The following is a 57,671-nucleotide window of genomic DNA, read 5'->3' as shown; positions in this document are numbered from 1 at the left end:
TTGGAGCCCGAAGATCAACATAACATTAAAAAACGGATCGAAGTTCCCTATCATATCTTTGATAACCAAGGGACTGAATGTGGTTTGGAAGAATTGATTTCGATAAACGGGTATCAAGTGATGTTTGCTAGCGATGGTTCTATCAACCACTTAGAAAAGGATGGGATCCTTTACTTTGATCAGAACAACAAACTCGGGGTGCTGAGCTATACCATTGCCGGGCAAAATGACTATGATAACCTGCGTTACAACTATTTGCGTGAGCTGCAACATAATTGGTGGGCCATTGACTTTTTAAAGCCAGGAATGGAAATCCAAAAACGCATTCAATTGCATGAACATTTCACACCACATGTTATTAAATTAGTTAAGGAAAATGATTCGATCATTGCCACTTTAAAGTATAGCCAAAGAGCTGTGGAGGAGTATGGTGCTCCAAGAGTGGTAAAGGTTAAATATCAATTTGGAGATAAAGTTGAAATTGCACTTGTATTACAGGATAAAGATGCCATTCGTTATCCGGAAATTTATTCTTTTGACATGACACCACGCTTGAATTCGCCGTACTTAACGAAGATTCGTAAAATGGATACCGTGATTTCACCTTTTGCAGTGGTAGGTCACGGAAATAAGCTGCAGCACATGATAGAAGAGTTAATTTACGATGGCAGCGATAAAAAAATCAATATTAAACCGATTGATGCCCCTCTGTTGGGAATCGGAACCAATAACAATCTGAGTTATAACAACAAATACCATCCAGACAACCATAAATTTACGTTTACACTATTGAACACCACATGGGGAACGAATTTCACGATGTGGTATGAAGAAGATATTTTCGCCCGTTTTGAGTTAGTGCTGGGATAGTAAAAGGCAGTTCATTATAAAAGAAAAGAAGACAACAGGATCCTCCTGTGTGTCTTCTTTTTGGTTTAGATGCATAAATCAGGCACCGAGGAACATGTTCATGTCATCTTCCACATTGGTAATGCCGCCGATCCCGAAGTTGTCCACGAGGACTTTGGCCACGTTAGGCGACAGGAATGCAGGAAGCGTAGGGCCCAGATGGATATGTTTGACGCCAAGATACAGCAGGGCAAGCAGCACGATCACCGCTTTTTGCTCGTACCAGGCAATGTTGTAGGAAATCGGCAGTTCGTTGATATCCTCCAGGCCGAATACTTCCTTCAGCTTCAAGGCAATGACGACCAGGGAGTAGGAATCATTGCATTGCCCGGCATCCAGAACCCGCGGGATTCCGCCGATTTCACCTAAGTCCAGCTTATTGTATTTGTATTTGGCACAGCCTGCGGTCAAGATGACCGTGTCCTGTGGAAGTGCAGCCGCAAAATCGGTGTAATAATGGCGGGATTTCATCCGTCCATCGCATCCGGCCATGACGAAGAAGCGGCGGATCGCGCCGGATTTCACGGCATCGACGACTTGATCGGCCACGTTCATCACAGCCGCATGGGCGAAGCCGCCGATGATCTCGCCGGTTTCCAGCTCCGTTGGGGGCGGGCACCCTTTCGCTTGCTCAATCAGTGCCGAGAAGTCCTTGGCAGCGCAATCCGCTGCCTCCGGGATATGGCGGACGCCCGGAAAGCCGGTGTTGCCCGTCGTATAAATGCGGTCCTTGTAACTGTCCTTCGGCGGAATAATACAGTTGGTGGTCATCAGGATCGGTCCGTTAAAAGAGGCAAATTCGCTGTTCTGCTTCCACCAGGCATTTCCGTAATTGCCTACAAAGTGCTCATATTTCTTGAAAGCCGGATAATAGTGGGCAGGCAGCATTTCACTGTGCGTGTACACGTCCACGCCGGTTCCTTCCGTCTGCTTCAGCAGCTCTTCCAAATCCTTCAGGTCGTGGCCGCTGATGAGAATGCCGGGCCGGTTTCGAACCCCGATATTAACCTTCGTAATCTCCGGATTTCCGTACACGGATGTGTTTCCTTCGTCCAGCATCGCCATGGCGTTTACGCCGTATTTGCCGGTTTCCATCGCCAAAGCGACCAGATCCTGCACTTCAAGGCTGTCGTTCAGCGTAGCCGCAAGCGCGCGGCGCATAAACCGGTTTAATTCGATGTCATCTCGCTCGAGATGAAGCGCGTGGTACGTATAGGCAGCCATCCCCTTCAAGCCATACGTAATCAATTCACGCAGCGACCGGATGTCTTCGTTGCGGGTGGAGAGGACACCAACCGTACGAGCTTTTTCATCCATTGCAGCTTCATGATCCGCTTCCCAGACGGCAGCATCCGGGAGATGAGCCGTTCCTTCCGGATATTGTTCGTTATAATAGGCACGCACCTCGCTGCGGAGCGCGATCGCTTCCCGGATTCTCCCCACAAAAACCTCGCGGTCAAAGTTGGCGTTCGTAATGGTGGCAAACAAGGAGTCCATGATAAACAGCGATACACGCTGTTCCAGCACTTCCGGCAGCCGGACATCCAGACTGAGAAAAGAAATTCCTTTCAGCAGATAAATCAGCAAATCCTGCAGGTTCGCCACGTCATGCGGTTTGCCGCATACGCCGACAAGGGTGCAGCCTGTTCCTTTGGATGCTTCCTGGCATTGAAAGCAGAACATGGACGGCTGATGATTCAAGGACGGCTCTGTCGCGTTGTTATTCATGATTCTCCCCCGTTTCGTAAGTGATATGTCGCCTAAGGTCAACATACTTCCGCGTTGTCATTGGACTGTCAGAAACAGTATACTCCGCTGCGATCACCGAAAAAGTGATGAAAATCACTAGGACAGAGGAACATGGCGTACGATCCGGAGGCGAAGAACAAACGGGTACCGCTCGGCGACTGGCTGAAATATTCGGGAAATCAAGACACCTGCTCAAGGAGAAAAATAAAGAAATGCACGGCGAATTGGAAAAGAAGTGGAGCGGCTTTGGTTGATTTTGAAACGAGGGACCTTGATGATTTGTTCCGGTTCGTACGGAAAAAGTGTGACACCGAAACGAAGGAGAATGAAAGTGCAGACTTTGTGGGTTGTTTTTTAGCAGGGGGTTATTCATACTGAACAGAGGAGCAATGAAACGAGAGTTATTTTTAAATAGAAGAAAGCTTAGTTGAGATTATAGGAGGAACCATGTCCTGGAGTAAATTGAAGCAGCAGCTGGAGAGTTTTCTCTGTCCTGCGTTAGTTGGAAGGGTTGAATACCGTGCAACGGGTTATCGTTATATGCCTGATAAAGCAGGGCTTTGTTATATTTCGGTAGATAAAAAGGACGTCCTCCGAATGAATGATAAAACGAGTCCAATCCGGTGGTATCAGACGGAGCTGGAAATTAAGAATGATCCCGATATACAAATTCCGATCAGCGCTGAAGAATTGGAAGCGGTCCGAAAGGATACCAAGGGGAACGTTCCGGAGGATCGTCTAAAAGTCATTGCCAGAAACCGAAAAATAACAGGGTATGCCAAGGAGCTTATGACAGCACAGGCTTCATTAAGTAAATCCAATTTTGTCGCAGTAGCTAATCAATTTTTATCTACTTCTATAGAAGAAAACATCGAGAGCAAAGATATCCTATTGAATATTCTGGCTTTGGTGGACAGACGCGTTGGGAAAAAGCGGATTCTAAACATGTCCGAGAAAATGAAGGTAAAGCATCCTGTTGTGCAGTATTTTTATGAGCTACGGCGCAGCACGTGTTGAGAATCTATAACTTCTGTATTTGACGAGAACCCCGTCTATATCGACTGAACTAGAGTTGTGCATCAGAACTTCCTTGTTGTAGCGTCCGACCGCGGACTATAACATGGCTTTAGTTCATTCTGTATAGCGAAGGGTTTTTGTTTCGTTTATACTGATATAGCCAATTTTACTTTCTAGGAGTTGTCTGACGAACTATGAACAAGAAAGAAATCGCGCACATTCGCAAGCAGTTTAAGATGGATAATGAATTAATGAAGATTTTCGATATTCTGAACGTGTACATTATGAAAGAAACGAACGAGGTTTATCACTGGGAGCGGAATCCTTTTGAGTTAGTGGACCGGGAGAAGCAGGAGCTGTACATGGGCAATTTCAAAAAGCTGCTGACCGGCGAATTGGATCATAAGCTGTTCGAGCTCAAGTTTCAGGAGGAAGCGGAGGACCCTTCGAAGGTGCTGCTTCACCAAGCGATCCAGACGGGAGATCCCGAGGAGTGGCAGGATCTGATGATGCTGCTCGTGAACAAAATGTTGGCGGACACGACGTATGAACGGGATACGGTCATCACGTTCGTACGCGGACAATACTACCGGCCGACCAAGGCGAGGAATGATGCAGCGGAGGAGACCGGGAACGACGAGGTGTTCGGACATCCGTTCATTCTATGCAGCGTGAACTCTACGGAAAAGCAGCGGAAGGCGCTCTTGTTCGACTATGTGGAGAGAGAGTTTAAGTACAATGTTATTGTCGATCCGATTATCAAGCTCAGTACACCGGAGCAAGGGTTCTTCTATCCCAGCGTGACGGACAATTATTCCGACGTAAACCGGGTTCTCTATGCGACGGGAAAATCGAATGATCCGAACGAGCGTTTCATCTCGGATGTGTTGAATGCGGAACGGTCTGTGACGGCCATGGAAGAGCGAGAGATCTTTGAAGATATCGTGAAGGAAGTGGCGGGTGAACAGCTGGACTCAGCCACGATCGCGCACGTGTACGAAGAGATCCACCAAGTGATTGAATCCCACCAGGATGAGGAAGAACCGGCGAAGCTGGATTATACCGATGTGGAACGCGTGCTGACTGCAAGCGGCGTGGATAACGTGACCAAGGAAGCCGTGGAACGGGCGTTTGAAACCATCGTTGACGATAAGAACTATGAACTGAAGGCGAACAGCGTGATCCCGAAATTCACGTCCAAATCGATCAAGATCGATACCAAGGTAGCCACGATTACCATCAGCCCACAGGATTTAAGATATATCAAACAGGTGAGCTTTCAAGGCAAACGCTGCATTATGATTGAGGTTGACGAAGATGCTGTTATTGAGGGCTTTACGCTGACTACAGAGACGCTATTGGAAAAGGCGGATTGAAGGGATAGCAGCTTTTGAATTGGATTAAGCTTACGAGACGTCAGTAGATTAGGGAGATGCTCCCCTTACGTGGACAGGTTTTATGATTTCATCTGTCTAGCGGAAGGGGGGCATTTTTGTGTTTGGTTTATTTCGTGTGACTGTGACCATCGTGTTGGTGGCGAAGCAGATCAGCGACGCGCTGCGGGGATACGACGGAAGGAGTGACTCAAAGACGTAACTGATAAGCTGCTGAATCACCAGAAAAGCCGAAGTACGTCGTAATGCTGAACTGAACGGGATGAGTAACGTTACATTCGAGATCGGCGCGTCCGAAGATGTACTCCCTGCATAGAGTCATCGTTGTCAATTCGCCACGCAAGGGACGTGACCCGACGCCGGAGCGAGTGGTGTAGAGGAGGTTACGCCGGTGGATATGTTTCCGCATACGGTGCACGTGGAGTGCGTGGCTTTGTTGGTGAGGGAAGGTACAGAGAGATGAGATTGCAGTGGTGGAGCGGGTTTGAGGAGTAGTACAGTTAAGATGGAAATGCGAAACAATAGCGTAAAAATACTAGAGTTGACTGATTGTTGACGAAATTAATAGTTTAATATTAGATAACACCTGATGCGCCATCGGGTGTTTTTCACTTTATTACTGAAGTGATTACTTGCTGACTCTGATAAAATAATGAGTAATGGTCTTAATGACGGAATCTAATTATTGAACAGATAGAGCAGTACAATTTAGGGAAAAGACTAGGTTTAATGCTTGGGAATAATACGACTCTTCTCACCAGGCACTTGATAGGAGAATAAAGGAAATGGGTGGATTATGTCGAAACGTATAATATCTTATAGAAATATCAACGAGGTGAAAGAATGGAATTACTTGAAGTTGAAAGTTGATATTCCACGAACGGGAACATTTTTACTGATACACAGCTTTACACTGAAACAAAGAATGCTTGCTCTTTCTAGTAATAAATTTGAACATATAGTCCAGGAGGAAACGAGTATAAACTTTTTTGATCATTGAAATAACGATTTATCAGGCGCAGATTAGTACTGAGTAATAAGGAAGTATAGGTGAGACTAGATTTATTCTAAGGAGAGATCAAATGAGCCTTGGTATTTTATATTATCCTAACATTGGACTTCCTAACGATATATGGTTAAGAAAAACATTGTTATATACTGATGAGATTTCATCTATTGTCCCTTATGATTTAACGGGTCAATTCGATAATAATTCGGAATTATTGATGGGAGAAGGTATATTTAAACCATTATCGCCGGAAGAGTTTTTGGATAACGAGCTATATGCTAAAGTATTTGAAAATGAGTTTAGTAACACTATTAGTACAATCAATAAAACATCGAAATATAAACTATCTAATAAGAACAATTCAAGAAAAAGATCATTTATTTATAGAACAAAGTTTTCCTATCAAATATTTAATATGCTTCAAAGGAATGGGCTTATTTCAAAGTCTGAATCGGACTGGCATCAAATTGATGAGGAATTTGCAAAAATCTATCTTGCTAAATTGGCAAAGCACATGGCAAACTATCACGGATATGTGCCTGCCACCAATACAAATAAGAATGAGAGACTAGCTTTTTTGGAATATGACAAATTGTTTTTTACTCCAGTTGGGGTACTCATACATTCTGAATGTTTACCGACTCCAAGTGCGGGTACGACAATTCAAGAGATACTGCAGTTCAAAAAAAAACGTGCTGAAGATCTACTCAGATTCCGTACGATTATTAGGGAACACGAGCAGAAACTGAATAAAGCAATATCAATAGATGAAGTAAATTTAATAGTAGAAAGTTATAAGGAGGAGATAGAGAGGGGGATTAAAGAGATAAGTAGACTAATGAGCGATCAAAAGATTAACTTTCGTTTAGAGAGTATGAAAAGTTTAATCGATATTAAGATACCAGAATTATTTTATGTCGGCGCGGGAATAAGTGCTATTTCAGCTCCTCAACACTTAAAGTGGATTGGTCTAGGTATTGGAATATCTGCAATGGTAGGGGTTGGATACATTAAGAATCAAATAAACATAAGAAACCAGATAAATGCACACGGAATATCATATGTTTATCATGCTACAAGCCGTTTTAGTAATAATATGGCTCGAGGATAGGAAGAACAGTTAAATTTACTTGTTCCCCTCAAAGGAATCAAATAAAAATCCTTGCGGCAAAATCTATATATACGATACGTCAATCATAGTGACTAATATATTGAGATCTTTTCATTATCAGTAGAGGATGATGTGTAAATTATGTGGGGACAACAATTTCTTGAGTTTATCTCGAAAGATGCGACTACTTATGTTGGTGGTATTAGTATAACTACACTATTTATGGGGGCTATATTTTTTACATCAAAATTAATTACTAATTCCTTTGTGAATTCAAAGTTCAATAAAAATCTGGAAAATCATAAGTCTGATCTTATGAAGATTAACGATCAATACAGAAAAGAACTAAATAAAGAATTGGAAGAAACGAAGTCAGATTTCATGAAGATAAATGATAAATACAAACAGGAATTAAATGCTGATATTGAGCGGTTAAAGCACCAGCAACAGAGGACTTATAAAGACTTTGAGCTTTACACATCAAAAAAACACGAGCGTTATCCTGAACTCTATAAAAATATTGAAATTGCTTATGGAGCAATACTATCCTTGCATGGCTACTACAGAGATATTTCATTCGAAAATACAAATAAAGAAGATGTTATGGAATACTTAAAAGAATTAAGAATTACAAAAATGGACATTAATGAAGTTGACAGTTTGTGGCCTGATGATCAATCATCACCAAACCAACATGTTATAAAAAAGGTTAACTCGATAAGAACTTTAATAAAAAGAAACGAAGCTCATGAAAAATGGTCGGAGGCAAATGATACCCTCATTTTTAATGAATTATATTTATCTGAGGAGGTAGCTTTGCAATGTAGAAAACTTCTAAATGCGATGTGGGATTATTTAGAGGCGATAGAGATAGGCTTTGAATTTCTTGTCGGTGAAAATGCTTCAACAATTAGAAAGGAACTTCAAGATGATAAAAATAAATTAAAGATATTAATGAAAGCAGAATTAGCTGAAGCCCTTAAACGTAAAGAATAAATAATCTTTTTAAATTAAGAGTCTAATTAAAAAAATTCTTCGCGGTGATCTGAGTATTAAAACTCAAGGCAATACTACTACCACATGGATCTTTCATTCGATACCTAAGTGATAATTTTGGCACGCAAAACTTAGCTAATATTTCTGGAAAACATATTGCTGGATATGTAGAAGAGCGTCAAGCAGAAGGAAAGTCGGCCTCAACAATTGCTCTGGACCTTTGTGTTATTCGGTACTCTCATGACCAGATGGGGGGATCTAATACACGACATAGGATTCCAAATAATACATAACTACAAAATAGATTTGGAGTTTCGCTGGAATCTCCGAGTCTATCTCGTGGAAGTCACGGATAAACTCATATAATTGGTATTCTTCGATAGTGTCGTCTTCTACCATCCAAAACAGGAAGGAGCTAATTGGGTAGTAGCTTTTTGTATAGTTATAGGCGTTTGAAATGACATTTTTCTCGTCCTTTCATATTCATTGGCAAAAATTATGCAATAAAAATTATATCATGTGGTTTTATTTAAAGACATCATAAATTAGTTAAAGCACATTGAAAATTTGTGTTTGCAAATTAATTATTTAATATTGTGCCTATGTACTTTATAATGAAAACGTAGGCGAGGTGAAAATCATGGCCGTTAGTTATAAAAAGCTCTGGAAACTGTTGATAGATAAAGATATGAAAAAGAAAGATTTACGTGAGGCTGCCTGTATTAGTACGGCTTCTATGGCTAAACTCGGAAAAAATGAAAATGTAAATATGGATATTTTGGTCAGAATATGCAAAGCGCTCAATTGTGACATTGCAGACATTATGGAAATTGCAAACGATGATGACCAGTTGAAAAGGAGTAATAAAGCGTGAGTAATCAAACAGCAGAGGTAATTAGACCTGATTTTATTAATGACGACGGCACCAAGCTGTTTAATCACTTATATCAGGCTTGCAATATCCTACGAGGACCGGTGGCCGCGGATGAGTATAAGACCTACATATTTCCGATGATGTTTTTTAAACGTTTATCGGACGTGTATGATGATGAAACCCGAGCAGCTCTAGAGGAATCTGGCGGAGATGAAGAATATGCCAATTTCCCCGAAAATCATCGCTTTGTGATTCCAGAGGGATGCCATTGGAATGATGTACGTGAAAAGACTTTCAATATCGGTGCGGCGATTCAGTATGCGATGCGTGGTATTCAAAAAGCAAACCCCGACACTCTCTTTGGCATTTTCGATGACTTCGACGAAGCAAAGTGGACAAATAAAGAAAAGTTGAGTGACGACCGATTAAAAGATCTCACTGAGCACTTTTCTTCTTTGAGCTTGGGTAACAATTCATTTTCCGCTGATGTAATGGGGCAAGCATATGAGTATCTAATTAAGAAATTTGCTGATATTACAAAAGATAGCGCTGGTGAATTTTACACCCCACGCGCAGTCGTTAAACTTTTGGTAAACCTTCTAGATCCCAAAGCCGGTGAAACCATCTATGATCCAGCCTGTGGTACTGGCGGTATGTTAATCGAAGCACGAAACCATATCAATGACCAGAGTCTTTCACTTGGCAAGCTGTATGGACAAGAGAAGAACCTGTCCACATCAGCTATCGCACGCATTAATTTATTTGTACATGGTGCAGATGACTTCAAAATCATGCGAGGAGATACCCTGCGTCAACCGGCATTCATTTCTAATGACCAAATTCAGACCTTTGATTGTGTGATCGCAAATCCACCTTTCTCGCTGCAAAAATGGGGTGATGACATGTGGATCAACGACCCGTATGGAAGAAATATTTTTGGTGTACCACCAGCAAACAACGGTGACTTTGCTTGGATTCAACACATGATTAAGTCAATGGCTCCCAAATCCGGTCGCATGGCTGTTGTTCTTCCGCAAGGTGTCTTATTCCGGGGAGGAAAAGAGGGGGAAATCCGCCAAAAACTGATTGAAACTGATATGATTGAATGCATTATTGGATTAGCAGATAATCTGTTTTATGGTGCTTCACTAGCAGCTTGTATTCTTGTTTTTAAAAAAAGAAAAGCAGCTTCAATGCGCAAACAAATTAGATTTGTAGATGCCTCGACGATATTCAAACAAGGAAGAGCACAAAATTTCCTAACAGATGATCATATAAATATCATATACGAGCATGCAACTAGTACATTAGAAACCAATTACGCCAGAACTGTGTCGTTAGAAGAAGTGCGACAATTGGAGTACTCTTTGCATATTCCTCAATACATCGAAAAAAAACTGGCATCTGACGAAATTCCATTTGAAAATGCTATTGCAAATCTAAGGGTTTGCCGTTCAACTGCTTACACAGCAGAAGAACGCTTTATTCAGCTTTTGCGTGAGGAAGGGTTATTCAATGAGTAGGATCACGATATCGGAACTTGAAAAGTATCTCTGGGATGCGGCTATTATTTTGCGCGGAAGCATGTCTGCAGGAAGTTATAAAAATTATATATTTCCTCTCTTATTTTATAAACGCACATGTGATGTGTACGACGAAGAATACCGCATCGCCTTAGAAGAATCAGATGGTGATACTAATTATGCTACTTTCGCAGAGAATCATCGTTTCCAGGTGCCTATTGAAGCTCACTGGAGCAAAATTCGTGATGTGTCCAGCAACATAGGTTTGGCCATTCAAAAAGCACTGCGAGATATTGAAAAGGCCAATAATGATTTGCTTTCTGGTGTGTTTGGTGATGCCGCATGGACGAATAAAGAGCGACTTCCAGATCACCTTCTAAAAGAACTAATAGAACATTTTAGTTCGCAGGTACTTTCTCTTGAAAACTGTCCAGAGGATGAACTTGGCTACGGCTATGAATACTTGATAAGAATGTTCGCAGATGACAGCGGCCATACTGCACAGGAGTTTTATACTAACAGGACAGTTGTGCATCTAATGACCGAACTTCTTCAGCCACAGCCCGACGAGAAAATATATGACCCAACCTGTGGCTCCTCGGGCATGCTTATTTCCTCAATTTCCTATTTGAAAAATCAGAACAAGGAATGGCGTACAGTACAACTTTATGGACAAGAGCTCAACTTACTGACATCGGCAATCGGACGGATGAACCTCTTTCTCCACGGTGTGGAAAATTTCAAAATTGTGCAGGGTGATACACTAGCTCATCCGTTCTTTTTGAATGAAGAAGGTAAGATTCAACAATTCGATTTAGTGCTTGCTAATCCACCGTACTCAATTAAGCAGTGGAACCGTGACTTGTTTTCCGCAGATCCATATGGTCGAAACTTTCTGGGTACCCCTCCTCAGGGACGTGCTGATTTTGCCTTTTTTCAACATATCCTGAGTAGCATGGACCCAGAGACTGGACGTTGCGCGATTCTGTTTCCCCACGGTATTCTCTTTCGTAATGAGGAGACAGAGATGCGTAAGAAGTTAGTAGAATCCGATTTAGTGGAGTGCGTCATTGGTATTGGCAAAGGTTTATTCTATAATTCACCAATGGAAGCCTGCATAGTGATTTGCCGAACCAAGAAATCTACTAAATTAAAAAATAAGGTATTATTCATTAATGCTAAGAATGAAGTCACTAAAGACCGAACTTATAGTTTCCTTGAAGATAAACATATAAAGAAAATCGCGGACGCTTATCATGCTTTTGAGGATATTGATGGATTCGCTGCTGTAGCCGAGAAGAAAACAATTCTAGCGAATAATGGGCTTCTCAGCATCCCACTTTATGTACGCAGCACTATTACTGATCCATCAACTGACACGGAAAGTGAATTTTCCGAAATCCTAAACGATTGGTTAATTTCTCGAGATGATTTTCATAGTAACATTGATGAGTTAATGTTAATGCTAGAAAAGCGGTGAATACTAATGTTTGGTATAGATAAATGGTTAAAAGTAACATTAAATGATGTAGCAGAAGAAATCTCAATTCGTGAAGAAAATCCATCTACTTCTGGATATGACCGCTTTGTCGGTCTTGAACATTTTGTCTCAGGAGAATTTGTTATCCGTAATTACGGGAGGCCAGAAAACTTAGTCTCTGCCATGAAAGTTTGTAATGCAGAAGATATTCTTTTAGCTCGTCGAAATGTTTATTTAAAACGTGCAGCTATGGTAAACTTTGATGCCCTTTGTTCAGGTGATGCAATTGTCTTGCGTAAAAAGGCGGAGATTTTATACCCTCAATACCTTCCACTAATATTGAATACAGACCATTTTTGGCAATACGCTAACGCAAATGCAAATGGTTCCATGTCAAAGCGTATCAATGTTAAAACGCTAATGAAATACGAATTTCTTTTACCATCGTATGAGGAGCAGCGGCGCATTGCTGAACTCCTCTGGGCAGCAGATAAAGTTATCGAAAGTAAGAGGAAATTGCTAGCTGCAATAATTACGGTTCAGAATATCGAAATCAACTCTTATTTCTCAGCTGAAAATGTGGAGAGAAATAGTTGGCCTATTGTTCCGTTGTCTTCTGCAACAACAATGCAGACCGGTATTACTTTGGGTAAATCTTATACTGGTGAATTAAATAGCTATCCTTATTTACGAGTAGCTAATGTGAAAGATGGCTATTTGGATCTTAAAGAAGTGAAAGTACTGGAATTGCCGCACGAGAAAAGTAATCGTTACCTTTTACAAAAAGATGACTATTTGATGACCGAGGGCGGTGATTTAGATAAAGTTGGGCGTGGTACTCTTTGGAACTGTGAAATTCAACCGTGTTTGCATCAAAATCATGTTTTTTGCATAAGAGCTAACAAAGATAGTTTACTACCACGTTTTCTGGCTTATATCACCAGTAGTCTTTATGGAAAGTCTTATTTTTTAAAGTGTGCAAAAAAGACTTCAAATCTTGCATCAATTAATTCAACACAGGTTAAGGCTTTCCCACTGATTTTACCATCCATAAATGAACAAGTTGTATTCATTGAGAAAATGGACTATTACGAAAATGCAAAAGTTTCTACACAAGAAGATATTTCGAGGCTTCAATTGATGCTAAGGAAACTAATTAACGACGTAATAAGATATGAATAGGAGGTGTTTCAGCTAAATGTTTAACGAGGATAATACCATAGAACAATTAATCATTAAAACAGCTCGACTTAATGGTTGGACTTATATTGAAGCAAACAAACTGCCACGCGACTTCAGTGACGTCATTGTTGAACGGTACCTTGTTGACGCGCTCATTCGGCTTAACCCTGAAATTGCTGACATCCCTGAACGTGCTGACGAAGTTGTCTATAAGCTACGTGCCATTCTTTTATCTTGCGAGGGAGAAGGTTTAGTACGTGCTAACGAGCGCTTTATTGAATGGTTACGGGGAGAGAAAACCATGCCATTTGGTAAGAATGGTGATCATACACAGGTCAAGTTGATCGATTTTGATAATCCGAAAAACAATCAATATATTGTGACAAGTCAGTGGGTGTACCCTCGTATGGAAGGTGGCCGCAGGTTCGATATTACCTTGCTGATTAACGGCATACCAGTTGTCATCGGTGAAACTAAAACACCGGTACGCCCCTCTATTACATGGGTTGATGCCGCGCACGACATCAGTAGTTATGAAAAAAGTATCCCACAGATGTTCGTTCCAAACGTATTTAACTTTGCTACCGAGGGTAAGTGTTATCGCTATGGATCGGTAAAAATGCCACTTAATCTGTGGGGTCCGTGGCATACCGGTGAAGATAAATCAGAAGGTACTCTAGCAGATGTGGAGCGCAGCATCACAACGATGCTCACTCCAGATATTGTGCTGGATCTTCTAATGAATTTCACCATGTATGCAAATGACAAGAAGTTCCGGCGAATTAAAATTATTGCCCGCTATCAACAATTTGAAGGTGCAAATATGATCGTTGAGCGTGTTGTCGCTGGTTATCCAAAACGCGGCCTTATTTGGCACTTCCAAGGATCGGGTAAATCACTGCTGATGGTTTTCGCCGCGCAAAAGCTTAGAATGCATAACAAGCTGAAGAACCCGACTGTAATTGTTGTCGTTGACCGTATTGATTTGAATACACAGATCACTGCTACCTTTAACGCATCTGAAATTGAAAATATGATCGGAGCGGAATCCCGTGAAGATCTTCAAAAATACTTAGAACAGGATTTGCGGAAGATCATCATCACGACGATTCATAAATTTGGCGAAGCAGACGGCTTTTTAAATAACAGATCCAATATCATTGTAATGGTTGACGAGGCACACAGGACTCAAGAGGGAGACCTCGGACGAAAGATGCGCAACGCTTTGCCAAATGCGTTTATGTTCGGTCTTACTGGTACACCTATCAACCGGGCTGATAAAAATACATTTTTGGCTTTTGGTGCTCCCGAGGATGAGAATGGCTATATGAGCCGTTATACCTTCCAAGATTCCATCCGTGACAAAGCCACACTACCCCTTTATTTTGAAGCCGTTGATGTAAAGCTACATATTAATCGTGAAGCTATCGATGAAGCCTTTGCTCAATTGACCGACCAATTATCCGAAGAGGATAAGGACGAACTAACGAAAAAGGCTGCTAAGATGGCTGTACTGATTAAAGCACCAGATCGTGTCCGATCCATCTGTCAGCATATCGCCAAACATTATTACGAAAAAGTACGTCCTAACGGTTTTAAAGCACAGGTTGTTACTTTTGACCGTGAATGTTGTGTTCTTTACAAAGAGGTGCTGGATGAATTCATTGGCCCTGAGCGTTCTGCGATTGTAATGCATACCACTGGAGGTAAAGCCGATGAGTATGCGAAATGGAAACTTAGCCGAGATGCAGAGGAAAAACTTCTCAACCGATTCCGTGATCCCTCTGATCCGCTTGAGCTTTTAATCGTTACATCCAAACTACTGACTGGCTTTGATGCTCCTATTTTGCAGACCATGTATTTAGATAAGCCAATGAAAGATCATACTTTGTTACAGGCTATTTGCCGTACCAACCGTTTGTATGAAGGTAAGACTAATGGTTTGATAGTGGACTATCTCGGCATCTTCGATGATGTAACGGAAGCACTAGATTTTGACGATAAAGCCGTTCAAAAGGTTGTTAACAACATCGATGGAGTAAAGGATGAATTTCCAATTTGGATGGCAAAATGCATTGGTTACTTCCCTAATGTAGACCGTACAAAATACGGCTTTGAAGCATTAATGGAGGCCCAAGAATGTCTGGCAGATGTCAGGATAAAAGATGCCTTTGCATCTGATTTCTCAGTTCTCCATAAAGCCTGGGAAGCCTTATCTCCTGATCCAATACTGGATGCATATCAACCAGACTACAAATGGCTGTCACAGGTCTATGAATCCGTGAAACCCGTTTCGGGAATCGGTGCGCTTCTGTGGCACTCATTTGGTGCGAAGACCATAGAGCTCGTTCATCAGAATGTCGTCATTGATGACGTACGTGATGACCTTGAAACGCTAGTTTTAGATGCAGATATCCTGCAAGAATTCATGGATGCTAAGGACCCAAAAAAGAAAAGCCGTGAAATTGAAATCAAATTAATTGCGCGGCTCCGAAAACATGCCAGTAACCCGAAATTCATTGCCTTGGGTGAGCGTCTTGAGAAACTCCGTGAAAGGCATGAGCAAGGACTTGTAAATAGCATTGATTTCCTTAAAGCGTTGTTGGAGCTGGCAAAGGACGTTGTCCATGCGGAAAAGTCAGTCGATCCACAGGAAGAAAAAGATCAAGCTAAAGCTGCTTTGACAGAATTATTTTCTGAAGTGCGATCTGAAAAGACGCCAGTTATCGTTGAGAAAATCGTAAACGATATTGATGAAATTGTTCGTTCTGTTCGTTTCCCCGGATGGCAGAATACCTCAGAAGGAGTACGTACGGTTAAGCAAAGTCTGCTCAAAACCATCCGCTTAAAATATAAGATTCTTGATCAGGATGTTTATGACAAGGCGTATTCATATATTGAAATGTACTACTGATTCGACATCAGATTTTGGGATATATTTATTGGCCATCCTTCAATACATACTATATAAATTACTCCTAAGTGTTTCCGTATTCTAGAAATAAAAAAGGAGATGTGGCATTTGATTTATAGTAGAAGAACTATCATTGAATCGTTGGATTTGTTGGAGATAAAGACAAATGCCGATATCGACCAGTTTGCAATTACTTATGACATCCAAGAATACGCTGTTGGAACAAGTAAGACTCATAAGGTCAATGGTATCAGAAAATATCTTACTAATGGAAAAGCGCCAGAAGAACTTGTTATTGAAGCTGTAAGTGATTTGATTGAGAGAGAATTACGACGATTGGAAAAGATGAATAGTTGGGGAGATGGCCCCACTTTAGAGCAGGAATATCCAAAGCTTATGAGTTTACTTCGACAAGATGGTTTTAATATCGTGGATTATAAACTAGTCCGTGAACTTCCCGAATCACTAACAGTCTGGAAATATGAGAGCGAGTTGTTTACCTTACTTGATAAGTACTCCTTTTTAACTTGCAGGGGGCATTTGGAGCAAGCAATTGACAATCATGCAATAGGAAACTGGGCAGCAGCTAATGCACAAATGCGAGCATTCATGGAGGGCTTATTTGATGCGATGGCCGATAAAATCTTCGGAGACCGTGTGAAGGACTTTAGTAGCACTACCAAAAGGGATTGGTTGGGTAAAACTATACCACCAATTCTTGACCCAGCTCTTAACGAAATAGAAGAACAAGGGAAGAACTTTTCTAACGGCTTTATGAAGAGATTACATCCTGAAGGAGCTCATGCTGGACTATCTAATCTTGAGGATAGTACATTTCGCTTACATCTTGTGATTTTGGTAGCTTCTCATTACCTCAGGAAATTTGACCAGGGAGTAACAGTTCCTAATATATAAATTACAACCGGCGATGCCAATAATATTCTCTTTAATTCACATGTTGACGACTTTTTGACGAATATCGTCAACAAGCATTAAAACAAAAACAAAACGAACAATATGCGTTGGATAAAACCCTTATAAATTAGGGGTTTTATCCGACTAATACAGACCCCAACCAACCCCCACATGTTCCCGCATACGGTGCATGTGGAGAGAGTGGCTTGGTTGGAATTAGTATAATATTCGCACTCGCGATCAGTCTTCTTTTGAGTTTAACAGAGCAGTAAATTACATAAAGTATGTAACGAACCCATAGTTCCTAATCAAACACCAAACAGATATATCGAAGTAGATTGTTTCTTGTGACACAATGTTGCCGGCGGACAAAAACTTTGACCCATTTAAGTCACTAATTCAATTATTTCTGGATATTTTCTGAGTTGGATAATTTTATGAACTTTGTGAATATTACGTTATCTGAAAGATAAGCATAACCTTATAGGTAAGGGTGATTCGTTTGAAGCATGGAATCATTGTGTTGATGGACGGAACTTCAAGTGCAGGAACAATGAGTATTAACTGATCAATCAGAAAGAGATTCTTTTTCATCATTTATCAATAGGTGATTTTATCAAGGATTTTTTTATAATAAATTTTTCAGATATTGAACCTACAAGAGAAGTAGATGAGCAAGTTGTCGCACAAATAATTCGATGAAAAAGGAGGAAGTTCAACGGTCACACTTCCACGCCTACATTATTCATCTTGTACCATCCGACTTCGCGTTTGTACCATCCCATGACTATCTCTGCGATTAACTGATCATATTCATCCTTATTCAGTTTCAAGCCACTTTTTCAAATGAATTCTCCTTTGAGAAGTTTATAACCATACTATTCGAGTTGAAGTTTAGATATTCTTAGCAGTCAGTTTGATATTTCATAGACAAATCATAGACTTCTTTGTGGTTAATTTTGGTTTCATAACATGACAGACATACAGTTAATCACATCACTTCCCTTTAAACTCACATAGCTGTTCCGAAAATAACAATGTGATAGATCACTTTTATGTCTTTTTATTAAATAGCCCAATATTGGAAAATGTTCTAATAGTTGATCTTTACACAAGAAGCTGATTGGAATTCCAATCAGCTTCTTTGCTATGTAAGATGTTTTCTTATGATTTAAAAATAGCTTTTAGCACATTCTTTGCCATAGAGATCTGCTGCGGACTTTGTTGTTCGAGCAAATGCACTATTTCTTGAAGATCAGCTTGTGATTCTTCATTACTTCCTACACTGGAATAGGTGAAGAGTTGAGATATATCTACCTCTAATGCCTCCGCGATCTTTGCAAGATTTAACAGAGCCACATTTTTTTCACCGCGCTCGATTTGTCCGATATATGAGAAATGAAACCCACCTTTTTCCCCGAGAGCTTCTTGCGTTAATCCCTTTTCTTTTCTCAAATCACGTAGACGAGCACCTAATCGGAGAAGGATCTCTTTATCCGTCATCATTTCCACACCTCACTACTAAAAAGTGTAGATAAATTAATAGCAGCTATACACCAGTACTTGAATATTGAAAATAATACTTATAGATATTAATTTGGTGTATAATGGTAAATATAAGTATTTCCACGATCCATAAATTCAAAACATCCGAGGCAATGATTTCAATATGAGTCGTACAATAACCGAAGTGGGAGCTGAAGTATGTGGATAAGCATTCAACCTCCATGGATAATTGCACAGATACGATGAATAAGACGTCAAGATTACAGAGAAATGGGGCTATTCAAGCGAGAATCATTAATAAGTTACTCGATCGCTCACAGATCTATATGGATTCGGCATATCGTTTGATACACCAACCCTCAGCTCATATTTGCATTGTGTTAGGTGATCGAGCATTAGAGTCTATGCTGATGGCACTGTATATAAAAGAAAACGATTTGACTTCTCTTCCTCATTCACTATCCCTAGATGATGTGGCTTGGCTCACAGCTGAGGAGTCTGGCTTTGATTTGGATACTGTGATGTTTATTCAGTCCAATCATTTTCTGGCAAGCTTCAAAGATACTGCTCTCCTTCAACAAACCCAATTCACTCATCTTAAGAGATTGCTAAGTAGAGTGGACGATGTATTAACTCGTTTATCACGAAGAATCTCGACCCATAGCTTGGAAGAGGGGCGATCCATATTTTCCAAAAAAGATGTCCAATAATTCTCTCAAGTGAAGTTCTTAATGATAATTAGTGCTTAAGGAAAATATCGGTAACCAGGTAGGGGTTATCTCTCAGCCATACGTTGAGGAAAAAAAGGCAGAACGAATATGAAGCACTGGAAAATCGCATTTATACGAATTGGAAGGCTGGGAAACGGCGGCACGGGAGCAAGTGCTGAGTGGATCCCAGACAAATACTGTTCGAAGCTATTTGGAAAGCGAAGCTGGACCAGGACGGGATAGCTTATTTTCAGGAGCATTAGAAGAAGAATGATTGATTTGAAGACATAGTGGAGGATGCACGAAGCGTGTGCTGAGGGGATTTTATCCGTTCTCCAGCAAGACTGAAAAAGACGCTCAACTCATCTAGAGTGAAACTTTTTTTCTTTGCGAATTTTACGAAAGCTCTGCCGAAGGCAAGCAATTCCATGTATTTCTCACAATGATTTGCTACGTTATAGCCCCTTAATGGTTAATTTAAATATGCGATATAGAGGCCATTGATCAGCAAAACGCAGCTAACACATCTCATGAATCTGATCAAGAGAGTGGATGAACTGCTTCTTAAGCTGTCGTATCGACTTCATTTATCCTCTGAGAAATCCCATTCTGTTTTTTGGAAATTAAAGTAGGTCTATAGATTCGTTTATTGAGGTGGGTTGTATCATTTGAACTAGATTAATTCTTTCAAATGCAACTTTTAATGATATAATATTTAAGGTAAATGTTGGTAACTAGTTCTATTGGGGGAGGATAAATCGTGTCTAGTTGAATAGAAAATAGTTTAAACGTCATTTAAAACATGAATTTAGTAGTCAAAGGAGAACGGGTTATCACAAAAACCTAGGAGCTGAAGGGCAACAAATCCCAACTGGTTTAAGGGCCTTGTTTGAAATTATTACACTGTTGTTATTTTTGTTGTTCCCTAAATTACACTGGGGAGTTTTTGTTGGCGTTTGGTCGCGAACTTCCTCAGTAGCTAGCGTTCATTGTAAATTACCCATACAGGCATCAAAGGAATCCCTATCTACCGCGGAAAATCAGGCGGTAAACGAATTTCACAGACTTGTTGAATACAGGGGAGTTATTCGACTTTCATAGAATTGGCGTTAGGCGAAATTCTAATGAGATATCACATAATTAGGAGGGTAAATCATGGTAGAAAGAGGATATTTGTTCTCGCTAAACTATTCAGAGAGATCAAAAGAAAAGAAGTTTATTAAAGAAATACTTAGAAAGTACAATACTCAGGAATTAGTCGGCGCAGGAATTTATGTTAATAATAATCCGTATAATTTACAGCTATTACTCCATTTGAATTTTGAAATTGATACAAGCGAGTTTGAAGAATGGCTTACTAATAACTATCCAGAGAAGAAAAGAAAAGTTAATTATTTTCATAGTGATATATTTGAATCTTTGCCTAATAAAGGATATAACGTTGCCACATTCGTCGATGCGGATACAGTCGATATGGCCATTACAAAAGAAGCGAATCCTATCTTCATGTTCCATGAACGAGAAGTAATGGATTCAATATGGAATACAGATATTCTTAGGGATGATTTTACAGTATTTCTTTCTCATTCAAGTAAGGACAAAGGGATAGTAGATAAGATTTTCAATGAATTACAGATACATGAAATTAGAGCTTGGTATGATAAATATGAAATTAAACCTGGTGATAGTATTGTAGATAAGATCAACGATGGGTTAGAGAGCAGTGATCTAGGTATTATATGTATTTCGAAAAATTTTCTTAATTCATCGACCGGTTGGACTAAGAGTGAGCTAAATTACTTTATTCAACGTAGAATGCGTTCTGGAAGAAATGACTTCATTTGCTTAAACTTCGATGTAAAACATGAGGATTTACCACCATTAGTTCAGGATTATAGATATATTGATATGCAAGATGATAGAGCTTTTAATATACTTGTTGAAATCTTGAAAGAAAATTCAAGGAAGTATAATAACTTGGCTTAACAAATTAATAAGCAGGAAAGAATCAACCGGACAACCGTGCGAACCTAAGTCTGACGACTCGTGCTGACGCGCTTAAACCAGTGAGGGATCGTGAATACAAAGACGTTAATTGGAGTCTCCAAAAAATATCTACCTGAATATTTTGATAGGACTCAAACACGTGGAAAATTGTGGGTATCTAGTTTGTTTTTATTAACAATATCGCCGATCGCTTGCTCAGCTATTTATTATTAAAAATGGGGGGGATTTACTTGGCACTAACCAAAATATTAAGTGGTATGGTAAAAGAATTCTGTACCAAAAATTCTTTTAACGATTTTTCTATTGAAAAAGGTTACGAATATCTTTTAAATTATGTGCTTGTCTCAAAAATGCATCCAGAAGCTTTTTCAGACATTAGTGATCTTGAAAGAATAAATGTAGATGACGGGTCAACTTTTGGGGTTGATGGGATTGCATTCATTGTTAATGATAACTTGGTACTCAACAAAGCCGATATTGAGTTATATTCAAAATCAAAATCACTTGATGTAAAAATCTTATTTATCCAAACAAAAACAGAAGAATCATATGACAGTGGCAAGGTACTTAAGACAATAGAGGCAGTACACAATTTTTTCGGAGATAGATCAATGTTACCGAAAAATGAATCTATACGAAATGCATTTGAAATATTCGAAGAAATAATGGATTACTCTAACTCAAAATATTTAAGAAAATCTAGCCCTGAAGTAATCATATATTATGCAACGGCGGCAAGACCTTGTGAAGATGAACTAATTATCAATTTAGTTTCTTCCCAAGAAAAAAAGTTTACATCAATTTCTTCAGATATTAAAACAGTTAGTATTCATTTACTTGGTGGAGAGCATGTTATTGAATCATATAGTGAAGTTGAAAATCGTGTTGAAGTAAATATTATTTTCAAAAATACATTATCTTTAGATAAAATTGAACAGGTAGAACAATCTTACTTAGGTTATTTACCATGCGATGAATATTTAAAGATTATTTCAGACTCTCATGGTAATTTAAGACGAAGGTTATTCTATGAGAATGTCCGTGACTATCAAGGGAGTAACAATGTAAATAAAGAAATGCGTGAAACGTTAACGAATCGAGATTTAAAAGAAAAATTCATTCTATTAAATAACGGTGTGACAATTGTTGCTAAGCATTTGAAGTCGCTTGGTTCAAATGCTTTTGAAATGCGTGATTTCCAAATTGTTAATGGATGTCAAACGAGCAATGAGATTTTTAATGCAAAGGAAATAATTAAGGATGTTCTTGTTCCTGTAAAAATAATACATACAACAGATCCAGATTTAATTTCGATGATTGTAAGAGCTACCAATCGACAAACGCCAGTTCCGGAAGAGGCATTTATTGCTTTGGAAAATTACCACAAACGCCTGCAAGTTCTATTTGATACTTATTCTCAGGAAATGCCTATATCATTGCATTATGAACGTCGCTCAGGAGAATTAAACTTTCAGGAGAAAAGCATTCATAGTTATCAAAGAGTAAACCTCCACAGCCTTATAAGAGCTGCAACAAGTGTATATTTTTTGGATTCACATGTCGTTTATAATAATAATCCTGCAAATATACTCAGAAATCGCCGTAATCGATTGTTTTTGGAGGATCATAAACCTGAAATATATTATTTATCAAATTATCTGCTTGCAAAATTTGTGGAATTGCAAAATAAAAAGGTGCTGACCTACAGTGATTATAAGATACGCTATTATGTAATAATGGTTGTAAGATTTATTTTGTTAGGTCACAACAAGAATCATGAATTAAACTCAAAAGACGCTGAAAGAGAAGCAAAAAGAGTAATAGAAATCTTACGAACAGATGAGCAGTTAGTAATAAATGCTTTCTTGAAGGCTAAAGAAGTCATAAATTGTACAGTTGAATTGTTTTTGGCTAAAAATAAATCAGTTAGTAAAGACGAGATTTTAAGAGATTCAAATTTCAATTCGCAAATAAAAAGAGCTATCTTTGAATCTAAGCAAGGCGAAATATCTGCACTTGTTCATTAGTTAATATTTAGAACTAAAAGTTCTAATAATATCTTTGCACCAAACTAGATGAATGTCAGAGGACCCTATTTTCCAGGGTCCTTTTTTAATCTTACTTCCTCAAGCCTCTCACTCCGATGGTGCAGTTCTGGCTGTCTAGTCCATCCCCCCACCCCCGCAAACATTGCGCAACCAATCAAAAAATGCGACTTGTTTATAATCCGATATTGTATGCTTTCCTCAATCCATCCAACATGCTTGTGTCCCCCCACCCCCGAAAATATTGTTCACCCCATCAAAAAATGTTGCTTGCCTGAAATCCGGGGCTCGGCATATCATGAGTCCATGCGGAAGCGGGCCTGCAAGTTCCGTCGAGATCATCAGGGAAGGGGAAGATCATGAGAGCCATTCGTCAGCCGAATCAGCGAAAGTCTTTTCGAGTGCGTGACAACCTCCAGCTGTACTTAATAATGCTTCCCGTTCTGGTTCACATTTTTATTTTCAGCTACATTCCGATGTACGGGATTCTGATCGCGTTTCAGAATTACTACCCGGGCAAACCATTTCTATCCCTGCACGGAACGGATTGGGTCGGCTTTCAGCATTTCATCGACTTTTTTAACGGCCCGTATTTCGGGCGATTGATGCGGAACACGTTTTTGCTCAGCTTTTATTTTCTGGTGTTTGGCTTCTGGGTGCCGATTTTGTTCGCTCTGCTGCTCAATGAACTCAAAAGCGGCGTATTTAAAAAATACGTGCAGACGGCAAGCTATTTGCCCCACTTCATTTCGAATGTGGTCGTGGCGGGCATGGTGTTGTCTTTTATCAATACGGACGGCATCGTGAACGCCATCGTCAAGCTGTTCGGCGGCACGCCGGTGGCGCTGAATACGGAGCCGGGGTATTTTCCGGCGATTTATACGATTACGAGCATCTGGAAGTCGTTTGGGTGGAGCAGCATTTTATATTTGGCCGCCATGTCCTCCGTGGACCCGCATCAATATGAAGCCGCGAAGATGGACGGGGCTAACCGCTTTAAGCAAATGCTCCATATTACGCTGCCGGCCATCCGGCCGACGATTTTTATCCTGCTGATATTTGCGATCGGCAATTTGTTGTCGGCCAACAGCGAGTTTATCCTGCTCATCTATAACCCGATGGTGTACGAGACGGCCGACGTCATCGGCACGTATTTGTACCGCGACGGCCTGCTGGGCGGCAATTTTAGCGCAGGGACGGCTGTAGGATTGTTTATCTCGATCATCAATTTCACGCTGCTGTATACAGCCAATACGCTCAGCCGTAAATATTCCGATTACGCCTTATGGTAAGGGGGAGTCCCATGGCCGCCTTGGTCAAAAGAAATCCGAACACCATCAAGCAAGGCTCGGTTGTCGTCGACGTCGTGTTGTATGCGCTGGCGCTCGCCCTTTGCTTAATTACGCTGTATCCTTTTTATTTCGTGATCATAATGTCCATCAGCAATCCGACGGAAGTCGCAGCCATGAATGTGTTCTGGTACCCGAAAGGGTTCTTCCTCGATTCGTACAAGCTGATCGTCAGCGATACGAAAATGTGGTGGGCTTATTCCAATACGCTGATCTATGTGAGTGCGGGTACGATTTTAAACTGTCTGACGGCCGTGCTTGGCGCCTATCCACTCACCGTTCGCAATCTCATGGGCAGGAAATGGGTCGTGTCGTACCTGCTGATCCCGATGTATTTTGGAGGCGGTCTCATTCCGTCTTACCTGCTGGTGAACAAGCTTGGACTGTATAACACGATGTTCGCGGTCATCATTCCGGGGATGGTCAGCATTTGGAATATTATCCTGGTGCGGACCTTCTTTGCCAACATTCCGGACGGGCTGAAGGAGTCTGCCTTTATCGACGGCGCTTCCCATCTGCAGCTGCTGTTCCGGGTCATTATCCCGATATCCAAGCCGATCCTGGCGGTCATCGCCATTTATTCGGTCGTTGGCATCTGGAACAGCTGGTTCGACGCGCTCGTGTATTTGCCGAATGAGAAGCTGCATCCGCTGCAAATGTACCTGTACCGGGTCGTGGTCCAGCAGTCGGTCGATTTGAAGATGCTGTCGATGGAGGATGCAAAAAATGCGGTCGCCAACATGCTCTCGAACATCCAGCTGAAATATGCCATCATCGTCTTTACGACGTTACCCGTCATTTTTACATATCCGTTCTTTCAGAAGTATTTCATCAAGGGAGCGCTGCTGGGTTCATTAAAGGAATAGGCTGAGGCCATCCGAAGGGGGAAGAGTTGTATGAAAAAAAGGAAAAAACCGATCATGTCCGCCATTGTCGCCGTTGTTCTCATCGCTTCTGTAACCGCTTGCAGTGGTGGGGACAGCAAACCGGAGGAAGCTGACAGCAATGCCCCGGCCGGGCAGCAGTCCGCCAAGCTGCGGCTTCTCGGGCCGACCGGTTCGAACAAGTTCATCAAATTCGAGGATAGGGACAAGTACCCGGTCTGGAAGGAAGTCGACAAGCTGCTGACCGATGCGAACCTGCAGCTCGATTACGAGCTCGTTCCGAACGAGCAGTACAACGTCGTCATCAAAACGCGAATGGCATCCGGCTCCAATCTTCCGGATATCGTCAACATTTCGGCGCTGGACAATACGACGGTGCTCAATCTGGCGAAGCAGGGCGTGCTGCTGGACCTGAATCCGCTGATCGAGAAGTACAGCAACGGCAACATCAAGAAGATGTATGAGCAGGAGTTCCCGTATGCGAAAAAGACGACAACGACGTCGGACGGGAAAATGTACTGGTTCAGCGATCTGCACAAAAAAACGTATCAAGGCACCGATCCGGCTCCGGTCTCCTTAACGATGCTGCTCCGCAAGGATTGGCTCGATAAGCTGAGCCTTCCGGTTCCGACAAGTGCGGAGGAATACTTGCAAACGCTGAAGACGATGCGCGACAAGGACGCCAACGGCAACGGGCAAAAGGATGAGGTGCTCGTCTACGACCCCGGGTCCTTCTCGGGACCGATCGCGCAGTGGTTCGGGCTGGGGACGAGCATTTCTTCCGTGGATGTGGAGAACAAGAAGGTTGTCTCCCCGTGGTACCAGGACGGCATCAAGGATTACTTCCGCTATCTGCAGCAGCTGGTGAAGGAAGGCGTGCTCGACACCAGCCTGATCGGGGCGACAGGGGAGCAGAAGCAGCAGAAGATGACGGAAAACCAGGTTGCTTCCACAGGAGATTACAATCTGGAGACGTATCTGGAGCCGACGATCAAAGGGGGCGGGGAATATCTTCCGCTCATGCCGTTGCAAGCGGTAGACGGCATTGCGCCTGCAGCCCAAATTGAGCCGCCGTTTCTGGTGTGGCAGAAATACGCGATTACGAAAGACAGCAAAAATGTAGAAGCGGCGATCAAGTATTTTGACACGATCTATTCGGATCAGTATGCGGAGCTTCTGTATTGGGGCATCGAAGGACAAACCTATAAAAAGGATGAGAGCGGCGCGAATGTATTCATCAACAACGCCTCGGACGAAGAGCTGGCCAAAACGGGCCAGGTTCCCGGACTCCGCCTGTTCGGGGATACGGTGTTCCCACGGGTTCAGTTCGCCAACCTCGAATTTGAACTGTCCGGCGTACCGAAATACAAAGCCGACAACGAGCTCAATATTCTGAAATACAAGCCGTATTTCGTCAATATGAATGACAACTATTTGGCGATTCCCGACGATCAGCAGCTGGAAGCGAAAACAAAGATTTTAACCAACCTGAACACGTACTCCACGGAGCTTGCGACCAAGCTAGCTTTGGGGCAAAAATCGCTCGACAACTGGGATCAGTATATGGCCGATCTGAAAAAGCTGGGGCCTAGACCAGCTGCTGGAAATCGACCAGCAATTGCTCGACAGATACAACAGCATCCAGTAACGTTGACTGTAACCGTATGACTTTGGAAAATGGCAGGCTCCAGTTCGTTTTGGAGGCTCTGCTGTTTTCCTGTTTTTGCATATTTAATGGGGAGGGGTAGCCCGTGCGCAATGGCAGCTTCGGAAGCGGCACGTTTCGTAAAATTCTGTTGTCTTATACCGCGATTTTGATCATCCCGATTATTGTGTTCAGCGCATTAAACGTGCAGCGGAACATCGTCGAGGAGAAACGCCGGCAGCATGAGGCACATGCTTTGGACGCCAAGCGGATCGCCGATCTGGTCGACAATAAACTGAATGAGCTCAAAACCTTGGGCAAAACGCTGAGTAACGAATCCTGGGTGAAGAAGCTGATGCAGGATACGAACGTATACGATCAGGAATTCGATATTACCAAGATGCTGGACATTCGCACCAGTCTTGGCAATAGCGTAAGTTCGCAGGGGATTCTCTCGTTTGGCATGGTGGTGTTTCCGGAGCAGCAGAAGGCGATGACTTCATGGGGGATGTTCCCGCTGAAGGAATTTTTTCAATCGATTGTCGCATTCGACGAAGCTGCCGAGCAGCAGCTGCAGAGCTCCTTTGCGCAGCAGCAGTATTTTACCATCCTGCCGCCGGCCAGCATGAAGCTGTGGGGCAGCGATAAGCGCGTGATCCCCGTGCTGCAAAGCCTGGAGGTGGTGAATCATCCGCGCGCGGTTTTGGTATTGTTTATTGATAGCGCTTACTTTTCAGAGTATATGCACCGGTTTGGAGGGATTGAATCGCAGGGGATCGTCATGACGTCCCGGGATGCGCTGATTTATAGCCAAGTCCGAAATGCCCCGGCAGCTCGCAGCGGCGCGGCTTCCTACCCCATTCATTTGTCATCGGAGGCTAGTGATGTGCAGTATGCGATCTCCTACGCGGACAGCAGCGTCATCGGCATCGGCAATTTGTTCAGCTCGCTGGCGGCCATCCTGATATCCATCGTTATCGGCGCGTTAATGGCTTATCTGCTGGCCAAAATCAGTTACCGTCCTCTCGGGGCTCTGCTGAGTAAGCTGAGCGCCGCGGCGCGGGTTGAGGATTCACGAAACGGGAAGGTGACGGGTTCCGAATACAATTTTATCGAAAAATCGTTCGACCGGCTGCTGCACGAAAACCGCAAGCTTCAGCAATCGATGCAGGATTACGAAAACGCCGCCAAGTCGAATTTGTATCTTCGCCTGCTCAAGGGATATTTTATGGACGATCAGCAGAAGAATGAGCTGGGGAAACTGGGGATCGGTTATACCGAGGACATGTATTATTGCACGATGCTTGTCAGCTTCCACGCCATTCGCGACTTTTCCGACTTCGAGAAAATCCGGAAGATCGAAATGCTGATGATGGTGATCGTGGAAAAAGCGATGAGCCGTTACGGGCTGGACTATGCACTGTTCGAGGTTACGAACGCCGACAAGGCGATGATCGTGTCCTCTGGGCAGCCGTTTGGGGACGATGATATGCTGGAACGGATTTCTGCTGAAATGGCCGACGAAATCGAGCGGCTGAGCGGATTTCATCCGGATATTTTATACGGAGGGGTTGAGCAAGGGCTGGTCGGCATCAGCAAATCGTATTACACGGCAAATGAAAGACTGCGTTACACCATATTCTCGCGTGAGCATTTTCAGGTGCTGCAGGAGGAGACGATGCAGGCCGGTGTCGATTACTACTATCCGACGGATTGGGAAGTGCAGCTCATCAATAACCTTAAGATCGGAAACCTGGATACGTCCATGCAAATTCTGCATGAAATCCATGCCGAGAACGAAAAGCGCGAGCTGGCCGACGCCAGCGTGAGCAGGCTGCTCTCCCTGTTGATGGAAACGATGCTGCGGGTGCTGCATGAGCTGAATCTGGATACGGATATCTACACGAAGCAATTTTGCAGCCGGGCCAAAGCGGCGAACATCGAAGAAATGTGGAGCTATATGTTTGAAGTCGGCACGCTCATTTGTGAGCGTAAAAGGTATGCCAATACGTCTTCGGCGATGTCATGTGGCAGCGAGCTGCTGCAATATGTGAACGACAACTATTCGAGCGCGGACATCTCGTTAAAGCAGCTGGCGGAGATGTATCATATGTCCCTATCGAAGGTGTCCAAAATATTCAAAGAGGTGACCGGCATCAACTTCTATGATTATGTATGCCGCCTCCGCATGGAGAAGGCGAAAGAGCTGCTCCGGGAACGAAGCTGTGGCATCGATCACGTCGCGCGCACGGTGGGGTACGAAAATGTGTATTCCTTCAAACGTGCCTTTGCGCGGTATGAAGGGATCAAGCCTGACGAGTACGCGGAGTCGGCGGAATGCCGGTGAGTTAAAATAAAGAGACCAAAGCTCATCGCTATGGTCTCCGGTCTCTTTATCCGCCTCACTCACTTCAACTACCCGTTTACGACCTGCCGCTGAACCGTTTGATCGCTTCCTCCGTCACCGGCGTGAAGAGGTTAATCAGGTTGCCGTCGGGATCCCGAAACAGCACAGCACGGTTCCCCCACGGCATTGTGGTAGGTTCCTTGACCCACTCGTTGACAAGCGGCTTCAAACGCTCGTATTCGGCATCGACATCGTCAACACGGAACTCGAGGATGACCGTGTGATTGTCGGCCGCCACTGCGGAACCAGCGCCGAACAGCTGCACCGTCTGGGAGTGGCCGATCGCCAGGGTGCACGATGACCCAACGATTTCGGCGAAGACGGGCGCGGGGCGTTCCGCCGACACGCCCATGACTTTCTCATAAAACCCGACAAGACGATCGACGTCGTCGGTAATGATGCGTACAGAAGCAAAATTCATGAAAACCCATCCTTCCTATAATCCATGATACAGTACCGTATATTATCATTTTGGGTCAAAAACCTTCGTATTGATCTCCCATTCCTTACGGTGACATACTCCGAGTATAAAAAAACGCTACTGACAACAGTATGTCAGTAGCGTTTTAACATTCGTTTTTTGACTAAAGGGCAGTTATGTTCATTGAGCCGATACTTTAGTTTAATAAATAGGGCATTTATTCCATGAACGAGCGCTCGTTCGTGATATCGTATTTTAGAATGTCCATTCTCATTCTGTTTCCCCATTTATTTAAAAACGGCGCCGACTCATGTCTTTCAACATGGGCCGACAGCGTTTCTTGATCTTGCCACCGCTGGACCGTCAGCATGCGTCCGGCGCGCGCATCTTCCGTAGTAAAGGCATAAAAGAGACATCCCTTTTCAGCTCTCGTGCTGGAAACGACGGACTGAACGTCTGCAGAAAACTCACTCACATCAGACGGATTTAGGTGAACGTAACCCATGAGTATAATCATGGTTACACGACCGTGAGCACAATCTTGCCTTGTATGTGCCCACCGGCTGCACGTTCATGCGCCTTGCGAGCATCGGCAAGTGGAAACGTGCTGTCGATAGCGACGCGAACCGTCCCGGCATCAAGCAAGCGCCTTAATTCCGCCAGCTGCTGGCCGTTTGAGCGCACTTGGGTCATCGATACCGTTACACCCAGTTTCGCGGCCTCCTCGGCATCGGAGAAGCCTAAGAACACCGGGAACAAAGCGCCGTCACGTTTGAGCGTACGCAAGAAACGACCGGTGGTTGGACCGCCGAGTGTATCAAGGACGAGATCAATGTCATGCGCAACGTCCTCGGGAAGGCTCTTGGTGTAGTCGATGAATTCGTCGGCACCGAGTTCACGCAGGAACGACTCATGCGACCCCGAGGCCACCGCGATGACGTGCGCACCCCTCCATTTGGCCAGTTGTACCGCGAAGTGCCCCACGCCGCCCGCAGCACCATTGACGAGCACCGTCTTGCCGCCCAGCGGCACCGGGCGATGCATCTCCGATTGAAGCGGGTTCGGTTCATTGTGCCCCAGATCGATCAAAAACTGCCACGCGGTGAGGCCAGCCATCGGCGCCCCAGCAGCGTGCACGTGATCGATGCCAGCCGGCTTGAGTGCAAGGTCCGACGCTGGCGCGGCGACGTACTCAGCATAAGCTGCGCTCTCCCCAAAGCTAGGAAAGCGAACCATGCCGAAAACTTCATCGCCGACGGAGAAATCCTTCACATCCGTGGCTACCGCCACGACAACGCCCGACACGTCCGACCCCAGAATGATGGGAAAGGGCACAGGCGGCCGCCACTCAGGAGGAAGCGACTTATACCCGTCACGCAGGTACCAGTCGGGGGGATTCATGCCAACCGCGTGAACGCGCACAAGCACCTCACCTGGCTTCAACTCGGGAAGCGGAGCCTCCTCGTAACGCAGCACCTCTGGGCCGCCGAATTCATGCAAACGAATCGCCTTCATTGTATCTATAGACATCATACTTTCTCCTTTCATGTAGATGAGTTATACTTACCAGAGCAGTGCTCCGTATAATCGGATCACTGTTCCGTTTAGATTATAAGGAGCACTGCTCCGATTGTCAAGGAGGAATTCTATGCGAGCCGATGCAATGAAAAACTATGAGCACATACTCGAAGTCGCGAACGTCGTTGTAACCGAGCACGGTGTCGATGCATCGCTGCGCGACATCGCTCGCAGAGCTGGTGTTGGGCTAGGCACACTGTATCGTCATTTCCCGACGAGAGAGGCGCTGCTCGAAGCTTTGCTCCGCTCAAGCTTCGACGAGTTTACGACAAAGGCACGTGAGCTCGAAACTGCGAGTTCACCCGATGATGCACTCGTATCGTGGCTACGCGACGTCGTTACATTTACGGGCAACTATCAAGGTGTCGTGGACGTGATGATGGCAGCCAAGGAGGACCCGGAGTCCGCACTCCACGCTTCATGCGTCACGATGCGCTCGGCAGGCACGCGACTTCTCACTCGTGCTCAGGCCGAAGGTCTGGCGCGTAGCGACATGGATGGGGATGACCTGTTCTCACTAGCTGCTGCGCTTGCCTGGCTCAGCAACCAGCCCTCGTCCGCGTCACGGGCTGAGCATCTCTTCCGTATTATCGCGAGCGCGATCTTGACCGATCGATCGAGCAGCAACTTCAGGGCGCAGCTAAATTAGTGCTGCCCTAATAGGGGGCTGTAGCTCAACGATCTTGTGCTTTGCTTACAAAAAATGGAACTAACAGGAAACAATAGCTCCATCATGACACGACGGCAGCCGGCCAATCGGCTGCCGTCGTTGCGTTAACCTACGCCGATCCAATACCGCAATATTGCCAAAAATTAAACTGCAAGACGACAGGCCGCCGAACTAAGAGATACGGGAGAAAGCCAAGAGGGTGGACATCACCTCTTGGCTTTTGTAGTGTAGGGACGGTATGCAAGTTCACGATAACGTTGGGTGACAAAATCCTATAGTTTAATCAAGGGTTCATGCTCCGCTTGGATAGGAAACAACTTCTGAGCGGTCTCGATAAAGGTTTTTACCGCAATAGTACAGTCCTCCACAGGACCGGAGACGATGTGGATATCCCGGTAGGCTGCTGGTGAGATGCGTTTGAGGATAAGGCCAGGAGGCAGATCCAACAAGGACAGCTCAGACATGACGGCCAAGCCTTCGCCTGCAGCAATCATTTGAAGAGCCGTTCTGTAGTTGTAGAGAATGTATTTAATATTGGGTTCTTCCCCGGCACTGTCGAACCATTGCAGGACAGGAGGCTCGTAACCGGCTTTGCAAATCAGCATAGGCTCCTCCCGCAAATCTTCCGGGCTGATGATGGACCTTTCGCTTAAAGGGTGATCATCTCTCATAACGGCATAAATGCCTTCCCGGTAAAGGGGATGAGAGTGGGTCGTTTTATCCGAGGGGATAAGAAACCCGACATCGATGACCCGGTTATCCAGCCATTCCTGGATGTCCGCAATGGTCCCTTCAAGAATGCTGAATTCGAGCTTTGGATATTGTTGTTTGATATGGCTGATGATCTTCGGAACAAAATAAGAAGCGGCAACCGGGAATGCGCCGATTCGGACGCTGCCGGTTTCCATTCCTTTTTCGCTGGCGATTTCCTGGTCGACCTTATCATATCCTTGAAGAATCTCGCGGAAGATCCGCACGATTCGTTCTCCAACGGGCGTGAGGGCAACGCCCAGACGCCGGTCTCTAATCAGCAGCGTTACTCCAAGCTCGCGTTCCAGAGCGGTGACCGCACGGCTGACGGCAGGCTGTGTCATATTCATCTTTTCCCCGGCGGACGTAAAGCTTCGGGTCTCCGAGATCGCAACAATCAATTGAAGAAGTGATTTGTTCATACCAAATTTGATATCTCCCTCATGATTTATATTCATTTTATTTATGATATGGTTTATTGTAACATGACTATAGAACAAGAGAAAGACTTGGAATAGAGTGGGGAGAGGTGTTTGGTAATGAAAGCTAAAGCATGGCTTTTTCTAGTATTGGCTAATCTGTTCTGGGCAGGGAATTTGATCTTCGGCAAAGCGGTTACGGCCGATTTCCCTCCGGTCTGGGCTTCCTTCCTGCGCTGGGCGATTGCAGCTGTCGTATTAATTCCGATGGCCCAGCTGGTGGAGAAACCCAATTGGCTGAAGGTGTGGAAAAATAACTGGGGTCTTCTATTATTCTTTTCACTAGTAGGCGTTGTATTCTACACGCTGCTTACCTATACAGCACTTCAGCATACTTCTTCGACAAACGGGAGTCTGATCAACAGCTTGACTCCGGCAGTTATGATCGTGTTGTCACTGTTGTTCCTGAAGGACAAGATTTCGGTGTGGCAGGGAGTGGGACTCGTCTTATCTTTCCTGGGCGTCTTAACGGTATTGACGAAGGGGCACCTTCTTGGCGTGTTCAGCACGCATTATAACCAGGGAGACGGCATTTTGCTCATAGCCGTGTTCCTGTGGGCCATCTATTCCATTGTCAACAAAAGGGCGCAGCATCTGCCCCCGATTACTTTTGTAGCCTTTACAGCCTTGATCGGCGTTATTTGTATGGTTCCACTGCTGTTTATGCAGCCTTTGCAAACCGGGCATATTACTGCAATCGGCATTACCGGGGTCATCTATTTGGGGTTGTTCCCATCCATCGGTTCGTTCCTGTTCTGGAACCAGGGAGTCAAGGTGCTTGGACCGGGCAAAGCCGGGATCTCGATGAATCTGATGCCGATTTTCACGGCGATCCTGTCTGTGATGACAGGCCAGGCATTGCTGGTCTCCCAGATGGTTGGCGGTGTTATCGTGATTACGGGGATGCTGCTGTCCGCTAACCTCATCCGATCGGGAAAAGCCAAAACAAAAACAATCGGCGAGCAGCGTACAAGCGTGGTTTAAAGGGGTTATCGATGCCGTGACCGAATCCGTAAGAGAAATGGGAAAAGCCAAGAGGGTGGACATCACCTTCTTGGCTTTTGTGGTGTAGTGGCGGTAGAGGGGGCCATAAAATAAGGTTTACAGATCGACTACCCAGTTGCCCATCATCTTGGCGACTTCCGGATCGCGGTAGGATAAGAAAAGACTTTCCCGCGTATCGAGGGTGGAAATTTGTTCGATATCGTCGGCGCTTAACTCAAAATCGAAAATATCGAAGTTCTCGACAATCCGTTCTTTGCGCACCGATTTGGGAATGACAACGACTTCACGCTGAACGAGCCAGCGAAGCACGATCTGGGCGACGGACTTGTTGTATTTTTCCGCGATCGAGACCAGTACTTCGTTACTAAACAGATTGTTGCGTCCTTCAGCGAACGGTGACCACGACTGGTGCTGTACTCCCTGTTCTTTCATAAAAGCGGCGCTCTCGATCTGGTGGTAGAACGGATGCGTTTCGATCTGATTGACGGCGGGCACGATTTCGTTATGCACGATGAGGTCCATTAGACGATCAGGCAGGAAGTTGCTGACCCCAATCGCCTTGATTTTGCCTTCTTGGTACAGGTCCTCCATCGCGCGCCAAGCGCCGTAGTAATCGCCAAACGGCTGGTGAATCAGGTATAGATCGAGATAGTCGAGCTGCAGCTTTTTCAGGGATTTGGCAAACGCCAGTTTGGCGCTCTCGTAGCCGGCATCCTGAACCCAGAGCTTGGTCGTGATGAATAGCTCCTCACGCGGTACGCCGCTGCGCTTAATCGCGCGTCCGACCGCTTCCTCATTCAGATAACCGGAGGCGGTGTCGATCAGGCGGTAACCAGCCATCAGCGCTTCATATACCGCATTCTCACATTCTTCTGCATCGGGAATTTGGTAGACACCGAAGCCGATGATCGGCATTTGTACTCCGTTATTTAAAGTTACGGTTTGCATAGTAATTCCTCCCATGGTTTAAATGTAAAACGGCAAACGGCCGCGAATCCCGGGAATCGGGCACCTCAGCGGGGCTTCCGCTTACGGCCGGTTTGCTTTACAATAAGCCTACTACCTTCGTGTAACACGAAGGCAAGCCTCTATCAAAAATTTATTTTCCAAGGGGGATTACCATGCATACGGTCAAAGAAGCCGCCTTGATCACGGGACTTACCGAGCACGCCGTGCGCTTTTATACGGATAAAGGTCTGGTGCCGAGCGTACAGCGCGATAAAAACAACATTCGGATGTTCGACGAAGAATCGATCAACTGGCTGCTTGGCGTCAAATGCCTTAAGCAATCCGGGATGCCGATTGAAGTCATCAAAACGTACATCGATCTCTGTCTCGAAGGGGACTCGTCTGTTCCGCAGCGCTACAAACTCATCATGGAGCATAAAGAAGCCGCGCGCGTTAAACTCGAAGAAGCCCAGCGGCACATTGCCCATTTGGAACAAAAAACGGAACTCTATCAGGCCATTCTGGAGCACCGCTCTCCAGACACGACCAATCCGGGCAACTGGGACAACATTCACCATATGCATGGCGACGTATTCTACTCTCCTTCGGTTCGGAAGGCGTAAGAGATATTCGTGAGCGGGTCAAAGACTTTAGCGGAGGGGCAAAACGTTGTCAGTTCTACAAATAAACCATAAAGTTTGGAGGTTTAATTTAGGAAGTGGAATACATTCTAATCATCATATCTCTCCTGATCATCATAAATTTATGGGCTAAGGTGAGTAAATTAGAAGGTCGCATAAAAGGAATGCAATATACCATAAACCAGTTAACCCAACAATCGGGACTGCCTGAACATCCAATAAATGATGAACTTCGTCTGTTGATAAAAGAGGGTGAAGACGTAAAAGCCATTAAAAAAGCAAGAGAAACTTTAGGCCCTTCCCTGTTAGAAGGAAAAGAATATATTGATAAGTTGAAATCGGAAACCAGATAATGCTTAAAAAATGGATAAAGCCAAGAAGGGAGTTTGACCTTTCATGGCTTCTTCGTGTTTGGATATACGACCAAGGCGAGCGACAAAATTTATTTTACCCGGGTAATATTGACTTATCTATTTTTACCCGGGTATAATTAGTGAAGAAATCAGAGAAGGAGATACAGGCATGGGAAATGGCCTAACGCGATTTTACTGCACGGCATTTTTGGGTGTGAGAGTCGTCGCCAGTGGTTCGCTACAGCACGTTGTTTCTACGGTAAAGGATACTCTGGATGACAGGGACCTCACACAGCTGCTTATATTTGACGATACCTCGGGGAAGCAAATCGATGTTGATTTTCGCGGGAAGACAGACGACGTGCTCCATCGATTAGGAGAACAGTTCGGTGACTTGCGTCCCGATACGGAAGTGGATCATCAGCCTGCACGGCGGGTTGGCCGACCCAAGCTGGGGGTTGTATCCGGTGAGGTTACGTTATTACCGCGGCATTGGGAATGGCTCAAGAGTCAACCTGGAGGGGCTTCGGTAACATTACGAAAACTCATCGATGAGGCTCGCCATGCTGGAGGAGAACAGAGCAAAAGACGGGAGTCCCAAGAAGCGACATATTACTTTATGACAGCCATGGCAGGGAACTTTCAACATTACGAGGAAGCGCTGCGGGCACTGTATGCTGGTGATGTGGATCGTTTTTACCACTTTATCGATGACTGGGCACCTGATATCAGAGACCATATCAAAAAATTATCCGCTAATGCATTCCCAGAAGAGAGCTTCTGAATGAAAGCATGTGGATGGAGGAGAACATGACCATGAACACTTTGAAAGTCAATGGCGTTGATTTGGCCTATGACAGTTATGGCAACGAAAATGAAGAGGCTGTGATCTTAATCGCCGGGCTTGGAACGCAGATGATCCGGTGGACGGTTCCGTTTTGTGAGATATTAGCGGCGCGGGGCTTTCGCGTGATCCGCTTTGACAATCGCGACGTTGGTTGCTCGACACACTTTAGCCATTACCAGACGCTGGATTTTGACGCGCTGGCGGCTGCTCTCATGTCGGGACAGCGGCCGGACATCCCTTACACTCTTGACGACATGGCCAACGACGCTGTCGGACTGCTCGACGCCCTTTCCATTGACCGGGCACATTTCGTTGGCAGGTCGATGGGCGGAATGATCGCCCAGGTTGCAGCCAGTGAGTACCCTGACCGGGTTTTATCACTCACTTCCATTATGTCCAGTTCCGGTAATCCCGCCCTTCCGCCAACTTCCCCGGATGTCATGGCGATGATGACTCAACCGGCGCCGAACCCCTTTGAGGATGAAGCAGGATTTTTGGCGCACAGCCTCGCTTTTGCCAAACGCATTGCCGGCACTGGCTATCCGTTTGAAGAGGACGCTTATCGGGCGCTCATTCTGGAGGAGGTCCAGCGAGCCTACGATCCAGGCAGTGTCGGGCGACAAATCGCTGCGATCGCTGTCTCCGGTGACCGTCGTCCACGGCTGGCGACGATCAAAGCACCCGCACTGGTCATTCATGGGGTGGACGATCCCATGTTCGTGCCAGCGTGTGGCGAGGACACGGCTTCGGCCATCCCTGGCGCCGAACTCATGTTGGTTGACGGCATGGGACACGACTTACCGCATCAACTGTACGAAGATATCGCTGATGGCATAGAGCGGACGGCTCGCCGCAATTGACACGCGTTCCTGAAGAGCGACCAACCGGAGTCCGCGGTGCCCAGAGGGCTGTGCAGGCTCAGGGACGCAGTGCTGATCACAAGAGATAGACCGTAAACCTTTGTAAAGGGCGGTCTATTTCTTTTTAATGCAAATTTGATTCACCAAAGGCGAAGCTGTTAGCATAATACCAAGGGAACAAGGAAACGTCATGTTTTTCCTTTTATTGTCTACACTAAGCATAACGGTACGCCACTAGCTTAAAAAACTTATACATCACCATCTTTCCTTGAAGGGGGACATCTGTTTTGGATGCGCAGTTTCTAGATTTATTGGCCCAGCAATATGATACGGAAGAAAAAGTGATCACCGAGATCATCAACCTTGAAGCGATCTCCAACCTCCCCAAGGGAACCGAGCATTTTGTCAGTGATTTGCATGGAGAGTTCCAGGCTTTTCAGCATGTACTCAGAAACGGTTCGGGTACCGTCAAAGAGAAAATCAAAGATTTGTTCCGTGAGGAATGGACGGATCAAGAAATCAGTGATTTTGCGGCGTTAGTATATTATCCGGAAGAAAAAATACAGCTGGTTAAAGGAGACCTGTGCAATAAACAAGCCTTGAACCGGTGGTATCGACAAACGATTGAACACATGCTTAAGCTCATTTCTTATGCCTCTTCCAAATATACTCGCTCGAAATTGCGTAAAGCTCTGCCGGAGCGGTTTGTATATATTGTCGAAGAGCTTCTATACAAAACGGATTTGACCCACAATAAGGATCCTTATTATGAGGAAATATACCGGCAAATAATCTCCCTAGGACAGGCGGACAAGCTCATTATCGGCCTTGCTTATACGACCCAGCGCCTGGTGGTTGACCATCTTCATGTGGTCGGAGATATTTATGACCGCGGGCCGGAACCAGATAAAATTATGGACACCCTGATCAACTACCATTCAGTAGACATCCAGTGGGGGAACCATGATGCCCTGTGGATCGGCGCCTATTCGGGTTCCCTGGTCTGCCTCGCGAATATTATCCGGATCTGCGCCAGATACGACAATCTGGACATCATCGAAGACGTATACGGCATCAATCTTCGTCCACTGCTGAACTTGGCGGAAAAGTACTATGATGACAATCCGGCCTTCAGACCGAAGCTGCAAGCGGACCACAACGTATCGGAGTCGGAAATTCTGCAGATTACCAAAATTCATCAAGCCATTGCCATGATCCAGTTTAAGCTTGAAATCCCGATTATTAAGAGACGCCCTTACTTTAATATGTCTGAAAGGCTTTTGCTGGAGAAGATCGATTACGAGAAGAATGAAATCAACATTGGCGGAAAAACTTACCCTCTGGAAAACACCTGTTTCGCTACCGTAAACCCGGAGCAGCCTGAACAATTGTTAGAGGAAGAGCAGCAGGTGCTGGAAAAGTTGCTGTTCTCCGTTCAGCATTCCGAAAAGCTGGCCAGACATATGAATTTTCTGATGAAAAAGGGCAGCCTTTATTTAAAATACAACGGGAATTTACTCATCCACGGCTGTATTCCTCTGGACGAAGAAGGAAACATGGAAGAAATGCAGATCGAAGACCAACTGTATTCGGGCCGTCAGCTGCTCGATGTTTTTGAATATTATTTACGTTACGCCTTTGCGCATCCGGAAGAGACAGATGATCTGGCTACGGATATGGTGTGGTACATCTGGACGGGGGAGTGCTCCTCGCTCTTTGGAAAAAGAGAAATGACCACCTTTGAACGCTACTTTATCCAAGATAAAGAAACCCATAAGGAGAGAAAGAACCCTTACTACCATTTGCGTGAACATGAGGAGATCTGCCGGAAAATCCTGCTGGATTTTGGCCTGAATCCGGATCATGGACATATCATTAACGGGCACACGCCGGTTAGAGAAATTCGTGGAGAGAACCCGGTGAAAGCAGGCGGGAAAATGGTCGTCATCGACGGCGGTTTTTCCAAAGCTTATCAGTCTACAACCGGCATTGCCGGATATACCTTGCTGTATAATTCCTTTGGCATGCAGCTTGTCGCCCATCAGAAATTCAATTCCAGAGAAGATGTGTTATGTAACGGGACGGACGTATTGTCTGTAAAAAGACTGGTGGACAAAGAACTGGAGCGGAAGCTGGTGAGGGAAACCAATGTCGGGGAGAAGCTGCAGCAGAAAATATCCAATTTGAAGAATCTCCTGGAATATCGTTATATGAAATGAAACAGCTGGTAAAATGGACCGACTGCTAAATGTACACAGAGCCGCCCGAGGGCGGCTTTTTTATTTTTAAAATGGTTTGCCTCCGGCTTACCCTGACATAATGCTGTCAAGGTAGGTGGTCTAATATTAGTTATGTAAGCAAGACAAACGCCAACCCATTCGAGGAGGAAAATGAAATGACTACCGTTAACCCGAATTCTTACGAGGTAAGTGCAGCAATCCAGCCTTTCCATATCGCCGTGCCACAGGATGATCTGGATGATCTTCGGTATCGTCTGTCCCGGACACGGTGGCCTGAAGTAATGAACGGGGCCGGCTGGAAATACGGCATTTCGCTCGACTACATCAAAGAGTTGGCGTCCTACTGGCAGAATGAGTACGATTGGCGGAAATACGAAGCGCAATTGAATGAGTACCCGCAGTTTACAACGACGATCGACGGAGCCCAGATCCATTTCATGCATGTTCGCTCGCCGGAGCCAGATGCATTCCCATTGCTGCTTACCCACGCTTGGCCCAGTTCAATTGTCGAGTTTCTGGAATTGATCGGTCCGCTTAGCGATCCGCGCAGCCACGGCGGCGATCCGGCGAACGCTTTCCATCTCGTCATCCCTTCTGTTCCCGGATTCGGCTTCTCTGGTCCGGCGCTCGGCTCCGGGTGGAATATTGCCCGCATTGCAAAGGCGTGGGATACGTTAATGAAACGTTTGGGATATACCGAGTACGGAGCACACGGCAGCGACTGCGGCGCTCTTGTATCCAGAGAGCTTGGTATACAAAAGCCGGAAGGCCTGCGCGGCATCCATGTGCTGCAGTTATTTTCTTTCCCTTCTGGAGATCCTGCCGAGATGGAGGGTTTATCGGAAGATGATCAGAAGCGGCTTCAATTTCTGGCGAATTTTCATGAACGGGCGGGCTTTAATTCGATCCAATCCACCCGGCCGCAGACGCTCTCCTATGGGCTTGCGGATTCGCCGGCAGGTCAGCTCTCTTGGATAGCGGAGTTATTTAACGGATTCGGCGATCATGTGGATTTTATTGACAGGGATGCACTCCTGACGAATGTCACTCTGTACTGGTTGACCAATACGGCGGAATCGTCCGCCCGGTTATATTACGAGAACGCTCATCAGCAGCAGGAGCCGCAAGGACCGAATCCGACTCCGACAGGAGTGGCGGTGTTCGGACATGATTTCAAATCGATAAGACGGTTTGCCGAACGCGACAATGCCAATATTGTGCACTGGTCGGAGTTTGAGCGTGGCACCCACTTTGCCGCTATGGATGCGCCGGATCTCCTGATTCCTGACATCCGGTCATTCTTCAGCCGATACCGCTGATATCAGGGATATGGGAAAAAGCCAAGAGGGTGAAGAACGCCTTCTTGGCTTTTTTATCAAACGTCATTCAGCTGCTCGGCAAACAGCTTTGGGCTGCTCCGGTTAGCCGTATGGAAAAGAATCCAGATAAACAATATACTGTATAGAATGAACTAAAGAAATGAATGTCATAGATCTATATCACTATAACTGTTTTTTATTGAGGTGAATATCAAATGGAAGAAATCGATGATTCAAAACAAATTGTATTACAAATTGGCGGTGCCTTGAAAAAGTACAGAAAAGAAAAAAACATGAGCTTAGACGACTTAGCGGAGTTAACGGGCGTCAGCAAGCTTACTCTGGGGAATATCGAACGTGGCGAGACAAATCCAACTTTGGGGATGATATGGAAAATTTCAAAAGGCATATCTTTACCGCTATTGGCTTTGTTCAAATCAGAAGAACCTGTTAGTTTGTATCGAGCAGGGGAAGGACTGCGATTTTCTAATGGTCAAAAAAATTGGGTCATTGAACCTGTCTTTAAAAGCAACGATATTGAAATGTGTCGGGCATACTTACAGCCAAATAGCTCGTATTACCCTGAAGGTCATCATGTGAATACAACTGAAATTGCGACAGTCATGACGGGTTCCATTGAAATACAAGTCAACGGAGAGATTTACACATTGAATCAATATGATACGATGAGTTTTCGTGCAGATTATGCTCACTCTTATACGAATCATACGAATAGTGAAACCGTACTCCATATATCCTTAAAGTATGGTTTCTAAAAATCGAAAATTCCTCTTAATAAATACAACTCCGAATTCCATGATGGGATTCAGAGTTGTATTTTTGTTTTTAGATGAGCCTTGATTTACTATAAAATACTTCTTGTTAAAAATAGTATACTATAATATACTTTTGTTGTTCGCGCGAATGTTATTGCATCGTTTTTTCATTTTTTTCAATCGATAGGAAACAAATCATAGGCATGAATTCAGGAAGGAGAATTGAAGAATGCCGAAACAAAATATAAAAGGGGTACCATCCTCTATAGGGCTGATCATTCTCGGCATTATTGTTATTGCAGCTAATTTACGTACTCCCTTAACCTCTGTCGGTCCTTTAGTGAGTCTCATAAGGGATGACGTTCATATTTCAAATACATTAGCGGGCCTGATCACAACGGTACCCTTGCTTGCGTTTGCTTTATTATCTCCTCTAGTACCGAAATTAGGACGAAAATATGGGGTTGAACGTATCATTTTGATGGCCCTCATCTTCCTGACAGTTGGTATTGTAATACGCTCTTTGTCTGGCGCAGTTGATCTGTTTATTGGAACAGCCATTCTTGGATTCGCCATTGCCGTGTGTAATGTATTATTGCCAAGTATAATCAAAAGGGATTTCCCGAATAAAATTGGCTCCATGACAGGTGTTTACTCCATTTCAATGAGTTTATGTGGAGCAATCGCATCGGGAATCAGTGTACCGGTAGCCGTGAACGCAGGTCTAAAATGGCAGGGAGCATTGGGAATATGGGGGATGCTAAGCTTTGTTTCGGTCCTCTGTTGGTTACCCCAATTAAGAAATCAAACGAAGCAAACGGCCACGACGAGTCAACAGGTGGCCGGCAACGAGGTGAATGTTTGGAGATCCCCGCTTGCCTGGCAAGTAACCTTGTTTATGGGGATACAGTCCATGGTTTTCTATGTGTTGATCGCATGGTTGCCTGAAATTTTAAAGCAGCAAGGAATTGACTCCAGCCAATCCGGATGGTACCTCTCGATCATGCAGTTGGCTATGCTTCCATTTACCTTTATTGTCCCCGTTATTGCTGGGCGCATGTCTAGCCAACGTTTGTTAGTAGTCATCACAACCATTTTGCTTTTGACGGGAACGCTCGGGATCCTTTACGGTAGCTCCGATATCATTCTGTTATGGATCATCTTACTCGGAATTGGTGGAGGCTTCGCCTTTAGTTTGTCCATGATGTTTTTCGGATTACGTACTGAAAATGCGCATCAGGCAGCGGAACTGTCCGGCATGGCACAATCGATCGGATATCTGCTTGCCGCAATCGGTCCTGCCCTTATCGGATACCTGCATGATGCGACAAATAGTTGGAACCTGCCGCTTTTCATTCTGCTTGGCGCTTCGGTCTTACTCTTTCTAGTCGGTTTAGGCGCAGCAAAAAACCGTTATGTAGGTAGCCGAAATCGTGACGAGCTGCCACGGAAAGGATGATTAGAATGTTTGACAAAATGATGGTGGCCATTGATCAAGCTGAAATAACGAACAAGCTCCTTGATGCAGCCGTTGAAATAGCCCAAAACAAACAAACGCAAGTTACCTTGGTTCATGTCAGCCAGGAATATGTGTCGAATGGCATGACATATGTACCAGAGAATTTCTTGGAAGAAATATTGATCGAAATGGAGAAAGCAGGTTTGGAACAGCTGCAGCAAGCCAAATCTAAATTGAAATCTGCGGGGATTAACCCGGAAACCGTTCATCTTAAGGGTGACCCTGCACATGAAATATTAAATTATGCAAGGGATACCGAGCAGCAACTTATTATTATCGGAAGCCGTGGGCTAAGGGGCATCAAAGAAATGATGCTTGGAAGCGTCAGCCACAAGGTTTCACAACTATCCAATTGTCCAGTCCTCATTATGCATTAACTCAATTGAAGATGCAGGGAAGAAACGTAACACCAAATGGATTGCTCTTGCAACCCGAAGGGCAAGTAGCTTTTATGAAGTCATTGATATGAAACGCCGGTGCAGCTACCAACTCTAACTGTCACTGTCATTCTTCTGTCAGCAAGGGATAATGGACAAGCCAAGAGGGTGAACATCACCTTCTTGGCTTTTTTGGTGTCGTCATGAGGCTGCCCGAGGCGATTCTATCAAAAATATTATGTTTAGATTCCAGGCAAGTAGATTGTTAGATTCGTTGCCTAAACCTATAATGGAGAGTGACATAGAAGGAATAAAATAACAGATTGATAGATGAATAGAAAAACAAGGAGAGGTCTATGTGTACCATGTGAAAAAAATGTGGATGTTATTTCTGTGTTTGATCATTATAGCGGGGGCGCTTCCTTTAACAACAATCAATGAAGCGTCCGCCAGTGATGAAGCAGCCGCTGTCCAGGCGGCGGGGAGCGTGAACACGCCAGCCAACGACGAAGCGGTTAGTTTGGCCGAATCCCCCTCTCAGGGAACGAGCGAATCTGACACGGAACCGCTAACGGCTACCGTTGTGGTGGCCAAGGATAAGCTGGGGATCGGTCAGACTTCAACGGTAACGATCACGTTCTCGAGAGCGGTGACTGGTTTCGATCTATCCAACCTGAAGGCACAAAACGGTGAATTAAGCGATCCTAGAACAGGAGACAACATCACCTACACAGCGACACTGAAGCCGACTTCAGGTATCAACGCGACGAACAATGTCATAACCTTCGACTTAGCAGGTGTGACAGATACCGCAGGCAACCCGGGAACGGGAACAATCGCCTCTAACCCCTATGAGTTAGATTCAGATCGCCCAACAGCCACGATTGCGATTGCCAATTCCAAACTAATGGCCGGCCAGACTACAACCGTGACGTTTACGTTCTCGGAAGATGTGACCGGATTTTCGAATGCTGACCTGACGGTGGCTAACGGCACATTAAGTAACCTCAGTTCGAGTGACGGGGGCAAGACTTGGGCGGCGACCCTGACGCCGGCCTCGGGTATACAGAATAACACCAATATCATCACGCTTGATTATACAGGAGTGGCGGATCTCGCCGGCAATGTGGGTGTAGGAACTATCAATTCCGCCAACTACGAGATTGATACTGTACGCCCAACGGCCACCATTGTGGTTGCCGACAATGAGCTAAAGTCAGGCGAAACTTCACTTGTGACTATCACTTTCTCGGAGGCGGTGTCAGACTTCAGCTTATCCAGCCTGACGGCGAGTAACGGGTCACTAAGCCATCTCATTATGGTCGAAGGAGGAACGACTTGGACCGTTACGCTGACGCCTAACGCCAACGTTAATGCAGCTGACAATTTCGTTACGCTCGACAACAGCAAGGTGCATAATGCGGCCGGCAATTCATTGGGGGAGGGAGTGACAAAATCCAATCCCTATACTGTCGATACGGTGCTGCCATCTGCGGCATTGAGCCATTTGACCATATCGAGCGGCACATTAAGCCCTGCTTTTGTACCCGAAACGACAAGCTATACCGCCAATGTTCCTTATGCTGTATCCAGCATAAAAGTAAACGCGACAATGAAGGATAACAGCGCCACGATGACCGTGAACGGAAGTCCGGTAGCCAGCGGGCAACCAAGTCAAGATATTTCATTAAACGTAGGTGTAAACCCCATTACGATCATTGTAACTGCCAAGGATTTGTCGACCAAGAACTATACGATCTCCGTAACACGTGCTAATCGCGAGACAAATGAGGGCGGCAGCAGCGACAATGGTAGCAGTGGTAGTGGCAGCAGCAACGGTGGCAGTGTTGGCAGTGGAAGTGTAAGCAGCGGCTGTTCAACAACACCGGTAATTCCGAGCGATAACAAAATAATCTCTACGGATGGTCAATTAACCCTTCCTCCAGATAAAGCGGGAGAGGTTCGTTTAGGAGATGCCATCACGATCTCTGTTCCAGCATGCGCGACAAAGCAAGAAGTGAAATTAAAGATCGAAAAAGTACCGGACACTCATCAATTTATAACTCATAATGAAGTTTTCCTTAGCCCGGTATTTGAGCTTTCAAAAAATGTACCGGTATACTTCGACAAACCGGTAACACTAACTTTTGCATTCGACCCGGCAAGCTTGAAAAGCAATCAAACGGCGGCTGTTTTTTATTATGATGAAGCGAAGAAAATTTGGATCATGGTTCCGGCCGGCAGGGTACAGGAAAACCGCATTGCTGTCACTGTCGATCACTTCACAAAGTTTGCAGTACTCGCCATTGATCAAACAACCGGGTTAACCGTCATCAGCAACCCGGCGGAATTTAGCGATATATCCGGACACTGGGCGGAAGCCAGCATCAAGCAGGCGGCAAGCACCGGAATCGTCACCGGTTATCCTGACGGCACGTTTAAACCGGGCAAGACGGTCACCCGCGCAGAGTTCGCGGTAATGCTCGTAAATACGCTAGGCATCAAAAAGCCAGGAGCTGAGCTGACCTTTATCGATTCAGCCAGTATCGGAGCCTGGGCACACCATGCGGTCGCACAAGTGGTGCAGCTAGGCATGATGAAAGGATACGAAAACGGTACTTTCCGTCCGAGCGAAGAAATCACACGCGCTGAGATAGCCGTCACCATTACCAATGCTGTGGGCCAGATCAGCAAGGACACTCCGGAAGCAGGGTTCGCGGATGACGGCGAAATTCCAGATTGGGCCAAAGGCAGCGCTGAATTTCTGAAGCAAACCGGAATTATGCAAGGGAAAGACGGCAACCGATTCGCTCCCCAAGAAGCTGCTACAAGAGCTGAGGCTGTGACGGTTCTGCTGAATATGTTCGTACTCGAGGGTAGATGAAATTTTAACCCTATGAACGATTGATGTCATGAAGAAGGCTTCCGGCATAAAACGCTGGGGGCCTTTTTTTGTGACGATTTGAAAAAAGATATTCTATCAGAAGGTAACATGCTAAAAGTTTGTAAAAGTTACCCGAAGAGGAGCCGGTCGATACCCAGGTATTTACGCCTGATTTTCGCCCGGCTTTTTCTCGTTATTTAGTGGGAATTTTAATTTCAACATAGGAAAAAAGGGTACGGGAAGAAAGTCGTATCCCACAAAAACGGTTTAACGCTGATTCGCTCCTAAGGAAAGGGATATTCCACAGATGGTGGAGACTGGAAAAAGCGCATCATTTCGGGGCAGGCGAGAATTTGTACCTTTGGAAAGAGGAGTAGCTGAGCATCAGTTTCGAGTTTTTTCGACGACTAGGAATGATTCCTCATTTTCGGGAAACCGCATTGACTGATTAAAAGCGCATTCATATACTTGAGCCTAAATTTGGATTTGTTAGTTATTTTAACAAAGTAAGGTGGTGGATGACATCGTGATCGGTAGGGGGAAAACCGGGAACGCCAAATTCGTCAAGCAGATGAACCGGGAAGGCATATTGCATCAGCTCCGGCAGGAGCCCCGCTTGTCACGAGCCGAACTGGCAGTAAAAACGAAGCTTAGCCGTCCTTGTGTCTCGGCCTTGGTGGAAGAGATGATTCATGAAGGACTCATTCGTGAGGTGGGTACAGGAGAATCCAGAGGGGGGCGCAGGCCGATCCTGTTGGAATACAATGTGCAGGCGTATGCGGTCGTAGGCGCCGTGTTTGAAGGCAGCGAGCTTGAAATGGCGGTAGCCGATATGAAGGGCGAGCTGATCGCCCAAATGCATACGCGTTTGAAGCAGCCGGTGGATGGGGAATCCGCGCTTCAGGCGCTCGAGGAGACGCTGGTACGTCTGCTGGATATGAGCGGGACGGACCGGGGCCGGGTGATCGGAATCGGCGTTGGGCTTCCGGGCATTACGCAGCGCCGAAGCGGCACCGTCAGCCATGCTCCAAGCACGGGCTGGATGGACCTCCCCGTAGGCAGGGAGATTGAAGAGCGCCTTCAGCTGCCGGTGGTGCTGGATAATGACGTCAACATGATGACGCAGGGCGAATTTTTCGGCGGGGCCGGGTCTGGCGTATCCAGCCTGGTGTATATGTACGTCGGAACCGGAATCGGCGCCGGCATTATCCTTGACAAGCAGCTGTACCGCGGAAGCAAGGAGGCCTCCGGAGAAATCGGGTATATGCGGATCGGTGACTCGCCGGGAAGACGCAAAGGCGAATTCGGCGTGTTCGAGAAAAATTTCTCGGTGAACGGCATACACGGTAAAGCGAGGGCGCTTGGGCTTGAGGTCGACGCGGAGACGAGCATTCTCCGGCAGTTAATCCAGCTGAGCGAGGAAGGCAGCTCGCAGGCGGAGGGACTGCTGAATGACGTGTATCACGGCTGGGCTTCGGGAATCGCCAATACGGTGAGCGTGCTCGATCCTGAGATGCTTGTCTTGAGCGGCGAGATGGTCCATTTGAACGAAGCCGGACTGAACCGGATCCGCGAGCTGCTGCTGGATTGGGTGCCGGTGATGCCGGAAATCCGCTTGGCGGCGCTGCGAGAGCGCGCGGGGCTCATGGGTGCGGTGCACAGCGTGCTTGAAGCGCATTCGTACGCATCCAGGTAGTTAACATTTTGAATTATAAGATTAGCTCAACATCCTAATGAGTACTTAATCATGGGCAGAGTAGCGGAGGGGCCGGAATCGATCTGGAGAAGCGACAGCGGTCGCCTTTGTGATCGAATTTCTACCTTGTTGAAAAAAGGTGAATCAAGAAATTTGGGAACAACAGCGATCGGAAGAATGATCCGGAACCGCAGCGGCCACCCTGCACCATACTAACAACTAATCATTTCAATGTTGAGCCTAAAATTAGGGGGATTAACAATGGCAAAGAAATGGTTCAAGCTCGGCATGATGTCCATCGCTCTGACAATGACGGTCGGTCTGACCGCTTGCGGCGGCGGAGACAAGGAACAGGCCGCCTCCGGTGAAGCGGGCGGGGACAAGGGATCACAGAAGCTCGTCATCTACACCGCCCGCGACAAAAACGTCGTTGAGCAGATTCTGCCGAAGTTCGAGGAGTTGAACCCGGATATCGACGTTGAAGTGATGACGATGGGCGCCCAGCAGATCATGGAGCGGGTGCGGGGCGAGAAGGCCAACCCGCAGGCTGACTTCTGGTGGGGCGGCACGCAGTCCTCTTTTATCACGGCGGCGAATGAAGGGCTGCTGGAATCGTATAAGCCGAGCTATGCGGACAGCATTCCGGCCGAATACAAAGACGAGCAGGACCGCTGGTACGGGGAAATGCTGCTGCCCGAGGTCATCATGTACAACTCCGAGGCGGTGAAGAAAGAGGATGCCCCGAAGGATTGGGATGATTTGCTCGATCCGAAATGGAAGGATCAAATTCTGATCCGCGGCGTCATGGCGTCCGGCACGATGAGAACGATCTATGATGCCATGATATACCGCCAAGATCCCGCGAATCCGGAAAAAGGCTACGAGTGGCTGAAAAAGCTCGATGCCAACACGAAAGAATATACGCAGGACCCGACCCAATTGTATTTGAAGCTGGCCCGTCAGGAAGGAAAGCTGTCGCTGTGGAACCTGCAGGACATTCTGATCCAGAAGGAACTGCAAAAGCAGCCGTTTGACTACATCTATCCGACCAGCGGTGCACCGATATTGGTGGATGGCGTCGGCATTATCAAGGGTGCCAAAAACCTGGACGCGGCGAAGAAGTTCTTTGATTTTATTTTTGATGAAGGCCAGCTTAAGGAAAAGGCGGACAAGCTGTTCCAGATTCCAACCCGGACCGATATCGACAAAAGCCAGTTCCCGGACTGGTACAAAAACCTCGATACCAAGCCGCTGGACCTGGATTGGACAGTCCTGGCGGATAAAGAGAAGGAATGGATGCAGTATTGGGATGAGAATATCAAAGGCAAGGGCGGCAAATAACGGAAATGCAGCTTTCAAGGTGAACAAGGGCTGGGATAGGGACAGCCCGCCCGGGCCTGCCTGCAGTATGATGAATATCTCCATTTCAAGCATACGGCTTGATGTGTAAAGTTCTGCAGCGATATAAATTAAATCAAAGAATACGATGCAGGCAAGGGAGTAAAATGATTCCGAAGAAGCGGAGCGTTCGCATTTGGCTTTCGGATTTCTACCGTAAGGGTCCATTACAATTAGGAAATCCGAAAACAAGAGCGATCATAGGAACAGTTTACGTACTTGCCCCCATCATCCATTCGATAGTTAAACTTTGGAACGGTACCAAGGGACGCTTTTTGCATGAAGTCGATCAAGCTTGCATCTGAACATGAATGACTTGAAGGAGGACGAATGATGATCGGAGTCACGCTGGACCGCGTCAGCAAAACATTCGGTGGGGCCAAGGGTGTGGAGGAAGTTGACGTACATATCAATCCAGGCGAGTTTTTTACCTTTCTGGGTCCGAGCGGCTGCGGCAAAACGACCACTTTGCGCATGATCGCCGGTTTCTATTACCCCAGCGACGGACGAATCTTGTTCGGTGAGCATAATGTCACCAACATGCCGCCCAATAAGCGCAACACGGGCATGGTATTTCAAAACTACGCTTTATTTCCGCATATGACCGTGTTCGAGAATATTGCTTTCGGTCTTCAGGTCCGGAAACAGGGAAAAGCTGAAATTAACGAGAAGGTCACGCGCGCCCAAAAGCTGGTGCATCTCGACGGCTACGGGCAGCGCCGCATCGATCAATTGTCCGGCGGGCAGCAGCAGCGGGTTGCGCTCGCTCGTGCACTGGTGATCGAGCCGAATATCCTTCTGCTCGATGAGCCCTTGTCCAATCTCGATGCCAAGCTGCGGGAAGAGACACGGCAGGAAATCAAGCGGCTTCAGCTGGAACTGGGCATTACTACGATTTACGTTACGCATGATCAATCGGAAGCGATGTCCATGTCGGACCGGATCATGGTCATGAAAGATGGCGTCGTGCAGCAGATCGGCACGCCGCATGAAATTTACAACCGCCCGGTCAACCGTTTCGTCGCTTCGTTTATCGGGGAGTCCAATCTGTGGGAAGGCACGGTGGAGCGGCTGGAAGGCGGGATGGTAGACGTTCGGCTTGCACCGGATTTACGGCTGACCGGCCTCGCCAAAAACGCCTCGCCCGAATGCAAGCTGGCGGTGGGACAGAAGGTTACATTGTCGGTACGCCCGGAGGCTGTTCGGGAGGCCGCCGCGTCCGAACGCGGTGAGGCCAATACGATGGCTGTGAAGGTATTGCTGTCGGAATTCACCGGAATCAGTGTGAATTATATTGCTCAGGCCGGACCGTTGTCCGTGAAGGCGATGTTTGTCGGGCAGGGGCACCGGATGAGGGAGCGGGACGAGGAAGTGTTGTTTACCGTGGCGCCGGACAGCATTTATTTTTTGGAATAGGGGGTGACCCGAAGCGATGAACAAACCTCAGCCTCAATTGGCACCGCCGTCTATTCGCCCAAGCAGCCGCTGGAATTCGCTGACGAGATCGCCGCATTTTGTATATGTGCTGATTGCGCCGTTATTTCTTATCCTACTGGCATATGTCATCTATCCGTTCTTCCAGACGTTCCGGCAGAGTTTGCAGTTGGACGGCGGCTTTTCATTCCAAAACTACTCCCGTTTCTTCAGTCTGGAACATACGGCGAATCTGGAGGCCCTGTGGACGAGCGTATACATTTCGGTACTCAGCGTGATCACCTGCGGCATCGTGGGGGTGGCTATGGCATTTCTGCTCGAAAGGTACGAGTTCCCCGGCCGCAAGCTCTTGTCGGTGCTTGTCCTCGTGCCGATGGCGCTGCCGCCATTGATCGGGGTGTTATCTTTTGAATTTTTGTACGGTTCCAGCGGTATTATTCCGCGGGGACTGCAGCATCTGCTTCATCTGGACAAGCCGCCTTTTACGCTAAAAGGGATTTGGGGCGTGCTGGTGGTCCATACGTTTACGATGTACACCTATTTCTATATGACGGCGTCTTCGGCGATCAAGGGGCTTGATCCGTCGCTTGAGGAAGCCGCAGCGAATCTGGGGGCGAACCGGTTCACCATCTGGCGGCGGGTGATTCTGCCCATGCTGACGCCGGCCATCGTTGCGGCATCGCTGCTGGTCTTTATGATCTCGATGGCGTCGTACACCGCGCCGCTCATCTTCGGCATTGAACGGACGATGACGATGCAGATTTATCTGTCCCGCACCAACGGCGACTTGGATATGGCGGCGACGCAATCGACGCTGCTGTCCGTCGTGTCCATTCTGTTTCTCATTCTGATGCGTTGGTACCAAGGCGCGCGGAACTACCAGAACATGAGCAAAGGCGTCAGCGTTCACCGGACCGAGGTGAAAAGCAAAACGGGCAGAAACATCGCGATGGTGCTTTCTTTCATCGGGGTGCTCGTGCTGATGCTGCCGATCCTCGTGATCGTGCTGCTCGCTTTTTCCGAAGACGGGAAGTGGACGACCCAAGTGCTGCCGCCGTCTTATACGCTGGACCATTTCAAGGATCTCTTCACCGACAGCAAAACATGGCGTCCCATCGCCAACAGCTTCAAAATCAGCATCGCAGCGACGATCGGCAACCTGCTGTTCGGCGTCGCAGCCGCCTATGCCATCGTGCGCATGAACTTTAAAGGGAAGACGCTGCTCGATATTCTGATCATGCTGCCTTGGGCGCTTCCGGGCACGGTCGTGGCCGTGAACCTCATTACGGCGTTCAGCGAGCCCAATGCGTTTTCCTTTGGACAGGTGCTGATCGGGAGCTTCTGGATTTTGCCGCTGGCTTATTTCGTCCGGCATCTGCCGCTGATCTTCCGTTCGACCTCGTCCACGCTGATGCAAACCGACCGCTCGGTGGAGGAGGCGGCGCGAAATTTGGGAGCGTCCTGGTGGTACACCTTCCGCCGCGTCGTGTTTCCGATGGCGCTGAGCGGCATCCTGGCGGGCACGTTGCTTGCGCTTGTGGAAGGCATCGGCGAGTTCGTCGCCTCGATTCTGCTGTATACCAACAAGACGACACCGATCTCGGTCGAAATTTTTCAGCGGATGTACGCCTTTGAATTCGGAACCGCCTGCGCGTACGGCGTGCTGCAAATCGTCATGATTATTCTCGTGCTTTACGTTTCCCGGAGGCTGACCGGCGGCAATGCCGGCTCCGCGATTTGACGATCCATTTTCCTGAACCTGAAGCGGTAAAAGAACACCTTTTTTCATTACGCGGCGACCTGTCCAATACAAGCCGATTGCGATAATGATACAGGCAGGCAGCGGCATTTGCCGATGCAGGCCAACACTCACGCTTGAAGGAGGAGAAGTAACTTGAGTCAACGTGAACTGAGTAAGAAACGCAGGGCAAAAAAATGGATGGCGGCATCGATGAGCCTGGTGATGGCAGGAACGCTTGCTTTTCAGGCCGGTCCTGGAAAGGCATCTGCTGACAGGGGGGTGGTCGATTTATGGAAAGCCATCAAGCCCCTCACCACTATTGCCAGCGCGATGAATACGGGGGCTCACCCGGATGATGAGCATAGTGCGACACTCGCGTATCTTTCGCTTGGACTCGGCGTGGATACATACAGTGTCATCGCCAACCGCGGAGAAGGCGGGCAGAACGAAATCGGCAGCGAGCTGGGCAACGCCCTCGGGATCATCCGTACGCGGGAGCTGCAGGAAGCCTCGAAGATTACCAATGTGACGCTGGCGAACCTGAGCCAGAAGCTGGACGATCCGATCTATGATTTCGGATTCTCCAAAAGCCCGGACGAAACGTTGGAAAAATGGGGCGAGGACGTCGCTTATGAACGGCTGATCCGCCAAATCCGGGAGAAACGTCCGGATGTGCTGATTCCGGCGTTCCTGAACGAGCCTTCGACGCACGGGCATCACCGCGCGATCAACGTGCTGACCGTACGTGCCTTCAAGGATGCGGGCAATCCGCAGGTGTTCCCGGAGCAGCTGAAGGAAGGGCTGCAGCCTTGGCAGCCGAAGAAGCTTTTTGTACCAGCAACGGATAAGGCATACGATGTCTCTTTGCCGGTCAATGAATACAATGAGCTGTACGGCGCTTCCTATGCCCAGCTCGGAGAAGAATCCCGCTATATGCATAAGAGCCAGGGCATGGGCAGACAAGTGGACGAAGGCCAAGGAACGGCCTATTACACACTGCAGGCATCGGCGGACGGCAAGAAGGCGGACGAGAAGCCGGCTGCGTCGTTGTTCGGCGGAATCGCCTTTACGTTCGACGATCTGGCCAAAGAAATAGATGTCAAAGGAAAGAACAACAAAGTCGCCAAGCAGCTGAACACGCTGCAAAAGGACGCTAACGAAGTGATTGCGGCTTATCCCGCATTTGCAAAAGTGGCCCGCGAAGTCCATGAGATGAAAGCGGATGTTCAAACGGCCGTGGAGCTTGTCAAGTCATCATCTTTAGATTCATCGGCGAAAAATGATCTGCTGCATCGCTTGGAAGTGAAGGAAAGACAGCTCAATAAAGCCAGCCAGGAGGCGACTTCCGTCGTCGTCAAGGTGAAGCCGGAGACCGGTGAACTTATTCCGGGGCAAACGACGAAGGTGACGGTAACGGCCTTTAACGGCGGAGACGTGAATGTCGGCAAGGTCAGCCTGAAGCTGAATGTTCCCGAAGGCTGGAATGCGAAAGCGTCAGGAGCGGTGACCTTCGCCAAGCTGGACAAAAACAAGACGGTCCAAACCGAATTTGAGGTTACCGTGCCGAAACAGGTGGAGGACTTCAATCCTTATGCGCTTCCGCTGATTTCCGCGGATATCGGGTATGAGGCGTTCGGAACGGCGGCAACGCTGCATGCGGTTCCGGATAATGCGGTAGCCGTGCTGCCGCCGGTTGCGCTGTCCCTAAGTCCGGAAGCGGCGGTTCTGAATACGCTGAAACCGGGAGACGCTGTACCGGTCAAGGTGACCGCGACGAATTATGCGCCAGGCGCGGAGAAGACGAAAGTTTCGCTGAAAACGCCGGAGGGATGGACGGTAGAGCCCGCGGTGCAGGAATTGAGCTTCGCGGCCAAATACGAAACCAAGACGGCTGAATTTACGGTCAAGGCGCCTGAGGGCGTGAAGGCGGGAAGCTACAGCTTGTCTGCTGTATCGAGCGATGGAACGCTGGACAGCAGCAGAACGGTACAGGTTATTCAGTATCCGCATATCGGCAAAACCTATTATGTTAAGCCGGCCAACCTGGCCATTCAAGCGTTCGATCTGAAGGTGCCGGAGGGATTGAAGGTCGGCTATGTGTCCAGCGGGTTTGATAACATCGATCAGGTGCTGCGCCAGGTGGGCATTAATGTGACGAATCTGGATGCCAAAACGATTCAGTTCGGCGATCTGTCGCAGTACGATACGATTGTGCTCGGCATTCGGGCCTATGCGTTCCGGCCGGAACTGATTCCTAGCAATCAGCGTCTGCTCGACTACGCCAAAAATGGCGGCAACCTGGTGGTCCAGTATCACAAGCCGGAAGACAAATGGTCGCCGGACCTCGCTCCGTATCCGATCAAGATTGGCGCGCCGCTGATCGAATGGCGCGTCACGGACGAAAACTCCAAGGTGACGATGCTTGCGCCGGATCATCCGATCTTTAACACGCCGAATAAGATTACATCGGCCGACTGGGAGAACTGGATCCAGGACCGCTCCGCCTACAACCCGTCCGAATGGGGCAAGGAGTACACGGAGCTGATCTCGAACGGCGATCCCGGTGAGAAAGAGTTTAAGGGCACGTTCCTCACAGCCCCTTATGGGAAAGGGAATTACACGTACAGCTCCATTGTCTGGTACCGCGAAATGCCAAGCCTTGTTCCAGGCTCGATTCGCATGTTCGTGAACATGATCAGCCTGAAGCAAGAAGGGACGGTTTCCACCGGAACCACTCCCCAAAAGTAATGGATGATCGGGCCGGAATGTAGGATGAATCGTTGAAGGATTTAGCTTGAAAGGGGATGGCGCGGAGCGATAGGCTTCGCGCCGGACCCTGGATTTTTCAAACGGATAAAGGCTTTGGCTGTGTACATAAAACAAACCATGGAGGGGACTGGGCAACATGAGGAATCGGGAACAGATTTTGGAGCGGGAAGGCGGACATTTTCCGGGGCGTACCTATACGGAAGCCGTGCTCGAGCCTGCCTTCGATGAAGCGAAGAACAGCTTGCTCGGGGCGATGATGGCGATCAACAAAGCGCATTTGATCATGCTGAAGGAGCAGGGACTCGTAAGCGGGGAAGAAGCCCTCCAAATCGCGTCGGCCATCCGCGGCCTTGATCTGGAGGGGCTGCGCCAAGCGGAATATACGGGACAATTCGAGGACCTGTTCTTTCAGGTTGAGCATGAGCTGCATGCAGCGGCCGGAGACATTGCCGACAATCTGCATCTGGCCCGCAGCCGCAATGATATGGGCATCGCGATTTACCGGATCGTGCTGCGGGAGAAGCTGCTCGTAACGCTTCGCGGAGCCCTTGCACTCAAGAGCCAGCTGCTTTCGTTTGCAGAGGAACATAAGGGCACGATCATGATCGGATACACGCATACGCAGCAGGCGCAGCCGACGACATTGGCCCACTATATTCTGGCGATGGCCGACTCGCTGGACCGCGACATCCGCCGGCTGCAGGCGGCTTATGCCAACTGCAACCGAAGCAGCATGGGAGCGGCGGCACTGACCACATCCGGCTTCGCCATCAGCAGGGAGCGGGTGAAGGAGCTGCTCGGCTTCGACGAGCTGATCTATAACTCCTACGACGCGATTGGCGGTGCCGATTACGTCGGCGAGATGATGACGGCCGTGCAGCTGGCCGCGATTAACCTGGGCAGGTCGTCGCAGGATTTCCTGCTGTGGTGCACGCAGGAATTCGGCATGCTGCGCGTGGCCGATCCTTACGTGCAGATCAGCTCGATCATGCCGCAGAAAAGAAATCCGGTATCGTTCGAGCATATGCGTGCGCTTCTCTCCAGCTGCGTAGGCAATACCCAAACCGTGCTGACCATGATGCACAACACGCCATTCGGCGATATCGTCGATACCGAAGACGACATGCAGCCTTATGCCTGGAAGGCGCTGAAGGTGCTGGAGCGGATGTACCGTCTGCTCTCCTGCGTCATCGGCACCGTGGACGTCAATAAGGAGGTGCTGCGGAAGCGGACCGAGGGCAGCTTTGCCACCGTGACCGAGCTTGCAGATACGCTGGTGCGCTCCGACCGTTTGTCATTCCGCAGCTCCCATCATATCGTAAGCCGTCTCGTGAAGCGTG

At 46.5% G+C, this 57,671-nt stretch carries 44 protein-coding genes and 1 pseudogene (2 of these 45 running past the window's edge); 38 read left to right on the top strand and 7 right to left on the bottom strand.

What is annotated here, in order from left to right; translation table 11 throughout:
• Positions 1-870, top strand: partial view of a DUF5054 domain-containing protein gene (locus ABIE48_RS26935; protein ID WP_354519996.1) — the 3' portion only. It extends 1,137 nt beyond the left edge of the window; 870 of the gene's 2,007 nt are visible here — the last part of the coding sequence; the start codon falls outside the window, past its left edge; the stop codon is at positions 868-870.
• A 78-nt stretch (positions 871-948) separates the two neighbouring features.
• Here ABIE48_RS26935 and hcp read toward each other — a convergent pair whose 3' ends face one another.
• Positions 949-2,637, bottom strand: a complete 1,689-nt coding sequence (gene hcp / locus ABIE48_RS26930; protein ID WP_192717146.1) for a hydroxylamine reductase — start codon at positions 2,635-2,637, stop codon at positions 949-951.
• 468 nt (positions 2,638-3,105) lie between these two features.
• Here hcp and ABIE48_RS26925 point away from each other — a divergent pair, with 468 nt between their 5' ends.
• The 12 genes and pseudogenes from ABIE48_RS26925 to ABIE48_RS26870 all read left to right on the top strand — a co-directional run bounded on the left by ABIE48_RS26925 (position 3,106) and on the right by ABIE48_RS26870 (position 17,073).
• Positions 3,106-3,675 (top strand): SF0329 family protein, encoded by a 570-nt coding sequence (locus ABIE48_RS26925; RefSeq protein WP_192717145.1) that lies wholly within the window; start codon positions 3,106-3,108, stop codon positions 3,673-3,675.
• A gap of 194 nt (positions 3,676-3,869) precedes the next feature.
• Positions 3,870-5,051, top strand: a complete 1,182-nt coding sequence (locus tag ABIE48_RS26920) for a DUF4317 domain-containing protein (protein ID WP_076176604.1) — start codon at positions 3,870-3,872, stop codon at positions 5,049-5,051.
• Between the two features lie 250 nt (positions 5,052-5,301).
• A pseudogene (locus tag ABIE48_RS26915) lies at positions 5,302-5,532 on the top strand (23S rRNA (uracil(1939)-C(5))-methyltransferase RlmD); the annotation flags it as partial.
• A 619-nt stretch (positions 5,533-6,151) separates the two neighbouring features.
• Positions 6,152-7,189: a DUF6236 family protein gene (locus ABIE48_RS26910; RefSeq protein ID WP_192717144.1), complete on the top strand. Its 1,038-nt coding sequence runs from the start codon at positions 6,152-6,154 to the stop codon at positions 7,187-7,189.
• Between the two features lie 141 nt (positions 7,190-7,330).
• The gene (locus ABIE48_RS26905; RefSeq protein ID WP_192717143.1) at positions 7,331-8,185 is read left to right on the top strand and encodes a hypothetical protein; all 855 of its coding nucleotides are present in this window, start codon (positions 7,331-7,333) and stop codon (positions 8,183-8,185) included.
• A 71-nt stretch (positions 8,186-8,256) separates the two neighbouring features.
• Complete coding sequence (locus ABIE48_RS26900) at positions 8,257-8,478, top strand: site-specific integrase (protein WP_192717227.1); 222 nt, start codon at positions 8,257-8,259, stop codon at positions 8,476-8,478.
• A 347-nt stretch (positions 8,479-8,825) separates the two neighbouring features.
• On the top strand, positions 8,826-9,059 hold the full coding sequence (locus ABIE48_RS26895; protein ID WP_192717142.1) for a helix-turn-helix domain-containing protein: 234 nt from the start codon (positions 8,826-8,828) through the stop codon (positions 9,057-9,059).
• The gene (locus ABIE48_RS26890) at positions 9,056-10,582 is read left to right on the top strand and encodes a type I restriction-modification system subunit M (RefSeq protein WP_354519992.1); all 1,527 of its coding nucleotides are present in this window, start codon (positions 9,056-9,058) and stop codon (positions 10,580-10,582) included. Before ABIE48_RS26895 ends, ABIE48_RS26890 begins: the two co-directional genes overlap by 4 nt.
• Complete coding sequence (locus ABIE48_RS26885) at positions 10,575-12,062, top strand: type I restriction-modification system subunit M (protein ID WP_192717141.1); 1,488 nt, start codon at positions 10,575-10,577, stop codon at positions 12,060-12,062. Before ABIE48_RS26890 ends, ABIE48_RS26885 begins: the two co-directional genes overlap by 8 nt.
• 6 nt (positions 12,063-12,068) lie before the next feature.
• Positions 12,069-13,244, top strand: coding sequence for a restriction endonuclease subunit S (locus tag ABIE48_RS26880; protein ID WP_192717140.1), 1,176 nt, complete (start codon positions 12,069-12,071; stop codon positions 13,242-13,244).
• Between the two features lie 16 nt (positions 13,245-13,260).
• Entirely contained in the window at positions 13,261-16,158 is a 2,898-nt protein-coding gene (locus ABIE48_RS26875; protein WP_192717139.1) for a type I restriction endonuclease subunit R, read from the top strand.
• Between the two features lie 108 nt (positions 16,159-16,266).
• Positions 16,267-17,073, top strand: a complete 807-nt coding sequence (locus ABIE48_RS26870) for a hypothetical protein (RefSeq protein WP_192717138.1) — start codon at positions 16,267-16,269, stop codon at positions 17,071-17,073.
• 1,164 nt (positions 17,074-18,237) lie between these two features.
• Here ABIE48_RS26870 and ABIE48_RS26865 read toward each other — a convergent pair.
• Positions 18,238-18,576, bottom strand: a complete 339-nt coding sequence (locus ABIE48_RS26865) for a helix-turn-helix domain-containing protein (RefSeq protein ID WP_192717137.1) — start codon at positions 18,574-18,576, stop codon at positions 18,238-18,240.
• A 203-nt stretch (positions 18,577-18,779) separates the two neighbouring features.
• Here ABIE48_RS26865 and ABIE48_RS26860 point away from each other — a divergent pair, with 203 nt between their 5' ends.
• The 7 genes from ABIE48_RS26860 (at position 18,780) to ABIE48_RS26830 (ending at position 29,566) form a co-directional block, all read left to right on the top strand.
• Positions 18,780-19,289: a hypothetical protein gene (locus ABIE48_RS26860; RefSeq protein ID WP_192717136.1), complete on the top strand. Its 510-nt coding sequence runs from the start codon at positions 18,780-18,782 to the stop codon at positions 19,287-19,289.
• Between the two features lie 1,155 nt (positions 19,290-20,444).
• Positions 20,445-21,275: a toll/interleukin-1 receptor domain-containing protein gene (locus ABIE48_RS26855; protein ID WP_192717135.1), complete on the top strand. Its 831-nt coding sequence runs from the start codon at positions 20,445-20,447 to the stop codon at positions 21,273-21,275.
• A 251-nt stretch (positions 21,276-21,526) separates the two neighbouring features.
• Entirely contained in the window at positions 21,527-23,323 is a 1,797-nt protein-coding gene (locus tag ABIE48_RS26850) for an AIPR family protein (protein WP_192717134.1), read from the top strand.
• 377 nt (positions 23,324-23,700) lie between these two features.
• A complete protein-coding gene (locus ABIE48_RS26845) occupies positions 23,701-24,633 on the top strand; it encodes an ABC transporter permease (RefSeq protein WP_076176627.1) in 933 nt (310 codons plus the stop codon).
• 11 nt (positions 24,634-24,644) lie between these two features.
• On the top strand, positions 24,645-25,556 hold the full coding sequence (locus ABIE48_RS26840) for a carbohydrate ABC transporter permease (protein WP_192717133.1): 912 nt from the start codon (positions 24,645-24,647) through the stop codon (positions 25,554-25,556).
• Between the two features lie 30 nt (positions 25,557-25,586).
• Positions 25,587-27,242: an extracellular solute-binding protein gene (locus ABIE48_RS26835; protein ID WP_354519987.1), complete on the top strand. Its 1,656-nt coding sequence runs from the start codon at positions 25,587-25,589 to the stop codon at positions 27,240-27,242.
• A gap of 83 nt (positions 27,243-27,325) precedes the next feature.
• The gene (locus ABIE48_RS26830; RefSeq protein WP_192717131.1) at positions 27,326-29,566 is read left to right on the top strand and encodes a helix-turn-helix transcriptional regulator; all 2,241 of its coding nucleotides are present in this window, start codon (positions 27,326-27,328) and stop codon (positions 29,564-29,566) included.
• A gap of 76 nt (positions 29,567-29,642) precedes the next feature.
• On the opposite strand, the gene ABIE48_RS26825 is transcribed toward ABIE48_RS26830, so the two are convergent.
• The 3 genes from ABIE48_RS26825 to ABIE48_RS26815 all read right to left on the bottom strand — a co-directional run bounded on the left by ABIE48_RS26825 (position 29,643) and on the right by ABIE48_RS26815 (position 31,577).
• A complete protein-coding gene (locus ABIE48_RS26825; protein ID WP_192717130.1) occupies positions 29,643-30,047 on the bottom strand; it encodes a VOC family protein in 405 nt (134 codons plus the stop codon).
• A gap of 217 nt (positions 30,048-30,264) precedes the next feature.
• Positions 30,265-30,552 (bottom strand): putative quinol monooxygenase, encoded by a 288-nt coding sequence (locus tag ABIE48_RS26820; RefSeq protein WP_354520719.1) that lies wholly within the window; start codon positions 30,550-30,552, stop codon positions 30,265-30,267.
• Between the two features lie 14 nt (positions 30,553-30,566).
• Positions 30,567-31,577 (bottom strand): NADP-dependent oxidoreductase, encoded by a 1,011-nt coding sequence (locus ABIE48_RS26815; protein ID WP_192717128.1) that lies wholly within the window; start codon positions 31,575-31,577, stop codon positions 30,567-30,569.
• Positions 31,578-31,695: 118 nt separating this feature from the next.
• Between ABIE48_RS26815 and ABIE48_RS26810 the strand changes: the two genes are divergently transcribed.
• On the top strand, positions 31,696-32,274 hold the full coding sequence (locus ABIE48_RS26810) for a TetR/AcrR family transcriptional regulator (RefSeq protein WP_145948498.1): 579 nt from the start codon (positions 31,696-31,698) through the stop codon (positions 32,272-32,274).
• Positions 32,275-32,567: 293 nt separating this feature from the next.
• Here ABIE48_RS26810 and ABIE48_RS26805 read toward each other — a convergent pair whose 3' ends face one another.
• Positions 32,568-33,467 (bottom strand): LysR family transcriptional regulator, encoded by a 900-nt coding sequence (locus ABIE48_RS26805; protein WP_192717127.1) that lies wholly within the window; start codon positions 33,465-33,467, stop codon positions 32,568-32,570.
• A 117-nt stretch (positions 33,468-33,584) separates the two neighbouring features.
• Here ABIE48_RS26805 and ABIE48_RS26800 point away from each other — a divergent pair, with 117 nt between their 5' ends.
• A complete protein-coding gene (locus tag ABIE48_RS26800) occupies positions 33,585-34,508 on the top strand; it encodes a DMT family transporter (RefSeq protein WP_192717126.1) in 924 nt (307 codons plus the stop codon).
• Positions 34,509-34,625: 117 nt separating this feature from the next.
• Here the strand turns inward: ABIE48_RS26800 and ABIE48_RS26795 are convergent, their stop codons facing one another.
• Positions 34,626-35,477 carry an aldo/keto reductase gene (locus tag ABIE48_RS26795; RefSeq protein ID WP_192717125.1) on the bottom strand — a complete coding sequence of 284 codons (852 nt, stop codon included), beginning with the start codon at positions 35,475-35,477 and terminating at the stop codon, positions 34,626-34,628.
• Between the two features lie 173 nt (positions 35,478-35,650).
• Here ABIE48_RS26795 and ABIE48_RS26790 point away from each other — a divergent pair, with 173 nt between their 5' ends.
• From ABIE48_RS26790 to argH, 16 genes are all read left to right on the top strand, one after another.
• On the top strand, positions 35,651-36,100 hold the full coding sequence (locus tag ABIE48_RS26790) for a MerR family transcriptional regulator (protein WP_192717124.1): 450 nt from the start codon (positions 35,651-35,653) through the stop codon (positions 36,098-36,100).
• 95 nt (positions 36,101-36,195) lie between these two features.
• Entirely contained in the window at positions 36,196-36,471 is a 276-nt protein-coding gene (locus ABIE48_RS26785) for a hypothetical protein (protein WP_192717123.1), read from the top strand.
• 169 nt (positions 36,472-36,640) lie between these two features.
• Positions 36,641-37,255 (top strand): DUF2239 family protein, encoded by a 615-nt coding sequence (locus ABIE48_RS26780; protein ID WP_192717122.1) that lies wholly within the window; start codon positions 36,641-36,643, stop codon positions 37,253-37,255.
• Between the two features lie 32 nt (positions 37,256-37,287).
• A complete protein-coding gene (locus tag ABIE48_RS26775; protein WP_192717121.1) occupies positions 37,288-38,178 on the top strand; it encodes an alpha/beta fold hydrolase in 891 nt (296 codons plus the stop codon).
• A gap of 287 nt (positions 38,179-38,465) precedes the next feature.
• On the top strand, positions 38,466-40,397 hold the full coding sequence (locus ABIE48_RS26770; RefSeq protein ID WP_192717120.1) for a fructose-1,6-bisphosphatase: 1,932 nt from the start codon (positions 38,466-38,468) through the stop codon (positions 40,395-40,397).
• Positions 40,398-40,573: 176 nt separating this feature from the next.
• Positions 40,574-41,737: an epoxide hydrolase family protein gene (locus ABIE48_RS26765; protein WP_192717119.1), complete on the top strand. Its 1,164-nt coding sequence runs from the start codon at positions 40,574-40,576 to the stop codon at positions 41,735-41,737.
• Between the two features lie 215 nt (positions 41,738-41,952).
• Entirely contained in the window at positions 41,953-42,513 is a 561-nt protein-coding gene (locus ABIE48_RS26760) for a helix-turn-helix domain-containing protein (RefSeq protein ID WP_192717118.1), read from the top strand.
• A 229-nt stretch (positions 42,514-42,742) separates the two neighbouring features.
• Positions 42,743-43,972: a CynX/NimT family MFS transporter gene (locus ABIE48_RS26755; protein ID WP_192717117.1), complete on the top strand. Its 1,230-nt coding sequence runs from the start codon at positions 42,743-42,745 to the stop codon at positions 43,970-43,972.
• 5 nt (positions 43,973-43,977) lie between these two features.
• A complete protein-coding gene (locus ABIE48_RS26750; RefSeq protein WP_192717116.1) occupies positions 43,978-44,409 on the top strand; it encodes a universal stress protein in 432 nt (143 codons plus the stop codon).
• 358 nt (positions 44,410-44,767) lie between these two features.
• Positions 44,768-47,293, top strand: a complete 2,526-nt coding sequence (locus ABIE48_RS26745; RefSeq protein ID WP_192717115.1) for an Ig-like domain-containing protein — start codon at positions 44,768-44,770, stop codon at positions 47,291-47,293.
• Between the two features lie 526 nt (positions 47,294-47,819).
• Positions 47,820-48,989, top strand: a complete 1,170-nt coding sequence (locus ABIE48_RS26740) for an ROK family transcriptional regulator (RefSeq protein ID WP_192717114.1) — start codon at positions 47,820-47,822, stop codon at positions 48,987-48,989.
• 261 nt (positions 48,990-49,250) lie between these two features.
• A complete protein-coding gene (locus ABIE48_RS26735) occupies positions 49,251-50,330 on the top strand; it encodes an extracellular solute-binding protein (protein ID WP_089548848.1) in 1,080 nt (359 codons plus the stop codon).
• Positions 50,331-50,720: 390 nt separating this feature from the next.
• Positions 50,721-51,803, top strand: coding sequence for an ABC transporter ATP-binding protein (locus ABIE48_RS26730; protein WP_192717113.1), 1,083 nt, complete (start codon positions 50,721-50,723; stop codon positions 51,801-51,803).
• A gap of 16 nt (positions 51,804-51,819) precedes the next feature.
• Positions 51,820-53,562: an ABC transporter permease gene (locus ABIE48_RS26725; RefSeq protein WP_192717112.1), complete on the top strand. Its 1,743-nt coding sequence runs from the start codon at positions 51,820-51,822 to the stop codon at positions 53,560-53,562.
• A 210-nt stretch (positions 53,563-53,772) separates the two neighbouring features.
• On the top strand, positions 53,773-56,310 hold the full coding sequence (locus tag ABIE48_RS26720) for an NEW3 domain-containing protein (protein ID WP_354520717.1): 2,538 nt from the start codon (positions 53,773-53,775) through the stop codon (positions 56,308-56,310).
• 157 nt (positions 56,311-56,467) lie between these two features.
• Positions 56,468-57,671: the 5' portion of an argininosuccinate lyase gene (gene argH, locus ABIE48_RS26715; protein WP_192717111.1), read on the top strand. The gene runs 308 nt beyond the window's last position; the window shows 1,204 of its 1,512 coding nt (coding positions 1-1,204); its start codon is at positions 56,468-56,470; its stop codon lies off the right edge, out of view.

It is taken from the genome of Paenibacillus sp. OAE614 (assembly GCF_040546645.1).
GTDB lineage: Bacteria > Bacillota > Bacilli > Paenibacillales > Paenibacillaceae > Paenibacillus_AQ > Paenibacillus_AQ favisporus.
This window is presented reverse-complemented; position numbering and strand designations above follow the sequence as displayed.

Excerpts from the sequence above, each read along its gene's own strand:
- hcp (WP_192717146.1), bottom strand. The coding sequence starts at position 2,637 with ATGAATAACAACGCGACAGAGCCGTCCTTGAATCATCAGCCGTCCATG.
- ABIE48_RS26925 (WP_192717145.1), top strand. The coding sequence starts at position 3,106 with ATGTCCTGGAGTAAATTGAAGCAGCAGCTGGAGAGTTTTCTCTGTCCT.
- ABIE48_RS26920 (WP_076176604.1), top strand. The coding sequence starts at position 3,870 with ATGAACAAGAAAGAAATCGCGCACATTCGCAAGCAGTTTAAGATGGAT.
- ABIE48_RS26910 (WP_192717144.1), top strand. The coding sequence starts at position 6,152 with ATGAGCCTTGGTATTTTATATTATCCTAACATTGGACTTCCTAACGAT.
- ABIE48_RS26905 (WP_192717143.1), top strand. The coding sequence starts at position 7,331 with ATGTGGGGACAACAATTTCTTGAGTTTATCTCGAAAGATGCGACTACT.
- ABIE48_RS26895 (WP_192717142.1), top strand. The coding sequence starts at position 8,826 with ATGGCCGTTAGTTATAAAAAGCTCTGGAAACTGTTGATAGATAAAGAT.
- ABIE48_RS26885 (WP_192717141.1), top strand. The coding sequence starts at position 10,575 with ATGAGTAGGATCACGATATCGGAACTTGAAAAGTATCTCTGGGATGCG.
- ABIE48_RS26880 (WP_192717140.1), top strand. The coding sequence starts at position 12,069 with ATGTTTGGTATAGATAAATGGTTAAAAGTAACATTAAATGATGTAGCA.
- ABIE48_RS26875 (WP_192717139.1), top strand. The coding sequence starts at position 13,261 with ATGTTTAACGAGGATAATACCATAGAACAATTAATCATTAAAACAGCT.
- ABIE48_RS26865 (WP_192717137.1), bottom strand. The coding sequence starts at position 18,576 with ATGACGGATAAAGAGATCCTTCTCCGATTAGGTGCTCGTCTACGTGAT.
- ABIE48_RS26855 (WP_192717135.1), top strand. The coding sequence starts at position 20,445 with ATGGTAGAAAGAGGATATTTGTTCTCGCTAAACTATTCAGAGAGATCA.
- ABIE48_RS26845 (WP_076176627.1), top strand. The coding sequence starts at position 23,701 with ATGAGAGCCATTCGTCAGCCGAATCAGCGAAAGTCTTTTCGAGTGCGT.
- ABIE48_RS26840 (WP_192717133.1), top strand. The coding sequence starts at position 24,645 with ATGGCCGCCTTGGTCAAAAGAAATCCGAACACCATCAAGCAAGGCTCG.
- ABIE48_RS26835 (WP_354519987.1), top strand. The coding sequence starts at position 25,587 with ATGAAAAAAAGGAAAAAACCGATCATGTCCGCCATTGTCGCCGTTGTT.
- ABIE48_RS26825 (WP_192717130.1), bottom strand. The coding sequence starts at position 30,047 with ATGAATTTTGCTTCTGTACGCATCATTACCGACGACGTCGATCGTCTT.
- ABIE48_RS26820 (WP_354520719.1), bottom strand. The coding sequence starts at position 30,552 with ATGGGTTACGTTCACCTAAATCCGTCTGATGTGAGTGAGTTTTCTGCA.
- ABIE48_RS26815 (WP_192717128.1), bottom strand. The coding sequence starts at position 31,577 with ATGTCTATAGATACAATGAAGGCGATTCGTTTGCATGAATTCGGCGGC.
- ABIE48_RS26810 (WP_145948498.1), top strand. The coding sequence starts at position 31,696 with ATGCGAGCCGATGCAATGAAAAACTATGAGCACATACTCGAAGTCGCG.
- ABIE48_RS26805 (WP_192717127.1), bottom strand. The coding sequence starts at position 33,467 with ATGAACAAATCACTTCTTCAATTGATTGTTGCGATCTCGGAGACCCGA.
- ABIE48_RS26800 (WP_192717126.1), top strand. The coding sequence starts at position 33,585 with ATGAAAGCTAAAGCATGGCTTTTTCTAGTATTGGCTAATCTGTTCTGG.
- ABIE48_RS26795 (WP_192717125.1), bottom strand. The coding sequence starts at position 35,477 with ATGCAAACCGTAACTTTAAATAACGGAGTACAAATGCCGATCATCGGC.
- ABIE48_RS26790 (WP_192717124.1), top strand. The coding sequence starts at position 35,651 with ATGCATACGGTCAAAGAAGCCGCCTTGATCACGGGACTTACCGAGCAC.
- ABIE48_RS26780 (WP_192717122.1), top strand. The coding sequence starts at position 36,641 with ATGGGAAATGGCCTAACGCGATTTTACTGCACGGCATTTTTGGGTGTG.
- ABIE48_RS26775 (WP_192717121.1), top strand. The coding sequence starts at position 37,288 with ATGAACACTTTGAAAGTCAATGGCGTTGATTTGGCCTATGACAGTTAT.
- ABIE48_RS26765 (WP_192717119.1), top strand. The coding sequence starts at position 40,574 with ATGACTACCGTTAACCCGAATTCTTACGAGGTAAGTGCAGCAATCCAG.
- ABIE48_RS26760 (WP_192717118.1), top strand. The coding sequence starts at position 41,953 with ATGGAAGAAATCGATGATTCAAAACAAATTGTATTACAAATTGGCGGT.
- ABIE48_RS26755 (WP_192717117.1), top strand. The coding sequence starts at position 42,743 with ATGCCGAAACAAAATATAAAAGGGGTACCATCCTCTATAGGGCTGATC.
- ABIE48_RS26750 (WP_192717116.1), top strand. The coding sequence starts at position 43,978 with ATGTTTGACAAAATGATGGTGGCCATTGATCAAGCTGAAATAACGAAC.
- ABIE48_RS26735 (WP_089548848.1), top strand. The coding sequence starts at position 49,251 with ATGGCAAAGAAATGGTTCAAGCTCGGCATGATGTCCATCGCTCTGACA.
- ABIE48_RS26730 (WP_192717113.1), top strand. The coding sequence starts at position 50,721 with ATGATCGGAGTCACGCTGGACCGCGTCAGCAAAACATTCGGTGGGGCC.
- ABIE48_RS26725 (WP_192717112.1), top strand. The coding sequence starts at position 51,820 with ATGAACAAACCTCAGCCTCAATTGGCACCGCCGTCTATTCGCCCAAGC.
- ABIE48_RS26720 (WP_354520717.1), top strand. The coding sequence starts at position 53,773 with ATGAGCCTGGTGATGGCAGGAACGCTTGCTTTTCAGGCCGGTCCTGGA.